The 57671-nt window shown below is 54.8% G+C and carries 50 protein-coding genes, 5 tRNA genes and 2 pseudogenes (1 of these 57 cut by a window edge); 33 read left to right on the top strand and 24 right to left on the bottom strand.

From position 1 onward, the window contains the following. Positions 1 to 229 carry the 3' end of a glycine oxidase ThiO gene (gene thiO / locus FIV35_RS15000; RefSeq protein WP_034137081.1) on the top strand. 881 nt of this gene lie to the left of the window's left edge, so the window shows 229 of its 1110 coding nt (coding positions 882-1110); its start codon lies off the left edge, out of view; its stop codon occupies positions 227 to 229. Here the strand turns inward: thiO and FIV35_RS14995 are convergent. Both FIV35_RS14995 and FIV35_RS14990 read right to left on the bottom strand, forming a co-directional pair. After that, a complete protein-coding gene (locus FIV35_RS14995; RefSeq protein WP_034095822.1) occupies positions 216 to 449 on the bottom strand; it encodes a PP0621 family protein in 234 nt (77 codons plus the stop codon). The two genes, thiO and FIV35_RS14995, sit on opposite strands and share 14 nt — an antisense overlap. 126 nt (positions 450 to 575) lie before the next feature. After that, entirely contained in the window at positions 576 to 1601 is a 1026-nt protein-coding gene (locus FIV35_RS14990; protein WP_034136922.1) for an outer membrane protein assembly factor BamD, read from the bottom strand. Between the two features lie 149 nt (positions 1602 to 1750). Here FIV35_RS14990 and rluD point away from each other — a divergent pair, with 149 nt between their 5' ends. From rluD to FIV35_RS14955, 7 genes are all read left to right on the top strand, one after another. Beyond that, positions 1751 to 2713, top strand: a complete 963-nt coding sequence (rluD, locus tag FIV35_RS14985) for a 23S rRNA pseudouridine(1911/1915/1917) synthase RluD (protein WP_024073341.1) — start codon at positions 1751 to 1753, stop codon at positions 2711 to 2713. After that, the gene (pgeF, locus tag FIV35_RS14980) at positions 2710 to 3435 is read left to right on the top strand and encodes a peptidoglycan editing factor PgeF (protein ID WP_034136923.1); all 726 of its coding nucleotides are present in this window, start codon (positions 2710 to 2712) and stop codon (positions 3433 to 3435) included. The genes rluD and pgeF overlap by 4 nt, the downstream gene beginning before the upstream one ends. Before the next feature lie 131 nt (positions 3436 to 3566). Further along, complete coding sequence (gene clpB / locus FIV35_RS14975) at positions 3567 to 6131, top strand: ATP-dependent chaperone ClpB (protein WP_034136924.1); 2565 nt, start codon at positions 3567 to 3569, stop codon at positions 6129 to 6131. A 300-nt stretch (positions 6132 to 6431) separates the two neighbouring features. Then, positions 6432 to 6507: transfer RNA gene (locus FIV35_RS14970), tRNA-Asn, on the top strand. A gap of 9 nt (positions 6508 to 6516) precedes the next feature. Next, positions 6517 to 6593: transfer RNA gene (locus FIV35_RS14965), tRNA-Pro, on the top strand. Between the two features lie 5 nt (positions 6594 to 6598). Next, positions 6599 to 6674, top strand: a tRNA-Lys gene (locus FIV35_RS14960). Between the two features lie 94 nt (positions 6675 to 6768). Continuing rightward, positions 6769 to 6845 (top strand) — tRNA-Pro (locus FIV35_RS14955). A gap of 128 nt (positions 6846 to 6973) precedes the next feature. Here the strand turns inward: FIV35_RS14955 and FIV35_RS14950 are convergent. The 3 genes from FIV35_RS14950 to FIV35_RS14940 are packed head-to-tail and all read right to left on the bottom strand — an operon-like array spanning position 6974 to position 9189. Next, a complete protein-coding gene (locus FIV35_RS14950; RefSeq protein WP_034136925.1) occupies positions 6974 to 8272 on the bottom strand; it encodes an NAD(P)/FAD-dependent oxidoreductase in 1299 nt (432 codons plus the stop codon). Between the two features lie 60 nt (positions 8273 to 8332). Beyond that, positions 8333 to 8506, bottom strand: coding sequence for a DUF3094 family protein (locus tag FIV35_RS14945; protein WP_034095827.1), 174 nt, complete (start codon positions 8504 to 8506; stop codon positions 8333 to 8335). 53 nt (positions 8507 to 8559) lie between these two features. Further along, a complete protein-coding gene (locus tag FIV35_RS14940; RefSeq protein ID WP_017845475.1) occupies positions 8560 to 9189 on the bottom strand; it encodes a DUF1780 domain-containing protein in 630 nt (209 codons plus the stop codon). Positions 9190 to 9291: 102 nt separating this feature from the next. Here FIV35_RS14940 and FIV35_RS14935 point away from each other — a divergent pair, with 102 nt between their 5' ends. The 3 genes from FIV35_RS14935 (at position 9292) to FIV35_RS14925 (ending at position 10726) form a co-directional block, all read left to right on the top strand. Continuing rightward, the gene (locus tag FIV35_RS14935; RefSeq protein ID WP_034136926.1) at positions 9292 to 9759 is read left to right on the top strand and encodes a hypothetical protein; all 468 of its coding nucleotides are present in this window, start codon (positions 9292 to 9294) and stop codon (positions 9757 to 9759) included. Further along, positions 9756 to 10445, top strand: coding sequence for an energy-coupling factor ABC transporter permease (locus FIV35_RS14930; RefSeq protein WP_034095830.1), 690 nt, complete (start codon positions 9756 to 9758; stop codon positions 10443 to 10445). The genes FIV35_RS14935 and FIV35_RS14930 overlap by 4 nt, the downstream gene beginning before the upstream one ends. 65 nt (positions 10446 to 10510) lie before the next feature. After that, positions 10511 to 10726, top strand: coding sequence for a hypothetical protein (locus tag FIV35_RS14925; RefSeq protein ID WP_003171680.1), 216 nt, complete (start codon positions 10511 to 10513; stop codon positions 10724 to 10726). Here FIV35_RS14925 and yacG read toward each other — a convergent pair. Genes yacG through FIV35_RS14905 form a run of 4 tightly spaced genes read right to left on the bottom strand, consistent with a single transcriptional unit; the run spans position 10723 to position 13614 of the window. After that, positions 10723 to 10923 (bottom strand): DNA gyrase inhibitor YacG, encoded by a 201-nt coding sequence (yacG, locus tag FIV35_RS14920; RefSeq protein ID WP_034136927.1) that lies wholly within the window; start codon positions 10921 to 10923, stop codon positions 10723 to 10725. The two genes, FIV35_RS14925 and yacG, sit on opposite strands and share 4 nt — an antisense overlap. After that, on the bottom strand, positions 10920 to 11546 hold the full coding sequence (gene coaE, locus FIV35_RS14915; RefSeq protein WP_034111714.1) for a dephospho-CoA kinase: 627 nt from the start codon (positions 11544 to 11546) through the stop codon (positions 10920 to 10922). Before coaE ends, yacG begins: the two co-directional genes overlap by 4 nt. Beyond that, positions 11543 to 12409: a prepilin peptidase gene (locus FIV35_RS14910; RefSeq protein WP_034136928.1), complete on the bottom strand. Its 867-nt coding sequence runs from the start codon at positions 12407 to 12409 to the stop codon at positions 11543 to 11545. Before FIV35_RS14910 ends, coaE begins: the two co-directional genes overlap by 4 nt. After that, a complete protein-coding gene (locus tag FIV35_RS14905; protein WP_034136929.1) occupies positions 12406 to 13614 on the bottom strand; it encodes a type II secretion system F family protein in 1209 nt (402 codons plus the stop codon). The genes FIV35_RS14910 and FIV35_RS14905 overlap by 4 nt, the downstream gene beginning before the upstream one ends. A 203-nt stretch (positions 13615 to 13817) precedes the next feature. On the opposite strand from FIV35_RS14905, the gene FIV35_RS14900 reads away from it, so the two are divergent. Continuing rightward, the gene (locus FIV35_RS14900) at positions 13818 to 14231 is read left to right on the top strand and encodes a pilin (RefSeq protein WP_034095835.1); all 414 of its coding nucleotides are present in this window, start codon (positions 13818 to 13820) and stop codon (positions 14229 to 14231) included. A 35-nt stretch (positions 14232 to 14266) separates the two neighbouring features. Further along, positions 14267 to 15667, top strand: coding sequence for an O-antigen ligase family protein (locus FIV35_RS14895; protein ID WP_034136930.1), 1401 nt, complete (start codon positions 14267 to 14269; stop codon positions 15665 to 15667). A gap of 537 nt (positions 15668 to 16204) precedes the next feature. Here FIV35_RS14895 and FIV35_RS14890 read toward each other — a convergent pair. After that, entirely contained in the window at positions 16205 to 16480 is a 276-nt protein-coding gene (locus tag FIV35_RS14890) for a helix-turn-helix domain-containing protein (protein WP_034136931.1), read from the bottom strand. Between the two features lie 193 nt (positions 16481 to 16673). On the opposite strand from FIV35_RS14890, the gene FIV35_RS14885 reads away from it, so the two are divergent. The 4 genes from FIV35_RS14885 (at position 16674) to FIV35_RS14870 (ending at position 18859) form a co-directional block, all read left to right on the top strand. Continuing rightward, positions 16674 to 17060, top strand: a complete 387-nt coding sequence (locus FIV35_RS14885) for a hypothetical protein (protein ID WP_034136932.1) — start codon at positions 16674 to 16676, stop codon at positions 17058 to 17060. Positions 17061 to 17094: 34 nt separating this feature from the next. Further along, positions 17095 to 17772: a hypothetical protein gene (locus tag FIV35_RS14880; RefSeq protein ID WP_052198911.1), complete on the top strand. Its 678-nt coding sequence runs from the start codon at positions 17095 to 17097 to the stop codon at positions 17770 to 17772. Positions 17773 to 17784: 12 nt separating this feature from the next. Continuing rightward, complete coding sequence (locus FIV35_RS14875) at positions 17785 to 18291, top strand: hypothetical protein (protein WP_052198912.1); 507 nt, start codon at positions 17785 to 17787, stop codon at positions 18289 to 18291. Between the two features lie 250 nt (positions 18292 to 18541). Then, positions 18542 to 18859, top strand: a complete 318-nt coding sequence (locus FIV35_RS14870) for a hypothetical protein (RefSeq protein ID WP_034136933.1) — start codon at positions 18542 to 18544, stop codon at positions 18857 to 18859. Between the two features lie 307 nt (positions 18860 to 19166). On the opposite strand, the gene FIV35_RS14865 is transcribed toward FIV35_RS14870, so the two are convergent. The 7 genes and pseudogenes from FIV35_RS14865 to FIV35_RS14835 all read right to left on the bottom strand — a co-directional run bounded on the left by FIV35_RS14865 (position 19167) and on the right by FIV35_RS14835 (position 27372). Further along, entirely contained in the window at positions 19167 to 19937 is a 771-nt protein-coding gene (locus FIV35_RS14865; protein WP_146374998.1) for an E2 domain-associated cysteine-rich protein, read from the bottom strand. Further along, entirely contained in the window at positions 19934 to 21484 is a 1551-nt protein-coding gene (locus FIV35_RS14860) for a nucleotidyl cyclase domain-containing protein (protein WP_052198913.1), read from the bottom strand. Before FIV35_RS14860 ends, FIV35_RS14865 begins: the two co-directional genes overlap by 4 nt. A gap of 72 nt (positions 21485 to 21556) precedes the next feature. Next, positions 21557 to 22480 (bottom strand): TIR domain-containing protein, encoded by a 924-nt coding sequence (locus tag FIV35_RS14855; protein WP_052198914.1) that lies wholly within the window; start codon positions 22478 to 22480, stop codon positions 21557 to 21559. Positions 22481 to 22793: 313 nt separating this feature from the next. Further along, positions 22794 to 23062 (bottom strand): annotated as a pseudogene (locus tag FIV35_RS29890) (transposase); the annotation flags it as partial. A gap of 346 nt (positions 23063 to 23408) precedes the next feature. After that, the gene (locus tag FIV35_RS14845; RefSeq protein WP_146374996.1) at positions 23409 to 24791 is read right to left on the bottom strand and encodes a hypothetical protein; all 1383 of its coding nucleotides are present in this window, start codon (positions 24789 to 24791) and stop codon (positions 23409 to 23411) included. A 3-nt stretch (positions 24792 to 24794) separates the two neighbouring features. After that, on the bottom strand, positions 24795 to 25952 hold the full coding sequence (locus FIV35_RS14840) for a UvrD-helicase domain-containing protein (protein ID WP_034136934.1): 1158 nt from the start codon (positions 25950 to 25952) through the stop codon (positions 24795 to 24797). Continuing rightward, on the bottom strand, positions 25942 to 27372 hold the full coding sequence (locus tag FIV35_RS14835; RefSeq protein WP_034136935.1) for a protein kinase domain-containing protein: 1431 nt from the start codon (positions 27370 to 27372) through the stop codon (positions 25942 to 25944). The genes FIV35_RS14840 and FIV35_RS14835 overlap by 11 nt, the downstream gene beginning before the upstream one ends. A gap of 285 nt (positions 27373 to 27657) precedes the next feature. On the opposite strand from FIV35_RS14835, the gene FIV35_RS14830 reads away from it, so the two are divergent. The 5 genes from FIV35_RS14830 (at position 27658) to FIV35_RS14810 (ending at position 34048) form a co-directional block, all read left to right on the top strand. Next, positions 27658 to 29460: a KAP family P-loop NTPase fold protein gene (locus FIV35_RS14830; RefSeq protein ID WP_034137086.1), complete on the top strand. Its 1803-nt coding sequence runs from the start codon at positions 27658 to 27660 to the stop codon at positions 29458 to 29460. Between the two features lies 1 nt (position 29461). After that, positions 29462 to 30217: a hypothetical protein gene (locus FIV35_RS14825; RefSeq protein ID WP_034136936.1), complete on the top strand. Its 756-nt coding sequence runs from the start codon at positions 29462 to 29464 to the stop codon at positions 30215 to 30217. Continuing rightward, positions 30196 to 31524 (top strand): Qat anti-phage system QueC-like protein QatC, encoded by a 1329-nt coding sequence (qatC, locus tag FIV35_RS30165; protein ID WP_331716807.1) that lies wholly within the window; start codon positions 30196 to 30198, stop codon positions 31522 to 31524. Before FIV35_RS14825 ends, qatC begins: the two co-directional genes overlap by 22 nt. Positions 31525 to 31560: 36 nt before the next feature. Continuing rightward, positions 31561 to 33048, top strand: a complete 1488-nt coding sequence (locus tag FIV35_RS14815) for a hypothetical protein (RefSeq protein ID WP_146374994.1) — start codon at positions 31561 to 31563, stop codon at positions 33046 to 33048. Between the two features lie 924 nt (positions 33049 to 33972). Continuing rightward, positions 33973 to 34048: transfer RNA gene (locus FIV35_RS14810), tRNA-Thr, on the top strand. 62 nt (positions 34049 to 34110) lie between these two features. Here FIV35_RS14810 and FIV35_RS14805 read toward each other — a convergent pair. From FIV35_RS14805 to FIV35_RS14790, 4 genes are read right to left on the bottom strand one after another with little or no spacing between them, the layout of a single operon-like run. Beyond that, positions 34111 to 34491: a hypothetical protein gene (locus FIV35_RS14805; RefSeq protein ID WP_052198916.1), complete on the bottom strand. Its 381-nt coding sequence runs from the start codon at positions 34489 to 34491 to the stop codon at positions 34111 to 34113. After that, positions 34488 to 36449 carry a site-specific integrase gene (locus tag FIV35_RS14800; protein WP_146374992.1) on the bottom strand — a complete coding sequence of 654 codons (1962 nt, stop codon included), beginning with the start codon at positions 36447 to 36449 and terminating at the stop codon, positions 34488 to 34490. Before FIV35_RS14800 ends, FIV35_RS14805 begins: the two co-directional genes overlap by 4 nt. Next, complete coding sequence (locus FIV35_RS14795; RefSeq protein WP_146374990.1) at positions 36446 to 38296, bottom strand: hypothetical protein; 1851 nt, start codon at positions 38294 to 38296, stop codon at positions 36446 to 36448. The genes FIV35_RS14800 and FIV35_RS14795 overlap by 4 nt, the downstream gene beginning before the upstream one ends. Then, complete coding sequence (locus FIV35_RS14790; protein ID WP_083377910.1) at positions 38293 to 39720, bottom strand: site-specific integrase; 1428 nt, start codon at positions 39718 to 39720, stop codon at positions 38293 to 38295. The genes FIV35_RS14795 and FIV35_RS14790 overlap by 4 nt, the downstream gene beginning before the upstream one ends. A 518-nt stretch (positions 39721 to 40238) precedes the next feature. Here FIV35_RS14790 and FIV35_RS14785 point away from each other — a divergent pair. After that, positions 40239 to 40544, top strand: a complete 306-nt coding sequence (locus tag FIV35_RS14785) for a DUF6388 family protein (RefSeq protein WP_034095837.1) — start codon at positions 40239 to 40241, stop codon at positions 40542 to 40544. Between the two features lie 69 nt (positions 40545 to 40613). Here FIV35_RS14785 and nadC read toward each other — a convergent pair whose 3' ends face one another. After that, positions 40614 to 41462, bottom strand: coding sequence for a carboxylating nicotinate-nucleotide diphosphorylase (gene nadC, locus FIV35_RS14780; RefSeq protein ID WP_034095838.1), 849 nt, complete (start codon positions 41460 to 41462; stop codon positions 40614 to 40616). A gap of 244 nt (positions 41463 to 41706) precedes the next feature. Here nadC and FIV35_RS14775 point away from each other — a divergent pair, with 244 nt between their 5' ends. From FIV35_RS14775 to FIV35_RS14755, 6 genes and pseudogenes are all read left to right on the top strand, one after another. Beyond that, positions 41707 to 43857: a DUF1631 domain-containing protein gene (locus tag FIV35_RS14775; protein WP_034136939.1), complete on the top strand. Its 2151-nt coding sequence runs from the start codon at positions 41707 to 41709 to the stop codon at positions 43855 to 43857. Between the two features lie 61 nt (positions 43858 to 43918). Further along, positions 43919 to 44479 carry a 1,6-anhydro-N-acetylmuramyl-L-alanine amidase AmpD gene (gene ampD / locus FIV35_RS14770; protein WP_034111723.1) on the top strand — a complete coding sequence of 187 codons (561 nt, stop codon included), beginning with the start codon at positions 43919 to 43921 and terminating at the stop codon, positions 44477 to 44479. Then, complete coding sequence (gene ampE / locus FIV35_RS14765; RefSeq protein ID WP_034095841.1) at positions 44479 to 45315, top strand: regulatory signaling modulator protein AmpE; 837 nt, start codon at positions 44479 to 44481, stop codon at positions 45313 to 45315. Before ampD ends, ampE begins: the two co-directional genes overlap by 1 nt. 198 nt (positions 45316 to 45513) lie before the next feature. Next, positions 45514 to 46605, top strand: a pseudogene (locus FIV35_RS30310) (methyl-accepting chemotaxis protein); the annotation flags it as partial. After that, positions 46582 to 47511, top strand: coding sequence for a methyl-accepting chemotaxis protein (locus FIV35_RS30305; RefSeq protein ID WP_414860534.1), 930 nt, complete (start codon positions 46582 to 46584; stop codon positions 47509 to 47511). The pseudogene FIV35_RS30310 and the gene FIV35_RS30305, both read left to right, overlap by 24 nt. Before the next feature lie 127 nt (positions 47512 to 47638). Then, positions 47639 to 48070, top strand: coding sequence for a hypothetical protein (locus tag FIV35_RS14755; RefSeq protein WP_034136941.1), 432 nt, complete (start codon positions 47639 to 47641; stop codon positions 48068 to 48070). Here FIV35_RS14755 and FIV35_RS14750 read toward each other — a convergent pair. Both FIV35_RS14750 and cra read right to left on the bottom strand, forming a co-directional pair. Next, entirely contained in the window at positions 48017 to 48793 is a 777-nt protein-coding gene (locus tag FIV35_RS14750; RefSeq protein WP_034136942.1) for a TatD family hydrolase, read from the bottom strand. The two genes, FIV35_RS14755 and FIV35_RS14750, sit on opposite strands and share 54 nt — an antisense overlap. Positions 48794 to 48795: 2 nt before the next feature. Next, positions 48796 to 49791, bottom strand: a complete 996-nt coding sequence (gene cra / locus FIV35_RS14745; protein WP_034111727.1) for a catabolite repressor/activator — start codon at positions 49789 to 49791, stop codon at positions 48796 to 48798. 294 nt (positions 49792 to 50085) lie between these two features. Between cra and ptsP the strand changes: the two genes are divergently transcribed. From ptsP to FIV35_RS14725, 4 genes are all read left to right on the top strand, one after another. Beyond that, positions 50086 to 52944, top strand: a complete 2859-nt coding sequence (gene ptsP / locus FIV35_RS14740; protein WP_034136943.1) for a phosphoenolpyruvate--protein phosphotransferase — start codon at positions 50086 to 50088, stop codon at positions 52942 to 52944. Beyond that, positions 52945 to 53886, top strand: a complete 942-nt coding sequence (gene pfkB, locus FIV35_RS14735) for a 1-phosphofructokinase (RefSeq protein WP_034136944.1) — start codon at positions 52945 to 52947, stop codon at positions 53884 to 53886. It begins immediately after the preceding gene. A gap of 11 nt (positions 53887 to 53897) precedes the next feature. Beyond that, on the top strand, positions 53898 to 55616 hold the full coding sequence (locus tag FIV35_RS14730; protein WP_034136945.1) for a PTS fructose-like transporter subunit IIB: 1719 nt from the start codon (positions 53898 to 53900) through the stop codon (positions 55614 to 55616). A 194-nt stretch (positions 55617 to 55810) separates the two neighbouring features. Then, the gene (locus tag FIV35_RS14725) at positions 55811 to 57352 is read left to right on the top strand and encodes an alkaline phosphatase D family protein (protein ID WP_034136946.1); all 1542 of its coding nucleotides are present in this window, start codon (positions 55811 to 55813) and stop codon (positions 57350 to 57352) included. The last annotated feature ends 319 nt before the right edge of the window (positions 57353 to 57671 follow it).

Below are 57671 nucleotides of genomic sequence, written 5' to 3'. Positions count from 1 at the left end.
TGAAGTGGTGGGGCACTGGGCCGGTTTGCGACCGGGGTCGCCGGAAGGTATTCCCTATATAGGCCCGGTGCCGGGGTTCAAAGGTTTATGGCTCAACTGCGGGCATTACCGCAACGGTCTGGTTCTGGCGCCTGCGTCCTGTCAGCTGTTCGCCGACCTGCTGCTAGGCAATAAGCCGATTATCGACCCGGCGCCTTATGCGCCAGAAGGTCGAATCAACGCTGGATAGACTTTGGCCCCTGCTCCAGATGCGCCTGGGTGCAGTACCACTCCTGGCGCAGCCGCAAGGCGCGATCCTGCGGCAGGTGCACGCCGCAGTGAGCGCAGCGCACCATCAGCGCGGCATCCGGCTCGTTGGCGCGCTGCTGCTTGGTGGCTGGGCTTTTGAACTTGCGCCAGAACCATACCGCGGCGGCAATGACGGCAATCCAGAACAAAAGACGTAGCATGATGGGCAGTTTCTCGACAAGGAATGCGCCAGTTTAGCCAAGGACGTAGCAGGCGCACAGAGCAATAATGCTGCCCATGAAAAAGGGAGCCTCTGGAGGCTCCCTTTTAGGTGCTACATGGACTGATCAGTCGAATAGGCCAAAAGTCATGTAGCTGAACCACGAGCGGTCCTGATTGTTGCCCAGGGCTTGCGGTTCTTCCTCTTCGATCACGTCGCCGTTTTCGTCGTGCGGCTTGAGGTCGGAAGGAATAGCGTCCTTGGCGTCCTGGAATTGCTTGATCACGTCCTGGTTGGCGCGGGTTTCGCCCGGCGGCAGCGGTGGGCGGGATTCGATCAGACCCAGGGTGTACTTGCTCAGCCACGAGCGGTTGTCAGCTTCGGCAACCTGAGGTACGAACTGGCCGTCTTTCAGGCTTGGGTGATCGGGATAGTTGAGTTTGAGGGTTTCCAGGCTGGTAGCGGCCAGTTCGTCCAGGTGCAGACGCTGGTAAGCCTCGGTCATTACGGCCAGGCCATCACCCACGGATGGGGTTTCCTGGAAGTTCTCCACCACATAGCGACCACGGTTGGCGGCGGCGACGTAGGCCTGACGGGTCAGGTAGTAGTGCGCGACGTGGATCTCGTAGGAAGCCAGCAGGTTGCGCAGGTAGATCATGCGCTGCTTGGCGTCCGGCGCGTAGCGGCTGTTGGGATAGCGGCTGGTGAGCTGGGCGAACTCGTTATAGGAGTCGCGGGCCGCACCCGGGTCGCGCTTGGTCATGTCCAGCGGCAGGAAGCGCGCCAGCAGGCCAACGTCCTGGTCGAACGAGGTCAGGCCCTTCATATAGTAGGCGTAGTCCACGTTCGGGTGCTGCGGGTGCAGGCGGATGAAGCGCTCGGCGGCGGACTTGGCAGCTTCCGGCTCGGCGTTCTTGTAGTTGGCGTAGATCAGCTCGAGTTGGGCCTGGTCAGCGTAGCGACCGAACGGATAGCGTGACTCCAGTGCCTTCAGCTTGGCTGTGGCGCTGGTGTAGCTATTATTGTCCAAGTCTTTCTGAGCCTGTTGGTACAGCTCGACTTCGCTCAGGTTTTCGTCGACGACTTCCTTTGTTGACGAGCAAGCAGCAGTCATGGCGAGGATGGCGATCAGCAGCAGGTGTTTCACTTGCATGGCGGCTTGCGTCCCTATGACGGCCGCTGTCTTGGGCGGGGCCGTCCTGTTATGATGAGCGCCCCGTTGAAAGCCTCGGGGCAAAAGACGCCGTATTTAACCACAAGCGCGCAGCCGAAACCAAAGGCTGTGCCACGCCTAGTCTGAGCATGTCCGATAAAATTGAACTTCGCGCAGAGGTGCCGTCCGAATTGGGCGGCCAACGCCTCGATCAAGTCGCCGCACAATTATTCGCTGAGCACTCGCGCTCGCGCCTTTCCGCCTGGATCAAAGACGGCCGCCTGACTGTGGATGGAGCGGTTATCCGCCCGCGAGACATAGTCCATGGCGGTGCGATTCTTGAGCTGACTGCCGAGCAGGAAGCCCAGGGAGAGTGGGTCGCCCAGGACATCGAGCTGGACATCGTCTATGAAGACGACGACATCCTGGTCATCAACAAACCCGCAGGCCTGGTGGTGCACCCGGCTGCCGGGCACGCTGATGGCACTTTGCTCAATGCCCTGTTGCACCACGTACCGGACATCATCAATGTGCCGCGTTGCGGCATCGTGCACCGACTGGACAAGGACACCACCGGTCTGATGGTGGTCGCCAAGACCATTCAGGCCCAGACCCAACTGGTCACCCAGTTGCAAAGCCGCAGCGTCAGCCGGATCTACGAGTGCATCGTGATTGGCGTGGTGGTGGCCGGTGGCAAGATCAACGCCCCTATCGGTCGCCACGGCCAGCAGCGCCAGCGTATGGCGGTGATGGAAGGCGGCAAGCAGGCCGTGAGCCACTATCGAGTTCTGGAGCGTTTCCGGTCCCACACCCATGTGCGGGTCAAGCTGGAAACCGGTCGTACCCACCAGATCCGCGTGCACATGGCCCATATCAACTTCCCGTTGGTCGGCGATCCGGCCTACGGCGGTCGCTTCCGCATTCCGCCGGCCGCCAGCGCGACCATGGTTGAATCGCTGAAATCCTTTCCGCGTCAGGCCCTGCACGCGCGCTTCCTTGAGTTGGATCATCCGACGAGCGGTAAGCGCATGAGCTGGGAATCGCCGCTGCCGGACGACCTGGTGTGGTTGCTGTCGCTGCTCAAACAGGACCGCGAGGCGTTTATCGGATGAATGACTGGCTGATTCCTGACTGGCCCGCGCCGGCTCAGGTCAAGGCCTGCGTCACCACCCGTGCGGGCGGCGTCAGTCTGGCGCCGTTCGACAGCCTCAACCTGGGCGATCATGTCGAGGACAGCCTTGAGGCAGTCCTGGAAAATCGCCGTCGACTTTCCCAAACCTTCGATATCCAGCCAGCCTGGCTACGGCAGGTTCATGGCGTGAACGTCGTCAAGGCCGACCCCGGTCGCACCCTGGAAGCCGATGGCTGCTGGACCGACACGCCGGGTATCGCCTGCACAGCCATGACTGCCGATTGTCTGCCGGCGCTGTTTTGCAACCGCGCCGGCACCCGCGTGGCAGCCGCCCACGCCGGTTGGCGGGGGTTGGCGGCCGGCGTACTGGAGGCGACGGTCGATAGCCTGGCCGCCGAGCCTGACGACGTATTGGTCTGGCTGGGCCCGGCGATTGGCCCCCAAGCCTTTGAGGTCGGTCCGGAAGTGCGTGAAGTGTTCATGCAGCAACTGCCGGCGACTGCCCAAGCGTTCGGGCCGAGCCGTAATCCTGGCAAGTTCATGGCCGACATCTATCAACTCGCGCGCCTGCGCCTCGCTGCGCGCGGTATCACGGCGGTCTATGGTGGTGGTTTGTGCACCGTGACCGATCCGCGTTTCTTTTCTTATCGTCGCAGTCCTCGCACCGGACGATTCGCCTCCCTTATCTGGCTTGAGCGCTAGACTCTTCTGATCTGCGTCAACTGTTTGTTGCTTGAATCTCCCAGAATCGACCACATCTATAAGGGTATCTGGCAGGTTTCTTCATTCAGGATGTGTTTATAGATCCGGCCTGCTCAAAAGGAAGGTGACTAATGCGTATTGATCGTTTAACCAGCAAATTGCAGTTGGCCTTATCGGACTCTCAATCCTTGGCGGTGGGCCTCGACCACCCGGCCATTGAACCTGCGCACTTGATGCAGGCACTCCTGGAACAGCAAGGTGGTTCCATCAAGCCCTTGCTGATGCAGGTGGGCTTTGATGTCAACAGCCTGCGCAAGGAGTTGAGCAAAGAGCTCGACCAACTGCCGAAAATCCAAAACCCCACTGGCGACGTAAATATGTCCCAGGATCTGGCGCGCCTGTTGAACCAGGCTGATCGTCTGGCTCAGCAAAAAGGTGACCAGTTCATCTCCAGCGAGCTGGTCCTGCTCGCCGCCATGGACGAGAACAGCAAACTGGGCAAGTTGTTGCTGGGGCAGGGCGTCAGTAAGAAAGCCCTGGAAAATGCCATCAACAACCTGCGCGGTGGCGATGCGGTGAACGACCCTAATCATGAGGAGTCGCGCCAAGCCCTGGACAAATACACCGTCGACCTGACCAAGCGCGCCGAAGACGGCAAGCTCGACCCAGTGATCGGTCGTGACGATGAAATTCGTCGCACCATCCAAGTACTGCAGCGTCGCACCAAAAACAACCCGGTGCTGATCGGTGAGCCTGGCGTAGGTAAAACCGCGATCGCCGAGGGTCTAGCCCAGCGCATCATTAATGGTGAAGTGCCGGATGGCCTCAAAGGCAAGCGTCTGTTGTCTCTGGACATGGGGGCGCTGATCGCCGGTGCCAAGTTCCGTGGTGAGTTCGAAGAACGCCTCAAAGCCCTGCTGAACGAGCTGTCCAAGCAGGAAGGGCAGATCATTCTGTTTATCGACGAACTGCACACCATGGTCGGCGCCGGTAAAGGCGAGGGCTCCATGGATGCGGGCAACATGCTCAAGCCGGCGCTGGCTCGCGGTGAGCTGCATTGCGTGGGCGCCACGACGCTTAACGAATACCGTCAGTACATCGAAAAGGACGCGGCGCTTGAGCGGCGCTTCCAAAAAGTGCTGGTGGAAGAGCCGAGCGAAGAGGACACCATCGCAATCCTGCGTGGCCTCAAAGAGCGTTATGAGGTTCACCACAAGGTGGCGATCACTGACGGGGCGATCATTGCGGCGGCCAAATTGAGCCATCGCTATATCACCGACCGCCAGTTGCCCGACAAGGCGATTGACCTGATCGACGAAGCGGCGAGCCGTATCCGTATGGAAATCGACTCCAAGCCGGAAGTACTCGATCGTTTGGATCGGCGCTTGATCCAGCTGAAGGTGGAATCCCAGGCCCTCAAGAAGGAAGAGGACGACGCGGCGAAGAAACGCCTGGAAAAACTCCAGGAGGAAATTCAGCGTCTGGAGCGGGAGTATTCGGACCTCGAAGAAATCTGGACCTCGGAGAAAGCCGAAGTACAGGGTTCTGCTCAGATTCAGCGAAAAATCGAGCAGTCTCGTCAGGAGCTGGAGGCCGCACGCCGTAAAGGTGACCTGAACCGTATGGCCGAGTTGCAGTACGGGGTGATTCCCGATCTGGAGCGCAGCCTGCAGATGGTCGACCAGCATGGCCATAGCGAGAACCAGTTGCTGCGCAGCAAGGTGACCGAGGAAGAAATTGCCGAGGTTGTCTCCAAGTGGACCGGCATTCCTGTATCGAAGATGCTGGAAGGCGAGCGCGACAAGCTGATGAAAATGGAAAGCCTGTTGCATCAGCGCGTTATCGGTCAGGAAGAGGCCGTCGTGGCGGTATCCAACGCGGTGCGGCGTTCCCGTGCAGGATTGTCCGACCCGAACCGTCCAAGTGGATCGTTCATGTTCCTCGGCCCGACCGGTGTGGGTAAGACCGAACTGTGCAAGGCCCTGGCTGAGTTCCTCTTCGATACTGAAGAGGCCATGGTGCGGATCGATATGTCCGAATTCATGGAGAAACATTCGGTCGCTCGCTTGATCGGTGCGCCACCAGGCTATGTGGGCTACGAGGAGGGCGGCTACCTGACCGAAGCTGTGCGGCGCAAACCTTACTCGGTCATCCTGCTGGATGAAGTCGAGAAGGCTCACCCGGATGTGTTCAACATCCTGCTGCAAGTGCTGGAGGATGGCCGTCTGACCGACAGTCACGGGCGTACGGTGGATTTCCGCAACACGGTGATCGTAATGACCTCCAATCTGGGCTCTACACAGATCCAGGAATTGGTAGGAGATCGTGAGGCTCAGCGTGCAGCGGTGATGGACGCGTTGACCTCGCACTTCCGCCCGGAATTTATCAACCGGGTCGATGAAGTGGTGATCTTCGAGCCATTGGCGCGGGATCAGATCGCCGGCATCACCGAGATCCAGTTGGGCCGCCTGCGTGGTCGTCTGGCCGAACGCGAGCTGTCGCTGGAACTGAGCAGCGAAGCGTTGGACAAACTGATCGCGGTAGGTTACGACCCGGTGTATGGCGCACGACCTCTGAAACGTGCGATCCAGCGCTGGATCGAAAACCCGCTGGCGCAGTTGATCCTCTCGGGCAGTTTTATGCCGGGAACCAGCGTCACAGCCAGCGTGGAAAACGACGAAATCGTCTTCCACTGAGGCCTGACTGCCGGTTGATAAGAGAAGTCCCCGCATTGCGGGGCCTTTTTTTTCGCTAGGGCGTTGAACTGTAAGGCAAAGGCTTGTAAAGTGCGCCCCGCAGCAACGTCAACCCACGGGTTTCTTCTCCCCAAGAAGAAATCAGAAACAAGCGCAAATCATTGTCTTAAAAGCAATTTAAAGGGTTGACAGGGGTTTTTAAGATTGTAGAATAGCGCGCCTCAGAGACACGAACGTAGCGATACGCAAGCGTCAAAGAGGAAGTAAAAAGCAGTAAGTTGTACGTTTGAAATGCTAAGTTCCGTGATAGCTCAGTCGGTAGAGCAAATGACTGTTAATCATTGGGTCCCAGGTTCGAGTCCTGGTCACGGAGCCAATTTCAAATCGGGGTATAGCGCAGTCCGGTAGCGCGCCTGCTTTGGGAGCAGGATGTCGGGAGTTCGAATCCCCCTACCCCGACCATATTTGGGTCGTTAGCTCAGTTGGTAGAGCAGTTGGCTTTTAACCAATTGGTCGTAGGTTCGAATCCCACACGACCCACCATTTTTGAAACCAGTTAACGCTGGGATCAGATCTCAAGATCAGAGGCCAAAAGCGCTGATCGAAGAAGGCGACTGAAAGGTCGCCTTTTTATTACCGGGGTATAGCGCAGTCCGGTAGCGCGCCTGCTTTGGGAGCAGGATGTCGGGAGTTCGAATCCCCCTACCCCGACCATATTAAAAATCCTCGTATCGAAAGATACGGGGATTTTTTTTGTGCGCGCAAAAACTCAAAAGTTTGGCTGATCGCATGTGAAGAGGGGGCTTGCTCTCATATCGAGCAAGCCCCCTCTGGCCTTACTGTCAGTGCAACTTGAGCCTCGGCTCCGTCCCGCGTCCAATCCTGCTGCCCAACATCAACATTGCCGTGCGAAACACGCCGTACAGCGCCATCTGGTGCATACGGTAGAGCGATACATAGAACATCCGCGCCAGCCAGCCCTCCAGCATCACACTGCCGGTCAGGTTACCCATCAGGTTACCCACCGCCGAGAATCGCGACAGCGAGATCAGCGAGCCGTAGTCGGTGTACTTGTACGTCGGCAATTGTTTGCCTTCGATCCGAAGCTTGAGGGATTTGGCCAACAGCGACGCTTGCTGATGCGCGGCCTGGGCCCGTGGCGGGACGTTACGGTCAGTGCCCGGCTGCGGGCAGGCGGCGCAATCGCCGAAAGCGAAAATGTTTTCGTCGTGGGTGGTTTGCAGCGTCGGCAGCACTTGGAGTTGATTGATGCGATTGGTTTCCAGGCCGTCGATGTCCTTGAGGAAACCCGGCGCGCGAATCCCGGCAGCCCACACCTTCAGGCTGGCTGGAATCACCTGGCCGCTGCTGGTGATCAGCGCATCAGCCGTTACTTCGCTGACCGCCGAATTCGTGAGCACCGTCACTCCCAGTTTTTCCAGGGTTTTATGGACCGGGCCGCCAATGCGCTCCGGCAGGGCGGGCAGTACTCGTGGACCGGCTTCGATCAACGTGATGTGCATGTTCTCTGGCTTGATCCGGTCCAGGCCATAGGCCGCCAGTTCATGGGCGGCGTTATGCAGTTCTGCGGCCAGCTCAACACCGGTCGCACCGGCGCCGACGATGGCGACGCTGATTTTTTCCACCACATCGGTCTGCCCGGCATGGGCGCGCAGGTAGTGGTTGAGCAATTGTTGGTGAAAGCGCTCGGCCTGTTTGCGGGTATCGAGGAACAGGCAGTGTTGCGCCGCGCCTTCGGTGCCGAAATCGTTGGTGGTGCTGCCGACGGCGATCACCAGGCTGTCATAGCCCAATACGCGCGCAGGGACCAATTCGCGGCCTTCTTCGTCGAGGGTGGCGGCCAGTTGGATTTTCTGCTGCTCACGGTCGAGCCCGCTCATGCGCCCCAGCTGGAACTCGAAGTGGTTCCATTTCGCCTGGGCGACATAATTGAGTTCATCTTCCGAAGAGTTCAGAGAACCGGCAGCCACTTCATGCAGCAGGGGTTTCCAGATATGGGTCAGGTTGGTATCGACCAACGTGATGTTGGCGGTACCGCGCTTGCCCAGAGTCTTACCCAGGCGGGTAGCCAACTCCAGGCCGCCGGCGCCGCCGCCGACGATAATAATACGATGGGTCATGGGGATATCTCGCAAGGCTAAAAGAAATCGGTGCGGTTACCCCCGCGAGCGCCAGGCAGCTCATAGCGTCAGGTAACTCAAAAGACGGCTCAGCAGCCCGAGCCCGATCACTGCGACCAGCACCACACAGAGGAGCAGCCAGGGCCTGAAAGGCTTGCGCTCGACTCTGTGCTGGGAGAGTTGCAGATATTCTTCGACACGTTGTTGGTCTTCGGGTTTCAGGCGGCTGGTCATAAAGGCCTCGTCAGGTAGACGTTGCAAAGGGGCGCCACGTTACAGGGCGGGGATCAGAGGCTGATGCCCACGTCGAACACTATGCTGCGGCCCAGATTGTTGCGCAAGAAATCCGGCGCATCGGGGTGCGCGAACAGCACTCGGGCAAAGGTCGGCCCCACCAGCGACAGCGAGCGCCAGCCTTGGCGCAGGTATTCGGTCGGCGGTGGGAAGTGACTATTAAGGTCAAGCACTTCGCGCTTGAGGCTGGCGAAGGCGACGATATCCAATTCGCCCAAATCCATCCCGCGCTCTTTGTAGTTATGCGCCTTTTTGCGCAGCGTCGGCGCCAGGCGCAACAGGAACTCATGGGCGGGAATGCGCCGTGGCTTGGCTTCGCGGCGCACCAGTTGGCTCAGGGAAAACGCGCTGCGTCGACGCAGTAACTCATCGCGCCATTCGTCGTTCAGGCGCCGCCCCTCGTCCAGTACGAAGAACACTTCGAAGCTCGCATCCCGAAACAGCACGTCCGGCGGCTCTTGCCCGGCGGCGTGGAACTCTTCGGCGCGATAGGGCACATTCAGGCCTTGCAACAGGCGCTGGCACACCCAACGCTCACGCTCCCATTTGCGGGCATTGGACAGGAAAGCATTGGCTTGTTCGGCCGCTACGGTGAGCAGGCGCAAGTAATCTGAGTCATCCATGCTTGCAGCTTAGCGTTCAAATGATGACCACAGGAAGTCCCGCTGCAAAAGGTCGGTGTAGACTGGCGGCTCTATCGATCAAGCGAGCATGAGGAGTGCGCAGTGAAGTTATTCGTAGTGCTGTTCCTGAGTCTTTTGCCGTTATGGGCCCAGGCCGTCGAAGTCGGCGAGCGCCTCGCGCCTTGGACACTGTTGGATCAGTTCGATCAGGCCTATACCCTGGATGACCAGGCGCAAATCTTGTTGGTGGCCCGCAGCATGGACGCCGCCAAAATCGTCGACGGCGCGCTGCAAGGTCAGCCCAAGGGCTATCTGGAGGCCCGTCACGGGGTATTTGTCGCCGACATTCAGCGCATGCCGCGATTGGTCGCCAAACTGTTCGCGGTACCTGCCATGCAGTCCTACAGCTACCGGGTCATGCTGGACCGGGATGCGCGCATCGCACCGCGCTACCCGGGAGCGGTGGACAAAGTGCTGTGGCTGCAATTGGAGAGCGGCAAGTTGATTGCGCAGTATGAATACGGCTCCGCGGCTGAACTGCGCCAGGCCCTGGAGCAGGTGAAACCGTGATCAGCGCCGGCGTGCTGACAGCGCCCACCCTTGGCATCGGCTGGCTACTGTATGCGCCGGTGCTGGCGTGGGCGGTGCTGCGTTCGCCGTGGGTCGAGTTGTTTGCCGACCGACGGCGCCAGCATTTGCTGTTCGGCACCGTGTTTGCTCTGTTTATGCTGTGGTTGGTCCGGCGCGATTTCGATACCGGCGTTTCCTATCACTTCATTGGCATGACAGCCGTAACCCTACTGCTGGATTGGCCGCTGGCGATTGTCGGTGGTTTTGTCGCACAACTGGGTCTGATGATGCTGGGCCGTCAAGACCTGGCCGCCATTGGCATCAATGGTCTTTTGTTGATTGTGCTGCCGGTACTGATCACGGAAGGCGTCGCACTGCGGGTAGAGCGCGCGCAGCCGCGCAATCCGTTTGTGTATATCTTCTGTTCAGGGTTTTTGGCAGCAGCGCTGGCGGCATTGGCGTGCCTACTACTGGGGCTGGGGCTGTTGTGGTTCGACGGTCTTTTCGCCATGCCGGAATGGTTGGAAGACTTCATCGGTTATCTGTGGCTGATCATCTTCCCCGAAGCCTTTATCAATGGCACGGTGATCAGCGCTCTGGTGGTGTTTTGTCCGGAATGGCTGGAAACCTTCAATCGCACACGCTACCTCTCGGCGCCCTGGAAGGACGACGATTCGCTGCGTTGATCCAAATCAAACACCCTGTGTCACGGCAGGCCCATGCTCTGGGAAATTTTCCAGGAGTGCGGATCATGAGTGTGTATGAGTGGGCACGGCAGGAACTTCGCAGAAGCCAGGACGCGGCACAGGAGATCGGTTTCGATCCGGGCCTGACCCTGCGCGCCATGCTGAGCGCCGTCGTGCAGCAAAGCAAGGGCGTGCGCAGTTTCGAAGACCTGGCCGACGAGCTGCAGTACCTGGCAGAAAACCTCGACGACCAGCAGGAATACGCCTTTATGCGCCCTTAGTGGCGGGGTGGGAGGTCTTCGGAGAACAGTTCGTCTTCTGCATCCGGGGCCACGGGGATATTGTGTTCTTCGGCGGCCCAGGCCCCCAGGTCGATCAATTTGCAACGGTCCGAGCAGAATGGCCGGTTGGGGTTGGTCGCTTTCCATTCCACGGGTGCGCCGCAGGTTGGGCAGTCGACGGTCAAGGGTTGGCTCATGATCGGCCTCCACGCAAAGTAAGGTAAAAGTGGTGCAGTCGCTCGACTTCGCTGTGCAGCCAGGCGAGGTCTCTGTCATTGACCAGTACGTCGTCGGCATGGTTCAGGCGGTCTTCGCGGCTGGATTGGGCCTTAAGAATGGCCTGCACCTGCTGCTCGCTGATGCCGTCGCGCTGCAGGGTACGCTCAATTTGCAGCGATTGCGGCACGTCGATCACCAGAATGCGTTGGGTCATGCTGTACTGACCAGACTCGATCAGCAGCGGTGACACCAGAATCGCGTAAGGCGAGCGCGCCCGTGCCAGGTGGCTGCGAATTTCTTCGGCAATCAAAGGATGCAACAGCGCTTCAAGCCAGCGGCGTTCCTCCGGCACTTCAAAGATCAGTTTGCGCAGTGCGCTACGGTCCAATTGGCCGTCGGGCAACAGCACGCGATCGCCAAAGTGCTCGGCGATGCGCGCCAGCGCGGGACGGCCTGGCTCGACCACCCAGCGTGCGGCGTGGTCGGCGTCCACCGCATCGATTCCGAGATCGATAAAGTGTTGGGCTGCCGCGCTTTTGCCACTGCCGATGCCGCCGGTCAGGCCGAGTATCCAGGGGGTTGGAACAGAAGAAGTGCTCATTGGAAACCGACAGACTGCAAATAGAAGTCGGTTATTTGACCACCCCAGAGCAATGCAATCCAGCCGGCAATCGCCAGATAGGGCCCAAATGGCATTGGCGTGGACACCTGGGCCTTGCGCACGCGCATCAGTATCAACCCGGCAAATACCCCAACCAGTGACGCCATCAAGAGGGTCATCGGCACGATTTGCCAACCGCCCCAGGCCCCGAGCAGGGCCAGGAGTTTGAAGTCGCCGTAGCCCATGCCGTCCTTGCCAGTGATCAACTTGAACAGCCAGAACACCGACCATAGGCTCATGTATCCGGCCACCGCTCCCCATACGGCGTCGGACAACGGCACCAGCAGTGCAAAGCTGTTGACGATCAGACCCAGCCACATAAGCGGCAGCACCAGCACATCCGGCAGTAACTGGTGGTCGGCGTCGATCAGGCTCATCGCCAGCAAGCCCCAAGTCAGCAGCAATACTGCCCCGGCCTGCCAACCAACGCCAAAGTGCCAGGCCACGATCACCGACAACAATCCGCAGGCAAGTTCGGTGAATGGATAGCGCAGGCTGATCCTTGCCTTGCAGTGAGCGCAGCGGCCCTTGAGGATCAAATAGCTGAGCAGCGGAATATTTTCCCAGGGGCGGATCCCATGATCGCACTGAGGGCAGCAGGAATTTGGGCGCATCAGGTTGTAGGTCGGCCCGACGGGTTCGGCCGGCAAGCCAAGTACTTCATGGGCCTGGGCACGCCACTCCCGTGCAAGCATCTTCGGCAGGCGCCACACCAGCACATTGAGGAAACTGCCCACGATCAGCCCCAGCACCGAAGCCAGGGCGACAAAGGCCCATGGGGATTCATTCAGCAGTAGGATCAAAATGCGCTCCCCAGTTGGAAGATCGGTAAGTACATGGCAATGACCAACGCCCCGACGATGCCTCCCAGTACGACCATGATCAGCGGCTCCATCAGGCTGGTGAGGTGATCGACCTGGTTATCCACTTCGGTTTCGTAGTGGCTGGCGACTTTTTCCAGCATGAAATCCAGCGTGCCGGATTCTTCGCCGATTGCCGTCATCTGAATCGCCATCCCTGGAAACAGACCACTGGTGGCCATGGCGTGATTCAACGGCATACCTGTGGAAACATCGCGACGCATATGCTCGATTGCCTGTTTGTAGGGGGCGGAGCCCGCGGCACCCGCCACTGAATCCAGGGCCTGCACCAGCGGAACCCCCGCCGCGAAGGTGGTTGAAAGCGTACGGGCGTAGCGAGCCACGGCCGATTTTTGCAGCAGTTTGCCTGCCAGCGGTGCTTTCAACAAACCGGCGTCCAGCCAATGGCGAAAGATTGGCGATTTTCGACATGCCTGACGCAGGCCAATAACCCCCACACCAAGCCCCAGCGCGACGATCCACCAGGCATGTTGCATGAACTCCGACAGGGCGATAACGGCGAGGGTGAAGCCCGGCAGCTTACCGTCCACTCCTGCGAACAGGCTCTGGAACTGCGGCACCACATGCACCAGCAGCACGCCAGTGACCAGCCCGGCCACGACTACGACCGCGATGGGGTAGGTCATGGCTTTTTTGATCCTGGCTTTGAGCTGCTCGCTCTTTTCGCGATGAACCGCCAGGCGCTCCAGCAGCGTCTCAAGCGCGCCGGCCTGTTCGCCGGCCGCTACCAAATGGCAGTACAGCTCATCGAAATAACGCGGGTGATTGCGTAACGCTTCAGTCAGATTTGTGCCGGCGGCGACCTGTTGTCTCAGGCTTTGCAGCAGTTCACCCACAGGCGGCTTCTCGACACCTTCGCTGATCAGATCGAAGGCTTGCAGCAGGGGAATACCGGCCTTCAGCAACGTGGCCAACTGGCGGGTGAGCAAGGTTATGTCGGCGGCTTTAATCGGCGCGGCCAGGCCTGGCAGCCGTGGGATTGACTTGCGCACACGGCCGGGGCGGATGCCTTGTTGGCGCAGGTGCGCCTTGACCACGGCAGGGCTGCGTCCGGTGCTTTGGCCGGACACCTTGCGGCCTTTGCGGTTGATGCCTTCCCAGGTGTAAAGCGTTACAGCGTTGTTCATGTCACGGTTCCGCGCGCAGGTCGTTGAAGTTTTTCAAAGCTTAGTCACGGGTTGAAGTCGGGCAGGCTGTGGTGGTGGATAAAATGTCAGAATGTGCGTCATGCAGGCGATTGACCACCGGCGGATGAGTACACTGGCGCCGCTGCACAACGCGGGGCGCAGGAAGCGCCTTGTCATGAGTTCTATTCTGGAGAGTGAGAGTGATGCGTCAGAAAGGTTTTACCTTGATCGAGCTGTTGATCGTCGTGGCAATCATCGGCATTTTGGCCACCATTGGCCTGCCCATGTACACCACCCATCAGGCCAAGGCCAAGTTCACCGCCGGCCTGGCTGAAATCAGCGCATTGAAGGCCGGGTACGAAGACACCCTCAATCAGGGCACCGTACCTACCCTGGCATTGATCGGCGGCACCAGCCCTACCGCCAATTGCAAAATCGAGGTGACAGGGGACGTTGCAACGGGCGCGGGCGATATCCGTTGCGAGATCCTCGATGCACCGGCGCCCGTACTGGGCAAGAGCATTGTGCTGACACGCAACGCCACCAGCGGCTGGACCTGCACCACCACGGCCGAGGCCAAATACGCCGGCAAGGGCTGCGGCGCCGGCGGCGCTTAGCGGTGCCTGTACCCACAAGGACGTTGAGGTAACCGATGGTGTTATCCGTACAGCTGCGCGGCAGTATTTTCCTGGTGGTGACGGTGTGCCTGTTGGTGGTGGGGATTTGTGCACCGTTCAGTGGGCACGATCTACAGCGGGTCATGCAGATTGCCATCGGGTTTTGTGCGGTGCTGTACGGAAGCTCGATTACCCCGACCGAGCCCTGGGTGGATCGCCAGACGGCATGGGGGCTGGCGCTCATCGTGGGATTGGGCCTGGCGTCTTCGCTGCTGGCCCATCAGCCGCTTTGGGCGCTGACCGAGATGGCGCTGTTCGTCAGCAGCGCGGCAATCGCGTTAGCTTTTGCATCGCTGCGCCGTTACGGCGGCGAGCCTTTGGATCGTGTGCTGCTGCTGATCGTGGTGTTGCTGTGCCTGATCAAAACCCTCCAGTACCTGTACGCCGGCGTGCTTGCGTTCGCCAGCGGCGGGCACACGATGAACCCTGATCTGCTGTTATCCAGCTTTTCCAACAAGCGCTTTTATGGCCAGTTTCAGACATTCACGCTGCCGCTGTTGGCGTTGCCTTTGCTGTTACCCACAGTCTCTCGCTCATTGCGGGGGATGGCATTTGCGTTGCTATGCGCCTGGTGGTTGATCGCGATCAGCGGCGGTACACGCGGCACCTGGCTCGGCATGGCGGTGGCGGGCATGGTCGTGGCACTGATCGGGCCATGGGGGCGGCGTTGGTTGGGTTGGCAATTGGCGGGGATGCTGAGCGGCTTGTGGATCTACTGGCTGCTGTTTACGGTGCTGGCGACCTATCTGGGAATCGACACCTCCAATGACGCCAGCGACCGCCTCACCACTTCGCTGTCGGGGCGCGGCCCGATCTGGTGGCAGGGTTGGCACATGCTGACTGAGCGGCCATGGTTAGGCTTCGGACCGATGCACTTTGCCGATATTGCCAACAAAGTTGCTGCCCATCCGCATCAGGCTGTTTTGCAGTGGGCCAGCGAATGGGGCGTGCCGTCGACATTGTGCGTGGCGTTTTTGGCGGCGCGCAGTGGCTGGGCCACGATTGTCGTGCTGCGTGAGCGCGCGCAGTTCAGCGAGCGTGCGGATCTACTGCGCTTATGTCTGTTCGCGGCGTTGGTCGGTGCGCTGACGCAGTCCATGGTCGACGGTGTGCTGGTGATGCCCACGTCCCAGGTTTGGCTCGCGCTGGTAGTGGGCTGGCTGATGGCGCTGCACCCTTGGCGCACACCTGTAACGGCGTCATGGCCGTTGGCCTGGCGCGCATGGAAGTTGTTGAGCGCGTTGGCCATTGCATTGCTGGTATTTGTCGCGCTGCGCGATGTGCCCCATATCAAGCAGGCCCAGCGACAGTACCTCGACACCCTGGGCAGCTACCTGCAACCGCGTTTCTGGGCGCAGGGTGTTATCGCCCGCTGAAGGCCGCGAGTTGCCGGACGCCGGATGCGGTGCTAGCTTTAGTCCACCGCCCGTGTAGCTCAGCCGGTAGAGCAGCGCACTCGTAACGCAAGGGTTACTTAAGAGGCCCAAGAAAATGCGATGATGTAACTCATTGATTTTTTTAGGCTTCCTTATTTTACTTTATGGCATTTTTCAGTAAGAAAAAATGCGTTACCGATTTTCGTTATTTCTACCAGTTTAGTCTTAATTAATTGCTCCAAGGCGAGTAACTGATTTCCAGGTTGCACCTTTTCTTGTTCTGATTTTTAGTCAGTATGACTCAGCAACCGTAAGTTGGTATGAGCGATCAGCCATTCATCATCCAAGATGGTTTTCCGCAATTTTGAGTTCAATGTCTCGATTTAACGTGCTTTTCATGCACGTTTGCCTTTCCCGGCTGACCTTTTCGTAATCACAGGAGCGGAAAGAATCTCGAGTGAAACTCGAATTGTGGAAGCGCCATCAACGTCGCGCTCCCGCGCACGGAAGCTGTCATTGATGCTCTGACAGCTTCTTTTAAGCGAGGTTTGGCAGCTCTGTCAGCACCGTCTTCAGCAGTTCCGCTGGCGCGACTCCGTCTTTCAGCTCATAACATGCTACTAGCAATGTCAGTGGATGAACGCCCATCCGCACAGCGATGCTATCTATCTTTGCGAGCGAAGGATTTTTGACGGCCCGTTCAAGTTCAGAAATATATGTCCGACCACTGATACCCACAAAATCCTCTTGTGTCATGTTGCGCGCCAAGCGCACTCGTTTGATTGCTACTGCTAGCGCCTCTGAAATATCCATAAAATTCCCCCTGGACAACAAAAGGGAGATATGGCAACAATGCACGCTAAAGCACTACACGCTATAGCGTGCGAATATTTGATAATTTCCAGACTTCCTATGAGTTGCGGCGAATTCGGCTATTCAAATTTTGATGATTTAATTTAACTAAATTATTTAAGTGTCAATATTACTGACGTGATAGGTGAGCAACTTGAAGACAGAGCTGGAGCGAGACCTGCTGAAAATTTTCCCAGAGATTTTTGGCGTGACTGGGAGTGATCCTGAGGACTATTTGTGGGGGATTGACTGCGGTGACGGGTGGTGGTTTTTGATCTACTCGCTTTGCCGAGAGTTGCAAGTTCATGTTGATCGGGCGGGTGTCGATCAGATCGTGGCATGCCAGATAAAACAGAAAATGGGGATTCTCAGATGTGCATTTTCGACAACGGACGAGTATTCGCAGGGTGTAATTGCCGCAGTCGTAGCTATGTCCTATGGCGTATGCGAAATGTGCGGCAATAAGGGTCAGTTGGCGCGAGGGAAGAAAGGTTATGTTCGAGTGTTATGCCCTAGCTGCCGTGCCGCAAATCCGGATTGAATGTTGGGCGACATAACCCCAAGTAGAGGTAAGTATGTTCCAGACTAATTCCGATGACGCTCTGAGCGTGGCCGGTTGTCACGATGGCAACAAGAAAAATTGGCATTGTGTGTCACACCCGATAGGCATGCCCTGGTTCTATGTAAGGGAGCACTTACCGGCCGATAATTTTTTGGGTAGCCCCACCTCTAAAATGATTATGACTTCCAGTATTGGGGGGCTCGATCGGACCTTGAGTGGAAAGAATAAAGGCCGCCGGATTGAGAAAATCCAGTTGATCACGGCTTGCATTGATGACTCTCCGCTTAAGCCAGATAGTCAGCTAGGGGTCGTGACGCGTATAACACGTTTTAATAGCGGCCGTGGAGAAGCACCCCGGTACTTGGTAGAGAGTACGGAGGGGATCGTGTTAGACGGTCCACTTGATGGTGCTTGGGGACGCTGTAAGCAAAAAGTGCTTATGGATGTATTCAACTCGGGTTCCCACGCTACAGCATCTACTGATGAGGATCGGACCACACGAGAGGTGCAGAAAAACGTCATAATTCAAACTGTTGACTTGTTCCAAGATAATGTCGGGAAGGCTTGTGAATGGTGGGCTCGCAAAAATCCTCAGCTGGGTAACAAGGCGCCCAAAGACCTCATAACTGAGGAAGAATATCTACTTCTCGCTGATCTCGTCGGTCGAATTGAACGCAACGCATTAATCTAAGGACGAATTCACATGGCAGATTTTTCGACACTGATAATGGCAAATCATCCGGATTTGATTGCACGATTAAAACGACACTTTGAGGCAGAGTATGTACTAAAGGACGGGCGCAGTCCCCTACGAGTGTTGAAGGCTTTAGTTTCGTCCCCAAGATTGGCAGATTTTTACGTGCGTGATTTTAATAGCGATGGCCACGTCCATGTGGGAGATAGTTTCCTCGACAAATTTACAATGCTTGCCGACATGCGGCAAAAGACCTATGGATTATCATTGCATCGTTGGAATGAAGTTTCATCCAAGGCAGTAATGGTATCGAATTACGACTTTAGAGACCTGTCGGTTACGCGCATTCAAGTATGGCCATTTGATCCGCGAGACCTACATTTAGAGTCTTTAAAAGTGGCAGTGGCGGTATCGTACACGGCGCTGGAACTCGTACGTGAGCCGAGGATTGTCGGAGCGCTTAATGAGCTGCTACTGACATATAACGTTCAAGCAGATCCGGACGAGCTATGCTGACGGTAGGCGTGACTAATATTTTCGAGGGTCAACGGTAGTACTTACAGCGGTGAAACGAAGCCTACCTGAATAGAATATCCCCTATCGTTTCTTAGATTGTGTCTTTGAGCCCTCCATCAAGTCGCCTAGGTTTTCAGTTAGAATGCGTACAAATCCTATCAATTGGGTTGCCTTCTGAGGACAATGGTACGCCCCTGAGTCTTTCACCACTTATGAATGGTCATTCAGCCAAAGCATACGAGACATTTGCATGAAAGAGAATTTGAGCGAAGAAGAAATGCGCCATGCGCTTTTCGGCACGACGATCACTGAGGTAGCGCCGGAATCTCATGATCTACGGATCCAGTCAGAGCAACAGCAAACGTCGAAAGCCCGGCGGGCCCCGACAGCTCGCTCTCCAAAGTTGAGAGTGACACTCAGTGTTACCTCTCAGTTCGAGGGTAAAGTAGAGACCTTCATTTACGAAGCAAGTACGCTGAGTACGCTTATTGCTGAGCAGGAAGCGAAGGCCGAGGCGAAGAAGCATAAATTTAGATATTTTGAGTTGGTATCGATAGAATCCATCTAGCTCTCTCTTGCGTGGTTGAGCCTTATTGCGAGAGTGATCAATCGTCGGGAGCCGTGGTTTTATTCGCCATTGGAGGTCATAGCTCTACCCATGAAACTGTAAGTGCCGGAAGCTACTATGTCGTCATCTTGGCTCGCCACCGGCATTCATTCATTACGTCTTTTGAAATGCAGGCTTATTGATACGATCGTTGCTAATCGAATGCTCCGACTACTGCGGTGAACTGCTTCTATCTAAATCAGCGCGGTGAATCACAGGAATTTTTTTTCATGAATGGCGGTCAGGTCGGACGCAGTATCACTGTTGGTCAAGCGAGCGGACAGTTATCGCAAGTTCCACAGCAAATCTTATTTTGCATAATGTCCCAGTAACGCTTTTCTTCCAGGTCCCATTCATACAGAGCTAGCACTAGCTCTACTGCTTGCGCTGCATGGTCAAGACATTTTCGGAGCGCTTTAGGACGTCGTCGCCCTGAAATTCCGCAGATGCATTTCCTGCTGTGATTCGCGACTTTTTTTGTAGCTTCCCAAACTCGGTATAGGCATTCACCATTTTGGAGCAATTCAAGAATTGCACGGCCCTTTGAGTACCTACGCCTAACCGTAAGCAAGCGCGAGGACTGCGCGTTCGCCAGGTTTTTACCCAGTACTTTTACAGCCGCCTGCACCCGCATCTGATGGCGCGCAGCATTGCCATGTGCCCAAGCCTTGTCGTTTGGCCACTTGCGCAGCCCCTTCGCTCTCTCCTGTAGTTTCAAAAACTTGTAAACGGTCTCCATCCAGGCGCGAGCCGTCGCTTCGTCCTCAATCGTTAAAGAATGAACTGGTGAGTAATTTAGGCAGAAGGTGCCGTCTGAGTTGATGTGCCTTTCCGGGCAAAATGGAGGTAAGTGCTCGGAAATCTCCTCACGTACCGAAACAATACTGTCTAAATCGCGAAGTTCTAAGACATAAGGTATTGTCCGGCCATCAACCAGTTGAACAGGCAACTTCAAAATGCCTGCTTGGTTGGGAAATTGAGCGCAGGAGCCCCCGTAATCGGGAGCAATCTGCGTAAGTAGGTGAAGTGCTGTGCTCAACGCAAGCCTACTTCTTCAAGCCCACCAGTCATGTAAGGCTCAACAACGCGCTCGTCTGACTTGATGATTGCAGGAGAGCCAGCATAAGCAGCCACACGAGCATTCTTTGCCGACTCATCCCCATCGTCAGCCAATGCTTCTGTGGCTTCTACGTAGTCTAGATTGGCAACTTTTTTACGAGTACCAAAAAGCTTTTTTACCGCTTCAGAGCCAGCGTCATATGCCGCCTGGCCGATTGCAGTTTCATCACCCTTACAGGCGCACTGACGATTCTCCGACTCAATGACTTTGCGACCAATCGCGCAGCGTATGCGATCAGCGTGCCGTCCTAGGCGAGTAACTGAAACTGGGCCGAGGTCAAAACCGATGGCCAGCCCTAGCTTGCCGCTTTCGTATCCGAACTCCTTCAGTCGATCAATAGAGAGATTGAAGCTGCTTCGCAGTGCACCCGCGAGCCGCGTGGACTCGGACACAGATTTTTCTTCATCAGTGTTCTGCGCTGTACCCTCGCAAGTGAGCGCTTGGATGCAGTCACCGATGAACCGCACTCGACGCCCTTCAAAATCGGACGTTACTACCCGCTCCATTTCTGCTCGAAGCACGTGCAGCGTACGGACTACATCCTGTGCGTTGTCTTCGATGTTATCGGCAACGTAGGCCGTGAAGCCGTCAATATCCGCATACAGGCTCACCATATCCTGCCGTTTAGAATTGGCAGGCGTGAGCGCCATGATGTCCATGTCGCAGAGCGGTGGTGTCTGACGCGAAAACTGAAAATTGCCGATGGGGTTCTCTTTCAAATCCTCGCGCCACTCTTCCACGATGTTTTCTGCGGTCACATCAAGCTTCGCAGCGTCCTGGCAAACTTTTACCTCATCCTTAGAGAGAGGCGACTTTTCAGGGGCGTCTACCTCTTTAAGGTCTACAGCCGCTCGGGCCGCATTGGTGAGATAAATGCCGCGGGTGGTATTGTTGCTCGCAAGTTTGGCAGCATGGTTCGCCGGATCGCCAAGGAATAGGGGTTCACGATAACCATTGCGGCCGTTATTGACTGCTAGTGCCAAGCCACTATCGATGCCGATACGAACCTTCGCAGCTGGAATTTGTTGATCATCATCGCCCGTCTCAGCTAGAACATCGACGATCAGTTGCGCGGTGGCAACTGCGCGCTGCACGCGCTTCTTCTCTGCGTCTGTCTCGCTGTTGTAGGGTTTGGTGAAAAGCGCATGCAGACGTTGGCTGTGGAAGTCCACACGACGCCCGTCAACACGGTCCAGAATGCGTTTAACCGCTCGGTAATGCTGGTCCAGGAAGCGCAGCGTCCGTTTATGACAATCTGTACCTTCGACCGCCGTAATGTTTAGCATGTCGCTCAGATTTTGGATATCCGCGTAAAGGTGCACACCATCAACCCTATACGCAACGTTCGTCGGAATCGATACCAACGACATGTCGCGAACATAGTCTTTGATAGTGACACTCTCTACGTCTTTCAGTTTTTTGTTGATGTGCTCAAGCGCCCGATTATGGTTCCAGTTCTTGCTCATTATCCTCTCCCCAATCGGTACGAATTCTGCGTACCATTTATTTGAAGCAGCCTTAAGGCAGGTCCCTGGAAATTACTTCGGGCCCAGTTCGTTGAAAATTTCTCGCATTTGGTTGCAGGCAGGGCCAAGACGCGAGGCCAAATCCTGAGCCGAGCGCGTGCTGTATCCGATAGTAGTGATGCCTTTGAGGTCTGACGGAAGCCGTACCTCGTCGCCACGCGGCTCAACGAGAAATGAACGAGGGCGGCCGAGACGGCCGACGAAAAGTCCAAGCTCGAAAATGACGTTGTCGCGCGGAGCACCTTGCTCCTCCCCTCGGCTTTCAACGAGGTCATCAGGCGTCACGATAGCGATCGCAAAATCGCTTTCGTCGAGCTGTTCTTCAAGGCTGTCTAGAGCGTATTGCGATGCCTTAAAGGTGCCCTCAGTCCAAATTTTTACGAAGAACTTATCGTGCTGAAACTGGTTTTGGATTTCTCGCGCTACTGGCAGGGCCTCGGTAGAACAGATAATGAAAACGAGCGCCGCTTCATGAGACGGCCGCACGTGCTGATTTCGCTGGGTAAGCCGTTCCACAAGTTGCTTGGTTACATGACGCCAGACTGACGGGTGATTGTCCGCCGCAGATTTGAAGTCTTGTGCAGAAACCTTCAGTGCTAAGGTGAGTTCCGTAGCAACGACTGTTGCAGAGCGGGTCGCTGTGGGCACCAGTGCAGACATTTCCCCAACATGATCCTGTGGCCCGCGAGTAGCAACTTTGCGATCATGCACTCGCACTTCGACTGCACCAGTGATGATGAAATAAACGTCTGAATCTTGGTCCCCTTGCGTTATGAATTCGCGATCTTTCTCAATCTGAACGAGTTCTCCAACTTCGGCAAACCGTGTTGCTAAATCCTCCTTTCCCAAAACCAAGCGCTGCTCCAGAAGCACTTCAATCAATGAGGCTCGGCCTGCCGAGCCTGTAAAACGGTCAATCATCTGAGGGCTTGTCATCTAATTTTTGTCCTTGTGAAAATGAACGCCGATAGAGACTATCTGGGGGTGGCAAATGGCCTTTCAAGAGCTAGGGTCAAAAAAATGTCAAAATTATAAAATGGCGCCAATTTATTGGCTATTTGGTTTGGTTCGTGCGGATTCCGAAATTTTTCTCTTGGCTAATGATCAGCAATACAGGTTGTGAAAAGCCCGCGTGGGCAGCGCGGGCTAGATGATTTCTTAGGAGCGGGATCAACGTAATCAGACGCTAGTGAAAATTGTGAATAGCGTCTGTCATTTTTCAAAAATGCCCCGTTAGCCACATCAACTAGACGTTGCGGTCGGCCTCGCGCTCAATCCTGTGGGTGGACTGAATCCGAGGTAGCCGTAGATATAGATTTTCAGCAACTTCGCTGTGTGGTGGGCCGTTCGGCCGGTTGCGGCAGGATCGGCGCCCTCAAATCAAAGTGCGCCCCAGTCGAATTCATCGACGAAAACATCGGCCACGCGCACTGGATTCTCCTCGACTACGTAATCGTCCAAGCACTCCGACAGTAAGGTGAATGGTGTCCGAGGCTTACCTTGGATGAATCGTTTCATAATCGCTCCCGCTACGATTTCAACCAAATATGTTTAGATGATGCCATCGCGCAGGAGACCTGCTCTGTCAGGGGGGCTGGACTCTGCCATTTGATGAGGGGAGGCGTGCCAGACAGACGCCTCGAACGCCCAGCGGCGAGACTGTGCGGCCGGGTTGGTTGTGAATTTTTTTTTTGGAGGGTGTAGATAGCATCAGAGTACGCGAGGGCGGGATGTCAGGATAGCAGTAGTTAGGCGTTTTAAAGGAAATCACTAATTAAAGTTAGTGTGCCTGTAAATAAAATAGTCATGATTTAAACTGACCCCCTAATCGATAAAGATTAAGGGGGTCGACCTGCGTGCTGTTTTAGCGGTTGCGTTTATTTCTCTTAGCAGGAGTAGTAGGTTTTGATATATTGGCATTGTCGGTGCCAATGGTTGATACATCTATGCCTAGTTTATGTTTGTCCGAGACTTTAATAAATTCTCTTATAAAATCGTATACTAACTCGGCTTGAGGAAATACAGATTCTTCAAAAGGTTTCTCAATCGGCACGTCAAGATTTTGCTGGATTGGGTTTGCCGACTTCATTCTAAGTTGGCAGGTCGCCCCCGGAAAAACTTCAATTGTCAATACTTTAGGTAGTTGCTTAGGGATATCGGCAATAAGTTTTTCATTATCAATGGACGCAATCCATAAGTATTCTGGCCAAGAAATATCACATGGCAATGACTCGGTCCAAGAAAAGTTAGAATTCAGAGTTTTTTCTATACCTTTAGCTGCCCGCGCCCAAGCTATGTCCCAATAAATGGGGCCCGCAAGTCCAGCGAATAACCCAAACCAAACGTAAACGGCTGGAAACAAGCGTGCAGATTCTTTGAGCAAGAAAACATGAGAAGTACCACGGCCTACCAAAAAGGCAGCTAGCGCGATATCAAAAGCTTTACTTGAGTCGTCTTTATAAGACTTTTCATTTATGTTATTCGCGCCTAAAAAATTCCGAAATGCCAGCACTCTGTGTTCGACGGAGTCACTCAGAAGCTCTGTAAAAGCTGTATTTCGAGCAGTTACATGAGGCGACTCAAAAAGCTCATTGGAGGGCGCCGTGATTAGCGATAGAAGTTGCTCCAGGCCCTGAGAATTATCCCACAAATAACCTAGATTTCTCCATACTGGATTGATGTCTATTAGTGATAAAGATCTGTCTAAAAAACGTTTGTCTGACGATAGTATTTTGAGTCTACGTATGCACTCGTCTGTAACTGAGTCGTTCCGATGAGCTACTGCTGATTTTGCTACCGCAAAAGAGAAGGTTGCATTTGCTCTTGATAACGGCAGTATAGAGACTATGGGATCAGAGTCACTCTGTGCCAGTATCTCCCCTATAACTATTGAGGACCATCGATCAGGTCTTTTCCAATAAATGTTACTTGTGTTTTTAGGGCTTTCTACTGCTTTAAAATCATCAGCGCTTACGACTCTGCCGAACTGACTTAGTGGATATGTCTCTGTCGCATAGGTCTTGAGCCATGCAAATAGCTCTGCGGTCTTGGTAGTCGATAAAATTACTAAGGAGGGAGAAGTATACCCCAAGTCCAGATTTTCAGTCGAAAAGCCTAGTACTGCGCCTTGTGAGGCATTAGAAAAAAGATAAGGTGAACTTTCTGTGTTGATACTGTTTCCCTGCATGGAAAATAAAGCGTCAGGCAGATCATCTCTTTGCGAAAAAATATATCTAAGATCTGTCATTTTTCAGTCATCCGGAAAAAGATTATCAAGACCAAAGAGGACAGGCGTAGCAAACGCGCTTTCCATTTTAGGAGTAGTGTCACCAGTTTTGTAAACGTTCAAAGCTGTCTTCGCTCTCGTGACGCCGGTGTAACTCAATGTAGTCCTCCGTAATGGGTATCGACGTAATCCCTCGGCCCCAAATATATGGACGCATCTGAACTCAGTTCCTTTAGAGGCGTGGAGTGTCATGATGTGGATGATCGAGTCACTAGCGAACGTCGCATCTTGATCTACGCCATGAGTACTTATCCGACTGGCAAGCTCGGTTTTAGAGAAATATTCTTTTATTTCTAGTCTATCTTCCTGAGTAGGGCAGAATATACCAAGTGCTTCGCCAGGGAATGCATCTAACTGGATGTTGATAATCCTATGCATTTCGGTAAGTTGATGCTGCCTAGTATCACATGTGTGAAGAATGGCACTTGACGCACCTTGGAGTGCTGGGTCGTAGTTGCATGAAGACTCTAGTAATTGTCCTCCTCTGGGGGGAGGCATCAATTTATCTGCGACTTTTGCGATTTCTTGGCCGATACGGAAATGTTTTGTTAGTTTGTGGGAATCTAAGCCGATTCTATCTGCTATTTCCATCCCATCTTGGTGGTATATACCTTGCCTATCATCGCCGCATACGCAAACTTTATCCGATAGTTCAAGTAATGCTGTCAACTCCCCCACGGAAAGATCTTGAGCCTCATCAACAAAGATAGCACTATACATTTTCTCGGATTGTCTTTCAGCGTTCGCAGCAATTAGCTGCTCAAGAGCTTGCGCTCTCGAGTCATCTCCAAACTCCCCATCATTCCAGCTTAATCTTTGACGAAGGTTGAGATTAACATATTCCGCCGCCCATGAGTGAAAGGTTCTGATTTGATCGGGCTTAACGAATCCTTTAGCGACCGCACCGCTCCTTATAAAATCTGCAAGTGATCGGGTAAATGTAATGAACAGAATATCTTTTTCCCCGCTTCCTACCATCACTTCGGCACGTAGAAGCAATAAGTTAGTTTTCCCAGAGCCAGGTGGGCCAGAAAGTAAATATCGGCCTTCTACAGGTAGTCTAATGAAGTCCTTCTGCGCCTGATCCATTTCTTTTTTACTACGCCACCAATTATTGTTCATTAGTTCCGTCCTTGCTCGCTAGATTGTAGTTATTTAGATTTTCTAGAGGGCCGCCCACGGCGTTGTTGCTGTCAAATAATGTCAAGCCCTCTGCAACTATATTTGAAATATCTTCGGCTATTGCTTCAGCATTAACCTCGCCAGATGACTCAAGCGTTGTAGTGTTTGTTAAGCGAAATAAACATGAGGGAAAATCGTAATTGCCGCCAGCCATTATCATACGACCAGCTAAGAGAACGTTTGCGGTGCTTGAATACAGTCCATCCTGCCACTGTAGCATCATATGTATGGTGATTGTGACCTGCTTGGAACAGTCGAATTGGAATGTCGCTACACCGTGATTGTTGAAGTGTGATACACCATGTTCTAAAGGTAGGTCTGTACCACACGCCGAAATTAGTAGAAATCTAACCTTTTCGATTAAAGTGTTTTGGTGTTTTTGGCGATGAAATTTCAGCACGTTTTCATGTTCAGGTTGCGCTACAGGTCTTGCTTTTATTCGATGTTTTAATGAGGCTAGCCCGGAGCTTCCTTCAGAAGCCCCAAAGTCTTCCCAGCTGACAAGCGCAAGGCGCACACTCAGATCTTTACCTAAGCATTTTGCGGATAAAGATTTTAAATAAGCCAATCGATTAGAGTTAGCATCTTGGAAGCTGGGAGGATGCAACAGCACCGCCTTCGCTACTAGCCATCTATTCCCCGCCTCCATCTCTGCCCGAAAAACGGGCTCTTTCATAATTAAATCGTGTAGCACAGCTCCCACCTGGTACAGATTTAGTCCCTGCCACAAGCTAATTGATGGTTCATCCAACCTGAACAAATATTCAGGGGAGCTATATTGCGCAGTAGCCAAAAATGGGCGCTGATTTCCTTGATCAGTTTCAGCTGCGTCCGGACCAGGATCAAATTCCCGAACCACGCCAAGATCAAGGAGTTTTAAATTAAGCCAGTCTTCAGATACGTGTATGTTTTCTGGCTTTATGTCTCTGTGGACAATTCCATAACTTTCAAGGAATCGAACAGCATTGATTAGCTGGTTAATAAGACTCGATACGCTTTCATCTGGTACATTCTTTAGAACAGCTTTAAGTTGAGGCCACTCCAGGTACTCCATCTCGATTATTGCAGTATCATCAAAATCTTTAATGTCATATGTTTGGACAAGATTTTCACATTCATGATTTATCAACCTTGACTGTAACTTTAGCCGCTCCTTCTCTTTTGAACCCTCCTCCGCGCTTATAAATTTCGGGTCAAAAACTTTGAACGCTCTTATTGATCCGTGCACAGATGCTTTAAATACTGCGGCGGATCCGCCAGCAGCTAAAAATTCCGCCTCGCCCGTTTCTCTACGACTGGTGAGATAGCGAACTAATTTTTCTTTCAGTTCATCTATTTTATCTTGCGATAAATCTGGCATTTCTAACTCCTTTTAGGTGCCTATGACCTGCATAACGGCTGGTCTCAGTGCGCAGTCAGATTGCCATCATCGCCTACCCAAGGCTAGATCTTTGGGTCTATTCCGAATTTTCTGGTTAAGGGGCGTGGTATCTCTGGACCCCCTCTGTCGATATATGATGCCAAAACAATGGCGTTGCCCCGGTTTTTGGCGAATGATAGCGTCTTAACCACGTGGGAATACGCCGACAACTGGAGGGGTGCCCATCGCGATTTTCCTCGTATGACCGCTGGCAGGGAGGCCTATATGTGGGCTGACGTCGATACAAAACAAGATTTCCTAAACTACTCCGAGGTCGCAGATCTCGTCATCGATGTGATCCGTGATCCCAACATGAGGCCAGTGACGGTTGGTGTATTTGGGTCATGGGGCACCGGAAAGTCGACGCTATTGAACTTGATCGAAGATGGACTGAACCCTGACGAGGAACATCCTGAGTTCGTCATCGTTCGATTCGATGCTTGGTTGTATCAAGGATTTGATGATTCACGTGCGGCGCTTATGGAAGTGATTGCGTCCACGTTGATGGATGCTACTCGGTCATCTGCGTCGTTATTCGAGAAGGCTGGAAAGCTCTTTTCCCGAGTAAGGAAAATGCGGTTGCTGGGCCTCATGGTGGAAGGCGGGGCACTGGCGGCAGGTGTCCCCGCTTTTGGGGTCGGCATGAAAGGTATGGAAGCTCTTGGTAAGCTTGTTTCAGGCGACGTTGATAGTGATTCTGTTACGGCATTGAAGGAGGGAGGGGCGAAGGCCAAAGAGCACTTTTCCGGTCTTCTAGAGGACGAAAAGCAAAATACGCCGCCCAAGCAGATCGCCGCTTTTAGGGCAGAGTTTGCGGATGTGCTCGAAGGACTCGACAAGACTTTGGTGGTATTCGTCGATAACTTGGATCGGTGCTTGCCCGCCCAAACCATTCACACCTTGGAGGCGCTTCGGCTATTTCTCTTCATGGGGCACACCGCTTTTGTGGTCGCTGCTGACGAGGACATGGTTCGGCATTCTGTAAGTCAGCACTTCAAAGATCCTGGTGATAGACATGTTACTGACTATCTCGACAAGCTAATTCAAGTACCGGTTCGAGTACCCAAACTCGGCGTTCAGGAGGTGCGAGCTTACCTTTTTCTGCTCTTTGCGTCTGCCGGTGGTCAAACCAACTCCGAAAGCCTTGAAAGGCTGAGAGCGGGGCTTGAGGCGAACCTTCGTGAGGCTTGGAAAGACGAACCGATCAGCACGGAAAAAGCCCTAAGCCTCCTCGGCTCTGATGTTCCTAAAGACGTTGCAGAGGCGTTTCCAATTGCAGATCGAATAGCTTCTATGCTCGCCAACTCGACTTCAATTTCGGGAAACCCTCGAATCGTAAAACGCATGCTCAACGTGATTCGTATGCGTTCTCGTGTTGCGAAAGTCAGAAAAATGCCTGTCAACGAAGCATTGATCGCAAAAGTTGCTTTGTTTGAGAGGTGCATGGAGGAAAAAGCGATTGCTCACCTTTACTCCATTATAAATACCGCAGCGGGCGGGAAGCCTGAGACTCTGGCTTTGTTGGAAACTCTTCTTGAAGATCCTGAAAAATTCAAGGCAGCCTGTCCTGACGTATGGAGAGAAAAGAGCGAGCTGTTGCGGGAGTGGCTGACTCTGGAACCTCCCCTAACTTCGAAAGATCTTCGTCCAATCGTCTACTTGAGCCGTGAAACGACTCCACTGAGGGTCTTGCGCGCAGGCTTGTCGGCGGACGCCGCAAATGCCCTTGGCGTTTTAAAACGAGCAACCAATACTTCGTCTCCAGTGGCAACCTCGGCCGTTAAATCTATACCCGCGCCGGAGCGCAGTCTTGTTATGGCCCAGCTTATTGAGTCGATGCGCTCCCATTCTGATTGGTCCTTGAGGGCACCAGGTTTTGAGGGCGCACAATTGCTCGCAGAGAACTCAGCGGATGCGGGAGGCCTTTTATCTGAATTCATTCATACGGTTATGCCAGGAAAACTCAAACCATGGCTAAGCGCCAAGGTAAAGGGCGCGACCTGGTTTAAACAAAAAGAGTCCAAGTAACATGGGCACATCGACTTCAAGTAAAGGGCCTGGAGGGAATTCGCCTTATGTTCCTGGCTGGGTAGACACAAACGGACTACCTCCAATACCCCCGGTCCCACCACAGCGATTCAAGGACTTCCGCACGAGCCTAGGAAAATTCGTCGCCAGTGGTGATGGTGATTACCTTCGTTCAGCAGTGAGCAGCTATGCAGGTGCTGCAACCGGTGGCAGCGTTGTCGGTTCCGCCAGATTTGGGTCAATGGCAGGGGCGGGCGGAGCGCTATTCGGAGCAATGGCGGCGATCCGTGAAGGGCAGTCGATTCCGGGCCTTGATTTGGCATCTCTGAACGGACAAGACACTGATCTTGCAATTAGCATTATCGTGCAGGCTCTGGCAATCGAGGACGGCGATTCTGATCGTGTACGCGTAGCAATGAACGAGGCACTTTCTGAGTGCCTTCAAGGTTACGACGAATTTGATTTTTCGAGAATCACGGACGAGATGCTTGTGCAAATGATGCTGATCTACGTGACGAACTGTGTGTTCGGTCAGGTTGTTCTGGATTCGAATGATGCCTTTGCTAAAGCCAAGTCGGCTGGTCAAGTGGAACAAGCGGAGAAGGACCTGCACTCGCTGGTTGAGTCAGTTACAGATAAACATATGCGCCCACTGTTGAGTGGCAGCCTGAAGTCGTTCACCTCCGCCAGAGTTGAGCAGGTTCAGCTACTCGCTATCAAGGAAGTGTGGAGTGAATGGGAGAGCTACGAACAGTGACTAATCTTATTTTTCATCATGAACCCCATTTGCTACCACCACCGTCGAAGAATGTTATTCCTGTACTGATGTACGGCACCCGGCCTCCAGCTCGTGGTACTTGTTCTATAGGGGGGCCGGTCAGGGCTGAAGTACGGCGACTGGGGGCGCCGGTCAGTAGAGTTGGGTTCGATTTGTTGACCATCGCGATGGCTATCACCGCCGCAGACACGTTCGTTGATAAGGCGGAAGCCGACGATGGGTGGGCTCGGGATCTACGCTTGTCGATTCCCATTGCCGATCCAGATCTTTGGAAGCCTGCCATCCCGCTACTCCAGAGGACGCTGCATTTTCTGAGTGGGGACACTTGGGATATTACGCTGTTGCCAGATGGACCCCGTCAGCTACCGTCGCAGAAACGCGGTCATATAACGGTTATGGCAGGCCATGACTGTGTAAGCCTTTTCTCTGGCGGCATGGACAGCGGGATCGGTGCGCTAGACCTGTTAGCCAGTGGACGGCGCCCTCTGCTGATCAGTCATTCCTATAGAGGTGACTCAGAAAAGCAGATCGCGATTCGTGGCCAGCTTCCTATCAATGTCTCTAGATTTGCCGCCGTAGCGAATCCGATTTCTTGGCTGGGGACCCAGACCGATGTGCAAATGCGTACGCGTAGTTTTAACTTTCTCGCATACGGCACGCTTGTGGCATCGACACTTGCTCAACTCCGCGTCGCAGGCCCCCCTGTGGAGTTGTTCGTTCCAGAGAACGGGCTGATCGCGTTGAACCCTCCAATGACTCGAAGGCGTATCGGAGCACTGAGCACACGAACCACCCATCCTTACTATCTGGGGTTGTTTCAGCAGATTCTAGATATGGTTGGTCTTCCAGTAAAAATCGCTAATCCGTACTCGCTAAAGACTAAAGGTGAGATGCTGCTTGAATGTTTGGATCAAGCTACTCTTGGAAAGTTAGTCTCAGATACAGTCTCATGTGGTAAGTGGAAACGAACGCACGTGCAGTGCGGAAAGTGCGTTCCATGCATTATCCGCCGAGCTTCATTCCACGCAGCGAGAATGGTCGACGCGACCACTTATGGCTCTAAAGGACAGGATCTCGCTTCTGTTATGAGCGACAGAGCGGCGCGAGATGACCTCATGGCAATGATTTTAGCCGCAAAGAGGCTTCCACATGTAGATGTTAGGAGATGGGTTCCTCAAGCTGGGCCTCTCCCTACAGAGAGAAAAGAACGTGACGCTCTGATCTCTATAGCGGATAGGGGAATGAAAGAGGTTGGAGCGTATTTAGCTACCCTTGGACTTCTTTGATGATTTTCAACGGCCAATATTAAGCTTGAACTCTCTATGCAGGAACAGAGTTTGCTTTATGTACGCCTCCATGTCCTGAAAAATGAGTATATACGCATGAATTTATGGGGTTGGAACTCCTTAGAATTGCCAAGCTTTAGTGGCCCGATTACGCTTAAGTCACACTCTTTATTGATGGCTGATATTAGTAACGTGGTCGTTGCAAGGGACGATAGTCACAGGATAATGCTCAGGGTTTTTGCTAAGCCGAGTGTACATATTCCAGAACAATTGCGTACTCTTGGTGATCCAAGAAAAAGTTGTGATCGGATCCTGTTTAGCAGTCCTCTCGGCGCTGGTGAATTGGGTGGTGTCCTTATGGGTGATAGCAAAACATCGTGGGGGTATGAAGAAAATCATTCAATCGTCGAATATGAAATTGCGGAAGTGAAATTTCAAGCTTCAAACGAGTATCAACCCGCGTATATTGTTGAATATCTAGATAATCTACCTACAGAATTTGAGTGGCCAACAGGGTTTGACGACAACATTACCACCCGTGGAATGCGCACTTTTGATGGAGATGAACTATATCAGTTTCCTATAAAAAGTTTGCGCGAAAGAGCTTTGTGCTCAAGTTTAAAGCTGGATGTCGGTGAGTATACCTGCATTTTGACTGCTATCGAGGATGAAGGAGATGAGGGAAATAAGGAGCGCCGTGGATATTTAGTTTATATCGGCCTGCCAGATGCTTCGACACGTGAAAAAATACGTCATAGCTTATCCTATGCTATTGGTTTGCCATTGATTTATTGTGGCCATACTAATTATTCGGCAGCTGGAGAGCTTTGTGAATTTGTCGCGGTTACTCCTGAAATGATCAACGGCCGTGCTTGGAATATCACTAAAATGCCACCTGCACCTTTAACCATTACACGACATGAAGATGATAAGTATATTGACCCAGATAAGGTTTCTAGAGTTGCAAGTGGTATATACAAAAATATGGGAAGTTATGGCTTAGATTCATTGCCTTGGCGGTTATGGTATGCCGATACGGCCCCGTATTTTATGCGCCCAGCATATTACGGAGCTATGATTGAAGGTTTACAAAAAAGCTATCTAAAAAACAATTCGAAAAAAATTGATGGCCTGATTATTTCAAAGCTGGAGTTCAAAAGGCACCGGGAAACTTTGCAGAAATATATAAAAAAACAAGGCTTCGAGCATTCAGTTGAGGAGATTTATCTCAAGGTATTAAGTAACTGTAATTCTGCGTCACAGGCAGTAAAGGCTAAGAGGTTTTATGAGGGGTTAGGTTTAAAACTTGGAGATCTGGAAGTTTCTGCCTGGCAAAGACGAAATGATGCGGCGCATGGTAATGAGATCCCTGCTTCGGAAATTGACAATTTTATTAGAGTTACCTGCATACTAAGGACTATGCTTAATCGAATCGTATTAAGTTTGACTGGCGGCAGTGAAAGGTATGTGGACTACTATAGTTATACACATCCTGATCGTGCGTTAACGGATCCTATAATTTAATGGGGTGGTGTTCTTGATTATTAAACTACTGATACTAAACATTTAGTTGGTTCCTATGAAGGTTGGTGCGCAGTGACTTTGAACAAGATGGAAGAGGCAGTCGCAGCGCGCACGCATACCGAAATTTGCTGCGCCAAAGTGTCGTAGTTTGATAATGAATCTTGCGCCGTTGTCGATAATAGTTAGACGAACTAGTGAGTGCTGTATGAGTGTCGTTATGATTGTTATCCAGGTGCCAAGATAGCCTGTAATCCTATGGAAATTGTTGGCTGCGAGTGGGCATTAGATCCAGAAATAATCTCCGGTCAATACGACGTTGGGCTAATGGGTAGATCAAGTGTACCTTGTGACCCTGTAATTGCAAAGCAATGGCACTGGTTAGGGCGATCAACAGCTACAGGTAGGTTTGATCTTGTTAAGGCTGGCATGATAGCTAATCCAGCGATTCCGGTACGCATAATAAATTTCAGCCAGAAGGTGAGGGATTTGTTCATCACAGAGACTTACGCTGTCGGGTGGAGCAATGCTGGAGCGGTCGGTGGTAATACGGGCATTCTACTGGCTGTAACTGTTACACTTCTGCCTCATCCCAGCTACCCTCAGTTGACCTGACTTGAAATAGGTCACTGACTGACTCCGCAAATTCCTTAAGCTTTCAGCTGGTAGCCCTTCGTTGAAGGCTTCAAGGTAAGTTATATCCCTGTCCAATCGTTTAAACTCTACTGCGTTTTATAGCCCTCGTTACAGGTTCTTGGAGCTTGAGAGCAGCTCATTCGGATTTACAAAAATTGTCCCGTGCAGCAATGTGCAAATTTTGCATTTTGCTTACCACGAATAAAGGCGACAGAGCCCTCATTTTTACGTTCATGTAAGTTGACGGCCAGTAGTCGAAGTAGGTATCGTGACACGTAATGGGAGAGGTACGCCGCTTTAGCTCAGTTGGTAGAGCAGTTCATTCGTAATGAAAAGGTCACCAGTTCGAATCCGGTAAGCGGCACCAGTCCTGTCCAGCAATAAAAGGCAGAAGTCAGTTCTGAAAGCCGACCGATTTGCCTTTACCTGTCAGCGTTTAGGGAAGTCGATAATATTTGACCGCTTGGCTAATATCTTTTCAAGTTCATTTAAGCGTTGAGCTAGCAAAACCTCGCGAGCCCAGGCCTCATTCAATTGCATCTGCAAACGTTTGTTTTTTTTGGTAAGTGACTCGCATTTGGATTTCCATTCAGTGATGTCGGGGCGCGGCTTCCATGAAAGTTGGCACTTCTTGATCGCTTCAAGTATTTCATGGTGCTCTCGTTTCTCTTTGCGAATAAATCCCTTTTTTGCTCCGGCTTCTATCGCTACCGAGTCATTGTTTATCCGGTATTCCCCTTTTTTAAGGATGATAGGAGCATTATTTTCGAGACGAGAAAGAGCTTCGAAGAGTGACATAATGGTGGTCATTGAATTACTCCGTCGGCACTGATCTTTGAAAAGTATTTTTCAGCCTGAGAAAGAATTAATTCGGCGGTTAATCGCTCAGGAGAGTTCAAAGTAAGCTCTGTAGTAAATTGTTCATATATGAATAGTGCTTTCCGCATTTTCAATGGGTTAATCACAGAGTTTGCGCAACCTTTAAATGAGCATGCTGCAATTGGGTCTATAATCCACAAGTTACATGATGGCTTCGTACAGCCTCCCGTGGGACGGGATACGAAGAAAATCTCACCACGTTTGAAACTTTCCAAAGTTTCTTCTTTTTTCGCTGCCACTTTTACCGGTCCCTGCGATTTAATAAAGTTTTCGATCCAGGTGCCATGGCCCCCTGATAAGTTAACTGTAGATTGGAATACGTCGCGAAAATAAGTTAGCGCTTGTACGGTAGGTTTGCATTCATGGTATTCGTACCTGAAGTGATCGGGATCGTCGCCAAAAAAAGAACCGTATTGTGTGAATCCTTTGGCGTAGTAAATTGTCATCAGCAAAGATAAGTGTTGCAGTTGACGCTTCAGAGACGTTAATTGAACGAGGCCTCCGTCGATAGCATAGTAAGCAAGTGATCTTCTGAATTGATGGCTGGTGAAATGCCAATGTTTTCCGACTGCTAACTTACGTTCATTTGCCCAATCACGACCGATTTCCGTTAGGTAAAGATCTTGCAAGTCTGCTTCGCTGATAACTGTTTCATCAGACCTCAAGAACTTAGCGAATTTGACATGGACTAGGTCGGCAGGAACGATTCTCGAATCACTATTTTTCGCAAATTTGCTATGTGATAGGGCGCTTACGTTGGGGAAAAGCATTTTTTCCTCAGTTGCAGAAACTATCGCGCTGTAGGTATAAATAAATTCAGAAATATCTGCCGCAATTTTGCAAGCTTTTACTCCCGGCGCTCCTATGATCCATTGCGTCTTTTTTCGTCCCTTTTCTAGTTTTGTAGTTGTACCAATGACCCAAGTAACATTATTCCCATCAATAAGTTCATAGGAAATAGGATTGATGCCAAGACTGTAGGCTTCATCATCACGCATACCAGAGTAAGCATGTATGAGAAGCTTGCAAGAGTACTGAATCTCACTTAAAAGCCTGCCCAATTGATTTGTTGATTTAACTCCGCAATTTAAAAGGTATTCTCGCAGACCATGTGCGGTAGCTTCTGCCTCAAAGTTAGAAAGGTCACTTTGCTTATTGCGAGACCTGCTTCGTGATGTGGCAAAGCTGGGAGTTTCCTGACGCTTAGACATGAAGCTTCGAATCAAACTCCATCGGCTTTCGAACTCACTAGTCTTGCGGACAAGTTCAGTAAGAATGTCAGTGTAAATTCGTTGAGGAATAACTGGTGTCTGCGAGTAAGTACTTCTGTTTTTGCGTTTCGTTATTTTCTTTGGTGGCTTTACAGATGTAAATGGGAGGATGTTGCCGAGCTTATACAGCCATTTCCCCAGCGCATACAACTCTTCTTTAAGACGCTTTGACAGAGTTATTGCGAAAGGAATGAACCACTCATGCGATGAGAAAATGTTATATATTGAGATGTCATGGAGTAGGGAGTATTTAGCGGCTTTGCTGAGTAGTGAGTGACGACGAATAATAGTATTAACACTCAGGTTGTTATTGAACCCCTGAGGTGGATGAAGGATCAGAAGTAGAAGAAGTCGGTGTTGATCAATTAGTTCACTATTGAGGTTTTTGATATTTGTATCAAAATTTATAGAAGTATAGGACCTTGTAGTTTGGGCGTACGAGCCCAATTCCCAAGTCATATCTGTAAGGCGTGATGTAATGTTCCCTTGCTCGTCTCTTGAAATTACAAAGTCCTCACCGGGGAGGCGAATTTTGAGATCGGCTGTATTTGTTTTGAAAGGATGTGAGTCAGGTTCCGAAAATTGGTTGAGCGTCGGCAGCGAAAAGGTGCGAGTCATTGAACTAGTCCCAACTTTATAAGGAGGTCGAGGTACTGTTGCCAATAGTCGCTTAAATAACCTTCCTCGATTAATGAACTGCACTCGTCGACAATTACTTTTGTTGTCATATCCGTTGCTAGCTCCGTTATTAGTGAGTCAATAGCAATTATAACGAGCCTGATTGTTTCTTCGTTGCCTAGCTGTGCAGACTTGGTAAGATCACTACAGATGTGCTTAATGCTTAACAGTTTCCAAATATCTTCTTTGTTTCGGTGTACAAGGAAGTGTTCACAAAAAATACAGCATATGTGAGTTGAACAGGATGGAGGTATTTCATTAATAATCTTTATGGGGTTATTGATTTCTGCACATTCGCCAGCTGGGATTTTTGATGAAGGACGAGTATTCTCGATAACTCGGTTAGCAAGTGCAGTAAAATAGTCTGTAATTTCAGTTGCTTGAATCAACCTATTTCCGCGTGAATACTTCTCAGAAAATACTTGCTCGGTGTTTTGCGCGAGCTTCGCGCCTTCTTCAATATTTAGATTGTTTGCGGACCATTCAGTCTTGTATTTTCTAAATTCACTGGCGTTTATTGGTTCAAGTTCAGGGTCAAGAATATCTCGTGCTAGCTTGAAATACACATATATAAAATCCTCAGTAATTTGGGTGGGGATTCCTTTTTTTATTGTAAAAAACAGAAATGGATAATCTTCTCCTTGTAGCAAAAAAGTCCTAAGCTCGATAAATTTTCGAAAGTAAGGTATGAATTTCGATTTTATTTCATAGCTAACGATATGTCCTGCTCTGTTTTTAAAGGCTCGAAATCCTTGGCGTATGGGTTGTAGAGTGATGTTATTGTTCCATGGTAGGTCGATGAAAACAGAAAGATTGGCCCCAGTTACTGCGAATAGCATTACCATGAAAGAGTTATAGGCCCAGCTTGCCAGTTTCAGTCGACGCGGGTGGTATGCATCATTGTTAGCTATGAACAGACGATTCGCTACTTTGAAATGCTCAGATTTAGCTTTTGAAGGTTGATACCCATAAAAGTCCTGTATCCATTCTGAGTTATGGATTTGTCCGTTTGAATAATCCCATATCCAATTGGCATTATGGTGGTTATACCTATCTAGTAGCCTGTGTTTAGTATAAATCCAGCGAGTTGCGGGTATAACCCACGCGCTTTCGTTTGGTAGTTTTAATAAAAAAGGGTAATTTAGGTTTTGGGTGACGAAATTTCCTAGCTGATTAAAAAGATGTAAGGCGAGATTGAGCGCTCTATCCACATTCTTTTTTAGCGGGGCTTCGCAGGAGCTTTGCGGCCGTGACAGCATGAATGCTCCCCTGCCAACATTCGTTTCAGTATCACCTGATGCCCATATAAGTAGCGCCTGCGCGGATGATTGCCTATTACATCCTGCTACTGGACCGAGTTGGCCGTTAGTGACGCAATAATGTAGGTAGAAGCTATATTCTCTGAATAGCAGTTCAAAGTCATTTTTTTTAAGGGTGAGTGGTGATTTTTTTTCATCATACCAATCAAAAAAGTAAATGCCTTCGTATATGCGAGTTCTTACTGATGCTGGTTTGACTACTTTTCTGGTAAGCAAGGAAGCCAAGTGCAAAATAATTTCTTTCGTAAGTAGCGCTCTCTCCGGACACAGAGAGCTAAGATTTACTTCATATCTTCTCCTGTGTCTTGTTCTTTTGATGTAAGAAATTCCGCCAATATCTATTATGGATTTCTTTTTTTCACTGTAAATTACTATGTTTTCAGGGGCGTTATTTTCTAACAGCCAATTTAAGTCGTTGGAGTTTTTGATTTCTTCTAAGTCTACGTATTGCAGTTTGCGCAGGCTCATTTAAAATCGTCCCATTCCTTAAATAAAAAAGTTTCCCACGCATCCTGAGTTTTTGACTCGATTTTGTGGTTGCAATTGTAGCCAAGGTACTGAAGTGCGACATTTATGCTGTTCAGATTTAGCTTTTTTCTGACCATGTTCAGTAGTCTATCTCTCGAGATTTCCCCGCTTTCTACCAGATGCAAATTTGCATTGATCATATTTATGCCACAGGTCGCACGGAGGTCATGGAAGCTGAATGAGCGATAAAAGCCTCTTTTATTCAAAAGCGGTTTTAAGGTCTCTCCAATAAATTTTCTAATCGTTCCGCCATTAAAGTTATGGAGCATACGATGGTCGCTACTTGAGTAGTAGGGATTCCCTTGGTCAGTCAGAAACACGTACTGCTCCCTAGCATCTTTGTAAATGGGGGCCTTAGATTCAAGCTTCTTATAGTCAGGAGAGTCTAGGTAAGTTTTAATTTTGTTGTATACAAGGCCAGATACCTCAAGTATTTGAGGTTTGTCTCTTTTGGTATCTATCCCTGTTCCTGGCCCAGCAGCAATATGTACGTACTCGCCGTTATCCACTGCTTTCTTTTCAAAATGTTTTTTCTTCAGTGTAAATGTGGATTCGATCCGTGCACCACTAGATATGGAAAATTGGAAAGAAAGTCCTATCGAGTAGCGATTCGACTCTCTCAAGCTTTCAAACATTTGTATTTGCTCAGTAGGCTCTAATGGAGTTAGACGGCCACCGTCAATAATAGTAGTGTCATTTGAGCTGCCTTCATTTTCAGCTTGTAATAAAATGGATTTAGACCTTTTGCGAAAATCCCAAATCAGATCAAATCGTTTTTTTTCAAGATAAATGGTTCTCCCAATGTCGTCGTCAATTGGAACAGTTATCTCTGTCTCTTTCCACAAAGGGTATTTAAAAGTGGCGTGCTTATTTTCTTGTAGCCACTCATAAAAGCTTATCGTATTTCGGATTATTCGAATGCAAGAATCTTTGGACTTCCCTAAGCCTAGTCTTTCCCCTAGACGTTCGCAAAGTACGTATGTCGGGCGTAGGACTTTGTGAAGCGAGTCCGATAGATAACTTGTTTCATCTTCGTCTAGAATATTCCGCATTTCTGCTAAGTCTTTTGACTTTGAGAGGATTGTCTCGGGTTCTAGTTCCGGCATGTTTACATTGAATGTTATATCGAAGAGGTAGAGATTAGCCTCCTTCCATAGTTCACCAGTATCCTTGTTCGTAATAATGGGGTATGCATGGATGTCTGTCCTTTGTACCTCTGAGTTTTGGTGCCAGCAGAGCGTTGGGACGCCACCAACCATAGAAGGATTTGTAGTCTCGCCTAAAGATACTTCTGGACGAAGTGGAATAAAGTTTTTGATTATGGTGATGTTCCACATGGGATAAATCTCACGAACAAGTTTCATGAGGTTTGCATGTAGCCTGTTTTTAAGTCAAGTGGGTGATTTTTATACTTGGTTGGTTCTTTATATATTATATAAAATGGTTTAACAGTATCTACAGTTTAACTAAGTTCTGTGCCGGCATTGGTTGTTGTTTCTTGTCTCTTTTGTATATTCTGTATTGGCGTATTTCAGATTTTTCTATTGTTTTGTGCGATCTGTAAGATCAGTGAACGTGTTTTTGTCCAATTGAACGTTTTTTTGTAAGAAAATACCGTTCGTCGGTTTTTTTTAGACTTTATCTCTGACACATTTTTGACTACGCTCTCGGGTAGGAAAAAAGGTATCAAGCTCGCAGGTAGAAGGTCGCAGGTTCGATTCCTGTCTCGGGCACAAAGGCAACACTGTTTCAAAGGCAATGTTTTCAGCTGATCCCAGAATGGTTCTGAAGGCCAGACGAGCCGGCATTCGTGCCTGTTCTTTTGTATCTGCGCAACCTGATGTCCCAGATGCATCCCCATTCCTCGATCTAAGAGAACACCATGACCACGACTGAAATGACCCAGGAAGCCCGGCACGAAGCAGCTCTTGAGCACTACCTCAAGGAATCGCCGCAGCTTAAAGAAGAGATCAAGGACCTGAGCGCCGATGATCAGCGCGACCAGATTCAGTGGGCATTCGAGGATGAGGCCGAAAGCCAGGGCCTCCAACCTTGGGAACTGACCCTCAAGTACACCTCGACACCGGAAGAGTTCGAAGCGCAACGGTTGGTCCTGCACAAGGAAGCGGCCGAGGTGCTGGGTGTGGATTGGGACGAGTATTGCGAGATGAATAACCTGGTGGTTTAGAACAGAGCGGCAAGCTGCAAGGGCGGCACTCGGCTTCCTTGCAGCGTCACGCTGACCGCTTGCCGCTTTTCAGAGGCTCAGCCTCATCGACAGGTCCACCGCCTTCACGTCCTTGGTCATCGCACCGATGGAGATATAGTCCACCCCGGTCTCGGCAATGGGCAGCAGGGTGGTTTCATTGATGCCGCCGCTGGCTTCCAGCTTCGCCTTGCCGCCGTTCAGGCGCACGGCTTCGCGCATGTCGTCGAGGCTCAACTCATCGAGCATGATGATGTCGGCGCCCGCCGCTAATGCTTCGCGCAGTTCCTCCAGACTCTCCACTTCGATTTCCACGGGCTTGCCGGGGGCGATCTTGTGCGCCGCCGTGATGGCCTGTGCAATACCGCCGCAGGCAGCGATGTGGTTTTCCTTGATCAGGAACGCGTCGTACAGACCGATGCGATGGTTGTGGCAGCCGCCGCACGTCACCGCATACTTCTGTGCCAGGCGCAGGCCCGGCAGGGTTTTGCGGGTATCCAGCAATTTGACTTGAGTGCCGGCAACGAAGTCCGCCAGGTACTTCGCGCGTGTGGCGACGCCGGACAGCATCTGCAAAAAATTCAGCGCACTGCGCTCGCCGCTGAGCAGCGAGCGCGCCGGGCCTTCGAGGTGAAACAGCGCTTGATTGGGGCTGACGCGTTCGCCATCGGCCACCTGCCAGTGCACGGCGACCCGAGGGTCCAACTGCCGGAACACCGCGTCCACCCACGCCGTGCCAGCGATGACGGCGTCATCGCGGGTAATGATGGTGGCCTTGGCCAGTCGTTCGGCCGGGATCAATTGCGCGGTAATGTCGCCGCTGCCGATGTCCTCCAGCAGTGCGCGGCGCACATTGGCTTCGATTTCGGCGGTGAGGTCGGCAAGACGGAGATTCGGCATAACAGGCTCCACAAACAAAGTGCGTCGATTATAGGGGCTGTGTGACTGGGAACCCAGCCACCCGCTCATTTGCGCGCAAATCACAGAGGGCGCTGGCGCTTGCCCCCCGGTTTGCAAGATAATCTCGCGCCTTGCAATTGGCGTCATAGCTTTGACGTCCGCTGGCGTGCAGTTATCCACAGGGTTCGATGCGGCCTGTCGATGATTGTCGTCCAACTCAATACCGCCGTTTCAGGAGGCCAGGATGCACAATGACGGAAAGGTGGTGCCGATCAATAAGGCGCGTGCCACGCCATCGCCGCTGGCCCGCCTGCCGGTCGTGTTGCTGCAAGTTCGCGACAAGGCGGCGCAGCAGCTGCAGCAAGGCCTGCAGGAACTCTTCGATAACGCCGACGACACGCTATTTGAAATGGCCGACAAGGCCCGCAGCACCGTCGATCACCATATTTTCTTTGAAGCCATGCGCGACCTGCGCCTCAAGCGCAAAAACTTCGAGCGTGTGTTCATGGAGCGCCTGTTTGCCGCGTTTGCCGGCCTGGGCGACACCGGGCGCGGTGAGCTGCAGTTGGTGCCGGTGGTTTCCTACGATGCGACACCCAGTTCGTCCCATGACGCACTGGAAAAAGCCGTGGCGCTCGAAGCCATGCTGGGCCGCGTCCGGCATCGCGATGGACTGGCACTGTCGCAGCTCACTGCGCGGCTGAGCGCGGTACTCGGCAATGCCCTGGACGAGCGTGAGAACCCCCTGGGCCCGGCGCTGCTGTGCGAATTTTTCTTGCAGGCGGGGCGCAGCCTGGGCGTGGAGATTCGCGTCAAACTGATCATGCTCAAGCTATTCGAGAAGTATGTCCTCAGCGATGCCGATCAACTCTATGCCGAAGCCAATCAATTGCTGGTCGCCACGGGGGTGTTGCCGGAGCTCAAGACCGTGCCTTCGCGCCGTGCCGGTGGGCGGGCCGCCCGTGAACGCTCGCGCGAAGACGCACTGCCGAGCGCCGATCAACCCCTCGACGAAAACGGCCAGCAAGCTTTTGCGGCGCTGCAAGCCTTGCTCAAACCCGTGCGCGGCAGCGTGGCGCCGACCCTCGAAGCCAGCGCCGAACCCCAGCCTATCGCTACGCGGGACCTGCTACGCCTGTTGTCCCATTTGCAGCAGTACGTGCCGACGCCGGACGCCGAGGACGATTTCGACCTGTGCAACCAGCTGGAGCAATTGCTCACCCGTGTCAGCGTCAAGAGCGGCAAGTCAAGGGTGGTGGAGGAGGCCGATGAAGACGTCATCAATCTGATCGCCCTGCTGTTCGAATTTATCCTCAACGACCCTACCGTCCCGGACGCTTTCAAAGCGCTGATCGCGCGCCTGCAAATCCCAATGCTCAAAGTGGCGGTGCTGGACAAGAGTCTTTTCAGCCATGCCGGCCACCCGGCGCGGCGCCTGCTGAACGAAATCGCTGCGATGGCCATGGGCTGCAACCTGTGCGATGACTACCCGCGTGACCCTTTGTACCTGCGCATCGAGCAGGTGGTGCAGCGTTTGCTCAATGAGTTTGTCGAAGATCCGGCGATTTTTGCCCAATTGCTCGCTGAGTTCAGCGCGTTCGCCGCCGATGAGTGTCGCCGCAGCGAGTTGCTCGAACAGCACACCCGCGATGCCGAAGAAGGCCGGGTGCGCACCGAGGAGGCCCGTCAGCGGGTGGCCGAGGTGCTCAATAGGCGGTTGCTGGGCAAAGTGTTGCCCCTCGCCGTTGTGCAGTTTCTGCAACAGGCCTGGAGCCAGGTGCTGTTGTTGGCCAGCCTCAAGCACGGAGAGGAGTCGGTGCAATGGCAATCGGCGCTGCGCACCATGGACGAGCTGATCTGGAGCGTCGGCCTGCAGGAAGACACCGAGGCCGGGCGGCGCTTGCTGGAGCATTTGCCCGGCTTGCTCAAGGCGCTGCGCGACGGTTTGACCAGCGCGGCGTTCGACCCTTTCAGTACCCGAGAATTTTTCGTCCGCCTCCAGGCTATGCATGTGCAGCCGGCGGACGGTGTCGACGAGCTGATCGAAGTACGCGAGCCTTTGGTATTCAGCGAGCGGCCGCTGGACCCAGCGCTCGATCTGGCGCCCAACGATCCTGACCTGCTCAAGGTTCATCAACTGCGGGTCGGCGCTTGGGTCATGTTTCAGCAGGATGGCGTCGTTACCCAGCGCTGCAAGCTCGCAGCGATCATGGCCCCGGCCAACGCGTATGTGTTCGTCAGCCGCACGGGGCTCAAGGTGCTGGAAAAAAGCGTCGGCCAGCTGGCGCTGGCGTTTAAGCAGGGCGCCTTGCAGGTTCTGGACGACAGCCCGCTGTTCGAGCGTGCATTGGATGCCGTAGTCAGTAAGCTGCGGCAACTCAATCACGGCAAGTGATCGCAACCTCGGGGTCGAACGCGGCATACTGGTCACCTGTTGCCCCGTTCAAGGAACCTGTATGCAGTTGGACCCCGCCAGCGGTTGGTGCCAGGGCATTCGTCATTGCCCTTCGCCCAACTTCAATCAGCGCCCCGCAGGCGAAATCTCACTGCTGGTGGTGCACAACATCAGCTTGCCACCGGCGCAGTTCGCCACTGGCAAAGTGCAGGCGTTTTTCCAGAATCGCCTGGATGTCACGGAACATCCTTACTTTGAAGGGATTGCCGACCTACGGGTATCTGCGCATTTTCTGATTGAGCGCGACGGGACGGTGACGCAGTTTGTGTCCTGCCTTGACCGGGCCTGGCATGCTGGCGTTTCGCAGTTCGAGGGGCGGGAAACCTGCAACGATTTTTCCCTGGGCATTGAACTGGAAGGCACGGACGAGCTGCCGTTCACCGATGCCCAGTACCGTGCACTGATCGACCTGACCCGCCAATTGCAGGCGGCTTACCCTGATATCACCCCGCAACGCATTTGTGGCCACAGCGATATCGCGCCGGGACGCAAGACCGACCCCGGCCCCGCTTTTGATTGGAAGCGCTTTCGCAGCGCCCTGCAGGATGGAGGACACACCTGATGAGTTTCCTGGTACTGGTGTTGGCGGTCTGGATCGAGAAGTTCTCGGCCCTGCGTCATCGGTTGCAGCGCGATGGCGGCTGGCTGCGCGAGCTGGCCAAACTGGAATCGAGCCCACGTATGGCGCAGCGGCCTTGGTTGATTCTGACCTTGTTGGTGTTGCTGCCGGTGGCATTGCTGGCGCTGTTGCTGCTGGTACTGGAACCGGTGGCCTATGGCTTACTGGCGCTGCCGGTGCACCTGCTGGTGGTGATCTACAGCCTGGGCCGTGGCGATCTGCTGGCTGATCTGGGCCCGTTCCGCGATGCCTGGCGACGCGGCGACTTGCAGGCCGCCGAGCACGTCGCCGAGCGCGACCTCAAGCTGGGCGCCGACAGCGGCGAGCAACTGCTCGATCGGGTCCAGGGCCACCTGTTATGGCAGGCCTACCAGAGCTTTTTTGCGGTGATTTTCTGGTATTTCCTGCTGGGCCCGGTCGCTGCCCTGGCATATCGCCTGCTGGCGTTGGCCAGCGAACACAGCCAGAACCCGCTGGTCGCCGAGCGCGCCGGGCAAATGCGCCACGCCTTCGACTGGTTGCCGGTGCGCCTGCTGGCCGCCAGTTTTGCCTTGGTGGGCAACTTTGTCGCGGTCAGTCGGGTCATGCTGCACGAGCTACTGAGCTGGGACATCAGCGCCGCCCAACTGGTGGATAAAGTCGGTCTGGCCGCCGCCGAGATACCGGCGCCGGCAGTGGGGGCCGACGGTATCAACAGCCTTGACCGCCTATGGGAACTGCTGCTGCGCGCGGCTGTGCTGTGGTATGCCGGGTTCGCCATCTGGACGGTGTTGCCGTAAAGCGCAGACCGCGTTACGTGGGAGCCTCTTCGGCTCCCACTGGCTGTTAACCTTAAGTTACAAAACTCCCTTTCAAATTGAGCTATACAGACAGAGCGCCAAATAGTGGCTTTCTGCCGCCGCCCTGCGCCCTCAATAAAAATAAAACAAAAAGGGAGTTCACCTGTGAAGAGCTTGCTCTATCCCGCCGTCGCGCTGATGAACCGCCTGAGCTTCGGCCTGAAGTTCAGCCTGATCAGTGTGTTGTTCCTCTTGCCGATGCTGGTCACCAACTATTTCCTGGTGCGCGATTCGTGGCGCGAATTCCAGGGCACCCGCGTCGAACTGCAAAGCCTCGACGTGCTCGGCAGCAGCCTGGCCCTGCGCCGTGACCTGGAAACCCTGAATAATCAGGTACAAATCAACGCCACTCTGGGCCAGTCGGGTAAGGCGGGCGATCTGGAAGGCAAGATCAGCGCCTTGGAGCAGAGCGTACTGAGCCGCTTGCAAGGCTTTACCGCGATGGCCACTGACCCCGAGCAAATCGCGGTGTTCGAGGCCAAGCGCGACGAATTGATCGGCGCGTTCAAGGCCCAGCAACAGGAGACTTCGCTGCTGAGTAAAAGCGCATTGATCGGCAAGCTGCTGAACAAGGCGCAGATGCTCGGCCAGATCGTCGCCAGTCAATCGGGCTTGAGCCGCGACCCCCAAAGCGATCTGCGCCAGCTGACTGAGTTGATCACCAGCGTCACGCCGCAGGTGACCCAAACACTGGGAGAAGGGCGGGCCATGGGCGCCTATTCGCTGGGGCAGGGGTTTCTCAATTCATCTTCCAGCACGCGCTTTGACGAACTGCTGCAGCAACTGGAAAAACTCCACGGCGAATATGGCTTGAAACTGCAGGATGCGCTGGGCTCCAGCAGTGCCGCGCACACGGCGCTCGACGGTCTGGCCAAGGCCAGTAACGCCAGCCTCAAGCAAGGCAGTGAGCTGTTCGAAGAGCAGGTGGTCATGGCGGAGACCCTCGATGCGCCCTGGCAGACGTTCTACGATGCGGTCAGCCAGTTGATGGCCCAGACCTATCAACTCGATGAGGCCACCCTGGGGTTTCTTGAGCAACAGTTGCAGCATCGCCTGACGCAGAACCGCCTGCACATGGTGGTGCTGGTATCGGCGTTGACGGCCGTGTTTTTGCTGATCTTCTACCTCTACGCCGGTTTCTATGCCTCCACGCGCACCACATTGCGACATCTGGGCGCGATGATGGACAAGGTGGCGGCCGGTGATATGACCGTCTCCTTCGTGGCGCGCAGCCGCGATGAACTGGGTGACCTGGGTCAGGTGTTCAACGGCACCGTGGCGAAAATCCACGATCTGATCGAGCGCGTCGGGCACACCGTCAACCAGGTCGAGCAGCAGGCCGGTCAGGTGGAAACGGTCTCGGCGCAGAGTAACCAGGCCGTCTGCGGCCAACGCACACAGATCGAACAGGTGGCAACGGCCATGAACCAGATGTCGTCCACCGCCCAGGAGGTGGCCCGCAACGCCGCCGCAGCCGTCAGCAGCGCCCATAGCGTCAAGCAGGAGACCGTCAGCGGTCGCGGCTTGGTGCAATCCCAGCAGGGCAGCATCGCGCGGTTGGCGTCGGAAATCGACCAGTCGGTGCGGGTGATCAACCAATTGGCCACTGACAGCCAGGCCATCAGCACGGTGTTAGAAGTGATCAAAAGCATCGCTGAGCAAACCAACCTGCTGGCGCTCAATGCCGCGATCGAGGCGGCGCGGGCCGGTGAGCAGGGCCGCGGTTTTGCGGTAGTAGCGGATGAGGTACGTACCCTCGCGCGGCGCACGCAGCAGTCCACCGAAGAGATCGAGCAGATGATCAGTCGCTTGCACAGCGGTGTGGATGCGGCGGTCAAGGCCATGGGCAGCAGCCATGAAATGGCCAATGGCACGGTCGGGCAGTCGGAACAGGTCCAGCAGGCCTTGGAGAATATCCTCGGTGCCGTCGGCATGATCGTGGATCAGAACCAACAGATTGCGGCAGCCGTGGAACAGCAGACCGCCGTGGCCCACGATATCGACCAGAACATCGTCGAAATCAATCGCGCCGGCGAGCATGCCGCCGACGGTGCGCAGCAGACCGCTGCGGCCAGTCAACGCTTGTCATTGCAGGTGGTGGAGTTGAAACAGCTGATCGGCGCCTTCCGCGTGTAAGGCGCAGGCGTAGGACTAAAGTGTTAACGGGTGTGGTGTGCGTCTGAATTTTCCGGGGTGTCTTTTCTGGCCGCGTAAATGAGTGAGAATTTATTTCATTCAAACCGGGAGCCGGGGAGGCACCACGATGACCGCTGCACTCGGCATCAAAGGGCAATGCGCCCATTGCGATATCACCTTTGAACTCAAGCCTTGGCAATTGAATGCCATCGCCATCGAGGAGCCCTTCGACTGCCCGTATTGCCACCGGGAGCTTGAACTCAGATGCCCTCGCCAACTGCGCCATTTCAAGTCCCTGGAATATTGGGCGTTGGTGCGTCCAAGCATGGTGACGTTCACTTGCGTGGTGCTGATCGTGGCGCTGGTGGCAGAGTGGGTGGGGCTGATCAGTGTGATCGGGCAGTTCAATATTTCGCTGGTGGTGTTGCTGGTGCATTTCATGGTGTTGCGCTATGCCCGTCATCGCCAGCGCATCACCCTCAACCTGCACGCCGTGGAACCGACACTACCAATTGAACAGCTCACGCGCATTGCGTGTGCTCGCCTCGGCCAACGATAGCGGGTCGATACCCATATGCTCGGCCAGGGCCTGGCAAATGTCCGGCAAGTGCTCGGGGCTGTTGCGCTGGCCGGGGTACATGGCGGGCGGCATGTCGGGCGAATCGGTTTCCAGCACCACCGCGTCCAGCGGCAGTTGTGCCAGCACCTTGTGCATGCGCAACGCCTGGGGCCAGGTGGCGGCGCCGCCCAGGCCGAGCTTGAAACCCAGCTTGATGTATTCGCGGGCTTCTTCGCGGCTGCCGGCAAACGCGTGAATGATGCCGCCGCGCGGCACGCGGATGCGCTTGAGCGTGGCAATCACCGCTGCATGGCTGCGACGTACGTGCAGCAGGGCAGGCAACTGAAAATCCACCGCCAGTTGCAGTTGCGCTTCAAACAGCTGTTGCTGACCTGCACGGTCCAGGTGTTCGAGGAAGTAATCCAGACCGATCTCGCCCACCGCGCAGAGTTGCCGATGGCCTTGCAGGCGGGTCAGCCAGTCGCCTAATGCCCTCAGATCGGCGGGGCGGTGATCGTCCAGATACACCGGATGCAGGCCGAACGCAGCGAACAGGCTTTCATCCGTCTGCACCAAATCCCACAACCGCTGCCAATTCTGCTGATACACCCCCAGCACCACCATGCGCTGCACGCCCAGCTCGCGGCTGTGGGCGAGGACTTCCCGGCGGTCGCTGTCGAACTCCGGGAAATCAAGGTGCGTGTGGGTGTCGATCAGCGTCACGTTCACGCCTCGTGAATACGCTGCTTGAAGGTGCGGCCGATGGCGTGTACGCCCGGTTGGTACTGCTCTTCTTCGATGGCGGCCAGGGCCAGGCGCAGCGCGGTGTCGGCGATCAACTGATGCTGCTGGGCCATGGCGTTGACCGGCAGCGGCAGGAAGTCCAGCAGTTGGGTGTCGCCAAACGTGCCCAGGCGCAGGGGCCGTGATTTGAGCGGGTAGTCGTGCAGTGCGTCGAACACCCCTTGGAGCAGCACGTAGGACGTCGTCACCAGCGCGTCAGGCAAATGGCCCAGCCGTTGCAGCAATTGCTCCATCAGCTGTCGGCCACAATCGCGGCTGAAGGCTTCGCCGTGTTCGATGAGCATCTCGCCGGTAAAGCCCTTCAACGCTTGCTGAAAACCGGCGGCGCGTTCCTGGCTGATACTCAGCTCGGGCCGCGCGCCGATCAGCACAATCTGTTTAGGCAACGGTTGCAGCAGGCTGCTGGTCAGTTGCTGGCAGGCCTGGCGGTCGTCGCTGACCACCGAACAGAACTGCGCCGGCTCCATCACCCGGTCGATGGCGATTACCGGCAGGCCCTTGGCTTGCAGCTCGCGGTAGCTGTCGTCGCTGGTGGGCAGGCAACTGGCCACGAACAGCGCATCGCACCGCCGGGCGCGGAACAGTTGCAGCAATTGGCGTTCGCTGTCGGCATCGTCGTCGGAGCTGGCGATCAACAATTGATAGCCGCGCGCGCGCGCGCCTTGCTCCAGCAATTTGGCGATACGCGCGTAACTGGGGTTTTCCAGGTCGGGCAGAATAAAGCCCAAGGTGCGCGTGTGCCGGCTGCGCAGCCCGGCGGCCTGGGGATTGGGGGTAAAGCCGTGGGCCTCCACCACCGCACGCACCCGTTCGACGGTGGCGTGGCTGATGCGTTGTTGGGCGGCTTTGCCGTTGATGACATAACTGGCGGTGGTAACGGACACACCGGCCAGACGTGCGATATCACTGAGTTTCAAACCGGGATTTCCTTGTTTTTTGGAGCTTGCCCCGACATTTTGTCCAATCGTAACCGATTACGGCACACGACCAATGTCCCAGCTCAATCGCCGAGTGGTCCTTCAAGGATGCACAATTAACGCGTAATCTGCCTTAAATTCTAGATTAAACGTTTCAGCCAGCGTATTTTTACGACGTTCGCGACCGAGCGGCTCCTGCCAACTGACCGCTCAGTCAGTAATTTTCAAACACCCCTACACTGTTTTATTCAAAACAATACCTAGTGCGCCCAGCGCACTAACTAGGAGAACGGCATGCTTGAGCTCACTGTAGAGCAGATATCCATGGGCCAGGTGGCTGTGGATAAATCTGCTGCCTTGCACCTGCTCGCTGACACACTGGTGGCCGACGGTCTGGTCGCCGAGGGCTATCTGAGTGGCTTGCAAGCCCGTGAAGCCCAAGGCTCGACATTTCTCGGCCAAGGTATTGCGATCCCCCACGGCACGCCTGAAACCCGCGACCAGGTGTTTGCCACCGGCGTGCGCCTGCTGCAGTTCCCCGAAGGGGTGGACTGGGGCGACGGCCAGATCGTGTATTTGGCCATCGGCATTGCCGCCCAATCCGACGAACACCTTCGCCTGCTGCAATTGCTGACCCGAGCCCTCGGTGAGACCGACCTGGGTGAGGCGCTGCGTCGTGCCGGCTCTGCCGACGCCTTGTTGAAGTTGTTGCAAGGCGCACCGCAGGAATTGGCGCTGGATGCACAGATGATCAGCCTGGGGGTGTCCGCCGACGATTTTGAAGAGCTGGTCTGGAGAGGGGCACGCCTGCTGCGCCAGGCCGATTGCGTCAGCAACGGCTTCGCCGCCGTGTTGCAACAGGTCGATGCGCTGCCCCTGGGCGACGGCCTGTGGTGGCTGCACAGCGAGCAGACCGTCAAGCGCCCGGGCCTGGCGTTCGTCACCCCGGACAAACCCATGCGTTACCTGGGCCAGCCGCTCACGGGCCTGTTTTGCCTGGCCAGCCTGGGCGAAGCGCACCAGGCCTTGCTTGAGCGTTTGTGTGCGTTGCTGATCGAAGGCCGTGGCCAGGAACTGGGCCGCGCCACCAGCAGCCGCGCGGTGCTTGAAGTATTGGGCGGCGAACTGCCGCCGGACTGGCCGAGCGCGCGCATTACCCTGGCCAACGCCCACGGCCTGCATGCGCGGCCGGCGAAGATCCTGGCGCAGTTAGCCAAAAGTTTTGACGGCGATATCCGTGTGCGCATCATCGATGGTCCGGCCACCGCGGTTTCGGTCAAAAGTTTGAGCAAGCTGCTCAGCCTCGGCGCCCGCCGTGGCCAGGTGCTGGAGTTCGTCGCCGAACCCGGCATTGCCGGTGATGCGCTGCCGGCACTGCTGGCCGCGGTGGAGGAGGGGCTTGGTGAAGAGGTCGAGCCGCTGCCGACCGTTAGCGCGCCCCCCGAAACCCTGGACCTCGAACCGCTGCTCAGCGCACCGGCCTCCGGTAGCCAGATCCAGGCCATCGCCGCGGCGCCGGGGATTGCCATTGGCCCCGCTCATGTCCAGACCCAGCAGGTGTTCGACTACCCACTGCGCGGCGAGTCACCGGTGATTGAGCGTCAGCGTCTGCATGCCGCCCTGACCGACGTGCGCCGCGATATTCAGGGGCTGATCGAGCGCAGCCCATCCAAGGCGATCCGCGAGATTTTCATCACCCACCAGGAAATGCTCGACGACCCGGAACTGACCGACGACGTCGACACTCGCCTCAAGCAAGGCGAAAGCGCCGAAGCCGCATGGATGAGCGTGATCGAAGCCGCCGCCAAACAGCAGGAGTCGTTGCAGGACGCCTTGCTCGCCGAGCGTGCCGCCGACCTGCGAGATATCGGCCGTCGCGTGCTGGCGCAACTGTGCGGCGTCGAAACCGCCCAAGAGCCGAATGAGCCGTACATCCTGGTGATGGACGAGGTCGGCCCGTCCGACGTGGCGCGCCTGGACCCGGCGCGCGTCGCCGGTATCCTCACCGCTCGCGGTGGCGCCACGGCCCACAGCGCCATCGTCGCGCGTGCCCTCGGTATACCTGCGTTGGTCGGTGCTGGCGCCGCCGTCTTGCTGGTCGCCGCCGGCACGCCGCTGTTGCTCGATGGCCAGCGCGGCCGCCTGCATGTGGACCCCGATGCCGCCACCCTGCAACGGGCTACCGTCGAGCGCGACACCCGTGAACAACGCCTGCAAGCGGCCTCCGCCCAGCGCCATGAAACGGCTCTGACACGCGACGGGCATGCCGTGGAAGTGTTCGCCAATATCGGCGAAAGCGCCGGTGTCGCCGCAGCGGTGGAGCAGGGCGCCGAAGGCATCGGTTTGTTGCGCACCGAACTGATTTTTATGGCTCACCCACAAGCGCCGGATGAAGCCACCCAAGAAGCCGAGTACCGCCGCGTTCTCGACGGCCTCGGTGGGCGCCCGTTGGTGGTGCGCACCCTCGACGTGGGCGGCGACAAACCGTTGCCTTACTGGCCGATTGCCGAGGAAGAAAACCCTTTCCTGGGCGTGCGTGGCATTCGCCTGACCTTGCAACGCCCGCAGATCATGGAAGCGCAGCTGCGCGCGCTATTGCGTTCGGCGGATAACCGCCCGCTGCGCATTATGTTTCCCATGGTCGGCAGCGTCGATGAGTGGCGCGCCGCCCGTGACATGACCGAGCGCCTGCGCCTGGAAATCCCGGTGGCCGACCTGCAACTGGGGATCATGATCGAAGTACCGTCGGCCGCCTTGCTGGCGCCGGTGCTGGCCAAGGAAGTGGACTTCTTCAGTGTCGGCACCAACGACCTGACCCAATACACCCTGGCCATCGACCGTGGCCACCCGACCTTATCTGCCCAGGCCGACGGCTTGCACCCGGCGGTGCTGCAGTTGATCGATATCACCGTGCGCGCCGCCCATGCCCACGGCAAATGGGTCGGCGTGTGCGGCGAACTGGCGGCGGACCCGCTGGCAGTGCCGGTGCTGGTGGGCTTGGGAGTGGACGAACTGAGCGTGTCGGCGCGCAGCATTCCCGAAGTGAAGGCGCGTGTGCGCGAATTCAGTCTGAGCCAGGCCCAGAGCCTGGCACAACAAGCACTGGCGGTGGGTTCCCCCGCCGATGTGCGAGCCCTCGTGGAGGTGGTGTAAATGGCAAGGATTCTGACCCTGACGCTGAACCCGGCGTTGGATCTCACGGTGCGCTTGGCCCGCCTGGAACCGGGTGAAGTCAACCGCAGCGAAACCCTGCTGACCCACGCCGCCGGCAAGGGTGTGAATGTGGCGCAGGTGCTGGCCGATCTGGGGCATCAATTGACCGTGGGCGGTTTTCTCGGTGCGGACAACCCGCAAGCCTTTGACGCGCTGATTGCTCGTCGCGGTTTTGCCGACGCGTTTATCCGCGTGCCGGGGGAAACCCGCAGCAATATCAAAATCGCCGAGCAGGACGGTCGTGTCACCGACATCAACGCGCCGGGCCCGCAGGTGAGCGAGCAAGCGCAACAGGCCTTGCTCAACCAGCTCACTCTGATCGCTCCCGGTCACGATGCGGTGGTGGTCGCCGGCAGCTTGCCGCGCGGCGTCAGTGCGCAGTGGTTGCACCATGTGTTGGTGCAGTTGAAAGGCCTCGGTTTGAAGGTTGCTCTGGACACCAGTGGCGAGGCGCTGCGTGCCGGTCTGCGAGCCGGCCCGTGGTTGGTCAAGCCGAACACCGAAGAACTGGCCGATGCCCTCGATTGCCCCACCGACTCCCTCGAACAGCAGCGCCAAGCCGCACAGCGCCTGCACGCCCAGGGGGTGGAACATGTGGTGGTATCCCATGGTGCCGACGGTGTGAACTGGTTCAGCCCGACGCTGGCGCTGCATGCCACGCCGCCCAAGGTCAGCGTGGCCAGCACCGTGGGTGCCGGGGATTCGTTGCTGGCCGGCATGTTGCACGGTCTGCTCAGTGGCGAGGCCCCCGAACAGACCCTGCGCCGTGCCACGGCGATTGCCGCGATGGCGGTGACGCAGATCGGTTTCGGCATCAGCGATGACGCGCAGTTGGCGCATCTGCAAAGCGGCGTCGATGTACGCCCGCTCACAGAACAATAAGAGGGTTAGTCATGAAGTTAGCCATTGTTACTGCCTGCCCCAACGGCATGGTCACCAGTGTGCTGTGCGCCCGCTTGCTGGACGCCGCCGCGCAGCGCCAAGGCTGGAGCACCAGTGTCGAAGTGGTGGATGTGCAGCACCCCGAGCGCGCGCTATCCGACGCGACTCTGGCCGCCGCCGAGTGGGTGTTGCTGGTCAGCAGCACGCCGGTGGATATGCAGCGCTTCGTCGGCAAGCGCGTGTTCCAGAGCTCGCCGGCCCAAGCGTTGGCGGATGTGGAAGCGGTTTTGCGTCGCGGCGCTGAAGAGGCTCAGGTGTATGTCGCCAGCCAGGCGCCCGTCGCGGCAAAAAATGCCCCGCGCATCGTCGCCGTCACCGCATGCCCGACCGGCGTGGCCCACACCTTTATGGCTGCCGAAGCCTTGCAGCAGACGGCCAAGCGCCTGGGTTACGACTTGCAGGTCGAGACCCAAGGTTCGGTGGGCGCACGTACGCCGCTGAGCGCCGACGCTATCGCCAATGCCGATGTGGTGCTGTTGGCGGCTGATATCGAAGTGGCTACCGAACGCTTCGCCGGCAAGAAGATTTACCGTTGCGGCACCGGCATTGCCCTCAAGCAATCGGAAGCGACCCTGAACAAGGCCCTGGCCGAAGGCGCGGTGGAAAGCGCCGCCGGTGTGCCGGTAGCCAAGTCGGAAAAGACCGGTGTCTATAAGCACTTGCTCACCGGTGTGTCGTTCATGTTGCCGATGGTGGTGGCGGGCGGCTTGTTGATCGCTCTGTCGTTTGCGTTCGGCATTCATGCGTTCGAACAGGAAGGCACCTTGGCGGCAGCGTTGAAAACCGTCGGCAACAGCGCGTTTACCTTGATGGTGCCGCTGCTGGCCGGTTATATCGCCTATTCGATCGCCGACCGTCCGGGGATCGCGCCGGGCATGATCGGCGGCCTGCTGGCCGGCACCTTGGGCGCGGGTTTTATCGGCGGCATTTTTGCCGGTTTCCTGGCCGGTTACTGCGTCAAAGGCGTCACGCGCGTGGTGCGTCTGCCGCAAAGCATGGAAGCTCTCAAACCGATCCTGATCATCCCGTTGCTGGCGAGCCTGTTCACCGGCCTGGCGATGATCTACCTGGTGGGCCCGCCGGTGGCGCGCATGCTCAGCGGCTTGACTGAATTCCTCAGCACCATGGGCACCACCAACGCGGTGCTGCTGGGCATTCTGCTGGGCGGCATGATGTGCGTGGACCTGGGCGGGCCGATCAACAAAGCGGCGTATGCGTTTTCCGTCGGCTTGCTGGCTGCCCACAGCGGCGCGCCGATGGCCGCGACCATGGCCGCCGGCATGGTGCCGCCCATCGGCATGGGCATCGCCACGTTCCTGGCGCGGCGCAAATTCGCCCAGACCGAACGCGAAGCCGGCAAAGCCGCGATGATCCTCGGGATGTGTTTTATCTCCGAGGGCGCGATCCCTTTCGCCGCCAAAGACCCGTTGCGCGTGATCCCGGCAAGCATCGCCGGCGGTGCGTTGACCGGCGCGCTGTCGATGTACTTCGGCTGCGTACTGGCCGCGCCCCACGGTGGTTTGTTTGTGCTGGTGATTCCGAATGCGATCAACCATGCGTTGCTGTATCTGCTGGCGATCGTTGCGGGCAGCCTGCTGACCGGGGTGGTGTACGCGCTGATCAAACGGGCGGAAGTGGTGGAGCTGAGCGTCGCGCCGGCTAACGCCTGACACGGTCTGGCAGGGCCTGACAATGTGGAAGGGGCACGCCCCAATGCCCGTTAGCCAAGGACTCAGATGAACCAGCCCTGGCAATGACTACCGCCCCTCCACATTTGGATCTCGGCTCACCGCAGGGTGAGTGTCACACCCGCTTCATCCCCGCGTGGTTAAGTCCCTCTTTTGAGACTCAAGAGGGCACCTGCATGAGCCACTTCGATCTGGGCCGTCGCCGCGTGATGCAAGCCGTCGGCGCCGGTCTGTTATTGCCGGGTCTGGCGCCGGCGGTGATCGCGTCGGTCAAGGACCGGCCGCAACTTACCGATGGGGTGCAGTCCGGCGATTTGCTGGGCGACCGCGCGATGATCTGGAGCCGCAGCGACCGGCCCGCGCGGATGGTGGTGGAATGGGACACCCGCAGCGTGTTCAGCAACCCGCGCCGTTTTGTTTCGCCGCTGGCCGACAACCGCACCGACTTCACCGCCCGCGTTGAACTGACCGGGTTGCCTGCCGACCAGGCGGTTTTCTATCGCGTGCATTTCGAAGACGCCCAGAGCGGCGTGGCCAGCGAGCCCTGGTTCGGCCACCTGCGCAGCGTGCCGCAACAGCGCCGCGACATTCGCTTTGTATGGAGCGGCGACACCGTCGGCCAAGGCTTCGGCATCAACCCGGACATCGGCGGCATGCGCATCTACGAAGCCATGCGCTTGCGTCTGCCGGACTTCTTTATCCACAGCGGCGACACCATCTACGCCGACGGCCCGGTGCCGGCGCAACTGGCCACTGAAGGCGGGCGTATCTGGCGCAATATCACCACCGAGGCCAAGAGCAACGTCGCCGAGACCCTGGACGAATACCGTGGCAACTACCGCTACAACCTCATGGATGAAAACGTGCGCCGCTTCAACGCCGAAGTACCGCAGATCTGGCAGTGGGACGACCACGAAGTGATCAACAACTGGTCGCCGAGCAAGCAATTGGACGAGCGCTACCAGACCCGCGACATCAACACGCTGGTGGGCCGCGCGCGCCAGGCCTGGCTGGAATATTCGCCGATGCGCCGCCAAAGCGCCGACGGCGGCGGGCGCATCTATCGCAAACTCAGTTATGGCCCGCTGCTGGATGTATTTGTGCTCGATATGCGCAGCTACCGTGGCCCCAACGATGACAACCTGGGGGCGGCCAAGCCGTTTCTGGGGCGTGAACAATTGGACTGGCTCAAGAGCGAACTCAAGGGCTCCAAGGCGCAATGGAAAGTCATCGCCGCCGACATGCCCATCGGCCTGGGCGTGCCCGACGGTGAAGTCAGCCCCGGCGTGCCGCGTTGGGAGGCCATCGCCAACGGTGAGCCGGGCCCGGCCCAGGGTCGCGAGTTGGAAATCGCCGAACTGCTGGCGTTCCTGCGTGCGCAGCAGGTACGCAACCATGTGTGGCTGACGGCAGACGTGCACTACTGCGCGGCGCATCACTACCACCCGGATCGCGCGGCGTTCCAGGATTTCGAACCGTTCTGGGAGTTTGTCGCCGGGCCGTTGAACGCCGGCAGCTTCGGGCCCAATCCGCTGGATAAAACCTTTGGGCCTGAAGTGGTGTTCGAAAAAGCGCCACCGGCACAGAACACTTCGCCGTTTGCCGGGTTTCAGTTTTTTGGCGAGGTGAATATCGATGGCCAGACCGGGGAGTTGACGGTGATCCTGCGCGACTTGGATGGAGTCTCAGTATTCGAACAGAAGTTGCAACCCACCTGACTTGAAATGCAGTCCCACTGTGGGAGGGGGCAAGCCCCCTCCCACAGTGGATCGCGCGGCGGCAGCTTTGGGCCCAATCTGCTGGATAAGACCTTTGGGCCTGAAGTGGTGTTCGAAAAAGCGCCACCGGCACAGAACACTGACTTGAAATGCGATCCCAATGTGGGAGGGGGCTTGCCCCCGATGACGGTGTGACAGTCATTTATCAGACGACTTCACCACCGCTATCGGGGGCAAGCCCCCTCCCACAGTGGATCGCGCGGCGGCAGCTTTGGGCCCAATCCGCTTGATAAAACCTTTGGGCCTGAAGTGGTGTTCG

Source organism: Pseudomonas rhodesiae (genome assembly GCF_007858255.1).
GTDB lineage: Bacteria > Pseudomonadota > Gammaproteobacteria > Pseudomonadales > Pseudomonadaceae > Aquipseudomonas > Aquipseudomonas rhodesiae.
This window is presented reverse-complemented; position numbering and strand designations above follow the sequence as displayed.

Bases quoted from the DNA above. Each gene is read 5' to 3' on its own strand.
- FIV35_RS14995 (WP_034095822.1), bottom strand. From the start codon at position 449: ATGCTACGTCTTTTGTTCTGGATTGCCGTCATTGCCGCCGCGGTATGG.
- FIV35_RS14990 (WP_034136922.1), bottom strand. From the start codon at position 1,601: ATGCAAGTGAAACACCTGCTGCTGATCGCCATCCTCGCCATGACTGCT.
- rluD (WP_024073341.1), top strand. From the start codon at position 1,751: ATGTCCGATAAAATTGAACTTCGCGCAGAGGTGCCGTCCGAATTGGGC.
- pgeF (WP_034136923.1), top strand. From the start codon at position 2,710: ATGAATGACTGGCTGATTCCTGACTGGCCCGCGCCGGCTCAGGTCAAG.
- clpB (WP_034136924.1), top strand. From the start codon at position 3,567: ATGCGTATTGATCGTTTAACCAGCAAATTGCAGTTGGCCTTATCGGAC.
- FIV35_RS14950 (WP_034136925.1), bottom strand. From the start codon at position 8,272: ATGACCCATCGTATTATTATCGTCGGCGGCGGCGCCGGCGGCCTGGAG.
- FIV35_RS14945 (WP_034095827.1), bottom strand. From the start codon at position 8,506: ATGACCAGCCGCCTGAAACCCGAAGACCAACAACGTGTCGAAGAATAT.
- FIV35_RS14940 (WP_017845475.1), bottom strand. From the start codon at position 9,189: ATGGATGACTCAGATTACTTGCGCCTGCTCACCGTAGCGGCCGAACAA.
- FIV35_RS14925 (WP_003171680.1), top strand. From the start codon at position 10,511: ATGAGTGTGTATGAGTGGGCACGGCAGGAACTTCGCAGAAGCCAGGAC.
- yacG (WP_034136927.1), bottom strand. From the start codon at position 10,923: ATGAGCCAACCCTTGACCGTCGACTGCCCAACCTGCGGCGCACCCGTG.
- coaE (WP_034111714.1), bottom strand. From the start codon at position 11,546: ATGAGCACTTCTTCTGTTCCAACCCCCTGGATACTCGGCCTGACCGGC.
- FIV35_RS14905 (WP_034136929.1), bottom strand. From the start codon at position 13,614: ATGAACAACGCTGTAACGCTTTACACCTGGGAAGGCATCAACCGCAAA.
- FIV35_RS14900 (WP_034095835.1), top strand. From the start codon at position 13,818: ATGCGTCAGAAAGGTTTTACCTTGATCGAGCTGTTGATCGTCGTGGCA.
- FIV35_RS14895 (WP_034136930.1), top strand. From the start codon at position 14,267: ATGGTGTTATCCGTACAGCTGCGCGGCAGTATTTTCCTGGTGGTGACG.
- FIV35_RS14890 (WP_034136931.1), bottom strand. From the start codon at position 16,480: ATGGATATTTCAGAGGCGCTAGCAGTAGCAATCAAACGAGTGCGCTTG.
- FIV35_RS14880 (WP_052198911.1), top strand. From the start codon at position 17,095: ATGTTCCAGACTAATTCCGATGACGCTCTGAGCGTGGCCGGTTGTCAC.
- FIV35_RS14875 (WP_052198912.1), top strand. From the start codon at position 17,785: ATGGCAGATTTTTCGACACTGATAATGGCAAATCATCCGGATTTGATT.
- FIV35_RS14870 (WP_034136933.1), top strand. From the start codon at position 18,542: ATGAAAGAGAATTTGAGCGAAGAAGAAATGCGCCATGCGCTTTTCGGC.
- FIV35_RS14860 (WP_052198913.1), bottom strand. From the start codon at position 21,484: ATGAGCAAGAACTGGAACCATAATCGGGCGCTTGAGCACATCAACAAA.
- FIV35_RS14855 (WP_052198914.1), bottom strand. From the start codon at position 22,480: ATGACAAGCCCTCAGATGATTGACCGTTTTACAGGCTCGGCAGGCCGA.
- FIV35_RS14845 (WP_146374996.1), bottom strand. From the start codon at position 24,791: ATGACAGATCTTAGATATATTTTTTCGCAAAGAGATGATCTGCCTGAC.
- FIV35_RS14840 (WP_034136934.1), bottom strand. From the start codon at position 25,952: ATGAACAATAATTGGTGGCGTAGTAAAAAAGAAATGGATCAGGCGCAG.
- FIV35_RS14835 (WP_034136935.1), bottom strand. From the start codon at position 27,372: ATGCCAGATTTATCGCAAGATAAAATAGATGAACTGAAAGAAAAATTA.
- FIV35_RS14830 (WP_034137086.1), top strand. From the start codon at position 27,658: ATGTGGGCTGACGTCGATACAAAACAAGATTTCCTAAACTACTCCGAG.
- FIV35_RS14825 (WP_034136936.1), top strand. From the start codon at position 29,462: ATGGGCACATCGACTTCAAGTAAAGGGCCTGGAGGGAATTCGCCTTAT.
- qatC (WP_331716807.1), top strand. From the start codon at position 30,196: ATGGGAGAGCTACGAACAGTGACTAATCTTATTTTTCATCATGAACCC.
- FIV35_RS14815 (WP_146374994.1), top strand. From the start codon at position 31,561: ATGCAGGAACAGAGTTTGCTTTATGTACGCCTCCATGTCCTGAAAAAT.
- FIV35_RS14805 (WP_052198916.1), bottom strand. From the start codon at position 34,491: ATGACCACCATTATGTCACTCTTCGAAGCTCTTTCTCGTCTCGAAAAT.
- FIV35_RS14800 (WP_146374992.1), bottom strand. From the start codon at position 36,449: ATGACTCGCACCTTTTCGCTGCCGACGCTCAACCAATTTTCGGAACCT.
- FIV35_RS14795 (WP_146374990.1), bottom strand. From the start codon at position 38,296: ATGAGCCTGCGCAAACTGCAATACGTAGACTTAGAAGAAATCAAAAAC.
- FIV35_RS14790 (WP_083377910.1), bottom strand. From the start codon at position 39,720: ATGAAACTTGTTCGTGAGATTTATCCCATGTGGAACATCACCATAATC.
- FIV35_RS14785 (WP_034095837.1), top strand. From the start codon at position 40,239: ATGACCACGACTGAAATGACCCAGGAAGCCCGGCACGAAGCAGCTCTT.
- nadC (WP_034095838.1), bottom strand. From the start codon at position 41,462: ATGCCGAATCTCCGTCTTGCCGACCTCACCGCCGAAATCGAAGCCAAT.
- FIV35_RS14775 (WP_034136939.1), top strand. From the start codon at position 41,707: ATGCACAATGACGGAAAGGTGGTGCCGATCAATAAGGCGCGTGCCACG.
- ampD (WP_034111723.1), top strand. From the start codon at position 43,919: ATGCAGTTGGACCCCGCCAGCGGTTGGTGCCAGGGCATTCGTCATTGC.
- ampE (WP_034095841.1), top strand. From the start codon at position 44,479: ATGAGTTTCCTGGTACTGGTGTTGGCGGTCTGGATCGAGAAGTTCTCG.
- FIV35_RS30305 (WP_414860534.1), top strand. From the start codon at position 46,582: ATGACCGTCTCCTTCGTGGCGCGCAGCCGCGATGAACTGGGTGACCTG.
- FIV35_RS14755 (WP_034136941.1), top strand. From the start codon at position 47,639: ATGACCGCTGCACTCGGCATCAAAGGGCAATGCGCCCATTGCGATATC.
- ptsP (WP_034136943.1), top strand. From the start codon at position 50,086: ATGCTTGAGCTCACTGTAGAGCAGATATCCATGGGCCAGGTGGCTGTG.
- pfkB (WP_034136944.1), top strand. From the start codon at position 52,945: ATGGCAAGGATTCTGACCCTGACGCTGAACCCGGCGTTGGATCTCACG.
- FIV35_RS14730 (WP_034136945.1), top strand. From the start codon at position 53,898: ATGAAGTTAGCCATTGTTACTGCCTGCCCCAACGGCATGGTCACCAGT.
- FIV35_RS14725 (WP_034136946.1), top strand. From the start codon at position 55,811: ATGAGCCACTTCGATCTGGGCCGTCGCCGCGTGATGCAAGCCGTCGGC.